General features: G+C 71.4%; 52 protein-coding genes and 1 CRISPR repeat array (2 of these 53 only partly in view). Of the genes, 40 read left to right on the forward strand and 12 right to left on the reverse strand.

Going from position 1 to position 56,797, the window contains the following annotated elements:
- The 11 genes from ACZ6ZI_RS35650 to ACZ6ZI_RS35700 form a co-directional block, all read left to right on the forward strand.
- Nucleotides 1-289 carry the 3' end of a ParA family protein gene (locus ACZ6ZI_RS35650; protein WP_469528201.1) on the forward strand. 866 nt of this gene lie to the left of the window's left edge, so only the last 289 of its 1,155 coding nucleotides appear in the window; the start codon falls outside the window, past its left edge; its stop codon occupies nt 287-289.
- Nucleotides 286-1,233 (forward strand): ParB/RepB/Spo0J family partition protein, encoded by a 948-nt coding sequence (locus ACZ6ZI_RS35655; protein WP_469528203.1) that lies wholly within the window; start codon nt 286-288, stop codon nt 1,231-1,233. The genes ACZ6ZI_RS35650 and ACZ6ZI_RS35655 overlap by 4 nt, the downstream gene beginning before the upstream one ends.
- A gap of 171 nt (nt 1,234-1,404) precedes the next feature.
- Nucleotides 1,405-3,054 (forward strand): DUF2637 domain-containing protein, encoded by a 1,650-nt coding sequence (locus ACZ6ZI_RS35660; RefSeq protein ID WP_469528204.1) that lies wholly within the window; start codon nt 1,405-1,407, stop codon nt 3,052-3,054.
- A gap of 526 nt (nt 3,055-3,580) precedes the next feature.
- Nucleotides 3,581-4,474, forward strand: a complete 894-nt coding sequence (locus tag ACZ6ZI_RS35665; RefSeq protein WP_469528206.1) for a hypothetical protein — start codon at nt 3,581-3,583, stop codon at nt 4,472-4,474.
- Nucleotides 4,475-4,524: 50 nt separating this feature from the next.
- Nucleotides 4,525-4,794 carry a hypothetical protein gene (locus tag ACZ6ZI_RS35670; protein ID WP_469528208.1) on the forward strand — a complete coding sequence of 90 codons (270 nt, stop codon included), beginning with the start codon at nt 4,525-4,527 and terminating at the stop codon, nt 4,792-4,794.
- Nucleotides 4,791-5,897 (forward strand): conjugal transfer protein, encoded by a 1,107-nt coding sequence (locus ACZ6ZI_RS35675; RefSeq protein WP_469528210.1) that lies wholly within the window; start codon nt 4,791-4,793, stop codon nt 5,895-5,897. The genes ACZ6ZI_RS35670 and ACZ6ZI_RS35675 overlap by 4 nt, the downstream gene beginning before the upstream one ends.
- Nucleotides 5,898-5,911: 14 nt before the next feature.
- Nucleotides 5,912-6,196: a hypothetical protein gene (locus ACZ6ZI_RS35680; RefSeq protein ID WP_365195546.1), complete on the forward strand. Its 285-nt coding sequence runs from the start codon at nt 5,912-5,914 to the stop codon at nt 6,194-6,196.
- Nucleotides 6,193-6,837 carry a hypothetical protein gene (locus ACZ6ZI_RS35685; RefSeq protein ID WP_469528213.1) on the forward strand — a complete coding sequence of 215 codons (645 nt, stop codon included), beginning with the start codon at nt 6,193-6,195 and terminating at the stop codon, nt 6,835-6,837. The genes ACZ6ZI_RS35680 and ACZ6ZI_RS35685 overlap by 4 nt, the downstream gene beginning before the upstream one ends.
- 8 nt (nt 6,838-6,845) lie before the next feature.
- Entirely contained in the window at nt 6,846-9,395 is a 2,550-nt protein-coding gene (locus ACZ6ZI_RS35690) for an ATP-binding protein (protein ID WP_469528215.1), read from the forward strand.
- Nucleotides 9,392-11,731 carry a hypothetical protein gene (locus tag ACZ6ZI_RS35695; RefSeq protein ID WP_469528217.1) on the forward strand — a complete coding sequence of 780 codons (2,340 nt, stop codon included), beginning with the start codon at nt 9,392-9,394 and terminating at the stop codon, nt 11,729-11,731. The genes ACZ6ZI_RS35690 and ACZ6ZI_RS35695 overlap by 4 nt, the downstream gene beginning before the upstream one ends.
- Nucleotides 11,728-12,882 carry a C40 family peptidase gene (locus ACZ6ZI_RS35700; RefSeq protein ID WP_469528219.1) on the forward strand — a complete coding sequence of 385 codons (1,155 nt, stop codon included), beginning with the start codon at nt 11,728-11,730 and terminating at the stop codon, nt 12,880-12,882. Before ACZ6ZI_RS35695 ends, ACZ6ZI_RS35700 begins: the two co-directional genes overlap by 4 nt.
- Before the next feature lie 54 nt (nt 12,883-12,936).
- Here ACZ6ZI_RS35700 and ACZ6ZI_RS35705 read toward each other — a convergent pair whose 3' ends face one another.
- Complete coding sequence (locus ACZ6ZI_RS35705) at nt 12,937-13,419, reverse strand: hypothetical protein (RefSeq protein ID WP_469528222.1); 483 nt, start codon at nt 13,417-13,419, stop codon at nt 12,937-12,939.
- Between the two features lie 439 nt (nt 13,420-13,858).
- On the opposite strand from ACZ6ZI_RS35705, the gene ACZ6ZI_RS35710 reads away from it, so the two are divergent.
- From ACZ6ZI_RS35710 to ACZ6ZI_RS35720, 3 genes are all read left to right on the forward strand, one after another.
- The gene (locus tag ACZ6ZI_RS35710; protein ID WP_469528223.1) at nt 13,859-14,293 is read left to right on the forward strand and encodes a hypothetical protein; all 435 of its coding nucleotides are present in this window, start codon (nt 13,859-13,861) and stop codon (nt 14,291-14,293) included.
- 65 nt (nt 14,294-14,358) lie between these two features.
- A complete protein-coding gene (locus ACZ6ZI_RS35715; RefSeq protein WP_469528350.1) occupies nt 14,359-16,464 on the forward strand; it encodes a type IV secretory system conjugative DNA transfer family protein in 2,106 nt (701 codons plus the stop codon).
- A 14-nt stretch (nt 16,465-16,478) separates the two neighbouring features.
- Nucleotides 16,479-17,420, forward strand: a complete 942-nt coding sequence (locus tag ACZ6ZI_RS35720; protein ID WP_469528225.1) for a replication-relaxation family protein — start codon at nt 16,479-16,481, stop codon at nt 17,418-17,420.
- A gap of 131 nt (nt 17,421-17,551) precedes the next feature.
- Here the strand turns inward: ACZ6ZI_RS35720 and ACZ6ZI_RS35725 are convergent, their stop codons facing one another.
- The gene (locus tag ACZ6ZI_RS35725; protein ID WP_469528228.1) at nt 17,552-17,881 is read right to left on the reverse strand and encodes a hypothetical protein; all 330 of its coding nucleotides are present in this window, start codon (nt 17,879-17,881) and stop codon (nt 17,552-17,554) included.
- The gene (locus ACZ6ZI_RS35730) at nt 17,878-18,414 is read right to left on the reverse strand and encodes a hypothetical protein (RefSeq protein ID WP_393614009.1); all 537 of its coding nucleotides are present in this window, start codon (nt 18,412-18,414) and stop codon (nt 17,878-17,880) included. Before ACZ6ZI_RS35730 ends, ACZ6ZI_RS35725 begins: the two co-directional genes overlap by 4 nt.
- A gap of 1,345 nt (nt 18,415-19,759) precedes the next feature.
- Here ACZ6ZI_RS35730 and ACZ6ZI_RS35735 point away from each other — a divergent pair.
- The 12 genes from ACZ6ZI_RS35735 to ACZ6ZI_RS35790 all read left to right on the forward strand — a co-directional run bounded on the left by ACZ6ZI_RS35735 (nt 19,760) and on the right by ACZ6ZI_RS35790 (nt 31,331).
- Nucleotides 19,760-20,305: a hypothetical protein gene (locus tag ACZ6ZI_RS35735; RefSeq protein WP_469528230.1), complete on the forward strand. Its 546-nt coding sequence runs from the start codon at nt 19,760-19,762 to the stop codon at nt 20,303-20,305.
- A gap of 296 nt (nt 20,306-20,601) precedes the next feature.
- The gene (locus tag ACZ6ZI_RS35740) at nt 20,602-21,177 is read left to right on the forward strand and encodes an ATP/GTP-binding protein (RefSeq protein ID WP_469528352.1); all 576 of its coding nucleotides are present in this window, start codon (nt 20,602-20,604) and stop codon (nt 21,175-21,177) included.
- A 40-nt stretch (nt 21,178-21,217) separates the two neighbouring features.
- A complete protein-coding gene (locus tag ACZ6ZI_RS35745) occupies nt 21,218-21,910 on the forward strand; it encodes an SAF domain-containing protein (RefSeq protein ID WP_469528232.1) in 693 nt (230 codons plus the stop codon).
- On the forward strand, nt 21,907-22,842 hold the full coding sequence (locus ACZ6ZI_RS35750; protein ID WP_469528234.1) for a hypothetical protein: 936 nt from the start codon (nt 21,907-21,909) through the stop codon (nt 22,840-22,842). The genes ACZ6ZI_RS35745 and ACZ6ZI_RS35750 overlap by 4 nt, the downstream gene beginning before the upstream one ends.
- The gene (locus tag ACZ6ZI_RS35755; protein ID WP_469528237.1) at nt 22,835-24,394 is read left to right on the forward strand and encodes a CpaF family protein; all 1,560 of its coding nucleotides are present in this window, start codon (nt 22,835-22,837) and stop codon (nt 24,392-24,394) included. Before ACZ6ZI_RS35750 ends, ACZ6ZI_RS35755 begins: the two co-directional genes overlap by 8 nt.
- 67 nt (nt 24,395-24,461) lie before the next feature.
- Nucleotides 24,462-25,379, forward strand: coding sequence for a type II secretion system F family protein (locus ACZ6ZI_RS35760; RefSeq protein WP_469528238.1), 918 nt, complete (start codon nt 24,462-24,464; stop codon nt 25,377-25,379).
- A complete protein-coding gene (locus ACZ6ZI_RS35765) occupies nt 25,376-26,266 on the forward strand; it encodes a type II secretion system F family protein (RefSeq protein WP_469528241.1) in 891 nt (296 codons plus the stop codon). Before ACZ6ZI_RS35760 ends, ACZ6ZI_RS35765 begins: the two co-directional genes overlap by 4 nt.
- Before the next feature lie 17 nt (nt 26,267-26,283).
- On the forward strand, nt 26,284-26,472 hold the full coding sequence (locus ACZ6ZI_RS35770) for a hypothetical protein (protein WP_400751250.1): 189 nt from the start codon (nt 26,284-26,286) through the stop codon (nt 26,470-26,472).
- Between the two features lie 27 nt (nt 26,473-26,499).
- On the forward strand, nt 26,500-26,922 hold the full coding sequence (locus ACZ6ZI_RS35775) for a TadE/TadG family type IV pilus assembly protein (RefSeq protein WP_469528244.1): 423 nt from the start codon (nt 26,500-26,502) through the stop codon (nt 26,920-26,922).
- Nucleotides 26,919-27,362: a TadE family protein gene (locus tag ACZ6ZI_RS35780; protein WP_400751244.1), complete on the forward strand. Its 444-nt coding sequence runs from the start codon at nt 26,919-26,921 to the stop codon at nt 27,360-27,362. The genes ACZ6ZI_RS35775 and ACZ6ZI_RS35780 overlap by 4 nt, the downstream gene beginning before the upstream one ends.
- Nucleotides 27,359-27,817, forward strand: coding sequence for a pilus assembly protein TadG-related protein (locus ACZ6ZI_RS35785; protein WP_469528247.1), 459 nt, complete (start codon nt 27,359-27,361; stop codon nt 27,815-27,817). Before ACZ6ZI_RS35780 ends, ACZ6ZI_RS35785 begins: the two co-directional genes overlap by 4 nt.
- Before the next feature lie 7 nt (nt 27,818-27,824).
- Complete coding sequence (locus tag ACZ6ZI_RS35790) at nt 27,825-31,331, forward strand: LysM peptidoglycan-binding domain-containing protein (protein WP_469528249.1); 3,507 nt, start codon at nt 27,825-27,827, stop codon at nt 31,329-31,331.
- A 274-nt stretch (nt 31,332-31,605) separates the two neighbouring features.
- Nucleotides 31,606-32,672: direct repeats of the CRISPR family, unit length 29 nt; unit sequence GGGGCGATCCCCGGGCGTGCGGGGCGGAC.
- A 25-nt stretch (nt 32,673-32,697) separates the two neighbouring features.
- Here the strand turns inward: ACZ6ZI_RS35790 and ACZ6ZI_RS35795 are convergent.
- The 5 genes from ACZ6ZI_RS35795 to casB all read right to left on the reverse strand — a co-directional run bounded on the left by ACZ6ZI_RS35795 (nt 32,698) and on the right by casB (nt 38,742).
- Nucleotides 32,698-33,207 carry a 3'-5' exonuclease gene (locus tag ACZ6ZI_RS35795; RefSeq protein ID WP_469528353.1) on the reverse strand — a complete coding sequence of 170 codons (510 nt, stop codon included), beginning with the start codon at nt 33,205-33,207 and terminating at the stop codon, nt 32,698-32,700.
- Entirely contained in the window at nt 33,111-34,256 is a 1,146-nt protein-coding gene (locus ACZ6ZI_RS35800) for a type I-E CRISPR-associated protein Cas6/Cse3/CasE (protein WP_469528250.1), read from the reverse strand. The genes ACZ6ZI_RS35795 and ACZ6ZI_RS35800 overlap by 97 nt, the downstream gene beginning before the upstream one ends.
- On the reverse strand, nt 34,253-35,110 hold the full coding sequence (cas5, locus tag ACZ6ZI_RS35805) for a CRISPR-associated protein Cas5 (RefSeq protein ID WP_469528251.1): 858 nt from the start codon (nt 35,108-35,110) through the stop codon (nt 34,253-34,255). Before cas5 ends, ACZ6ZI_RS35800 begins: the two co-directional genes overlap by 4 nt.
- Nucleotides 35,107-36,552, reverse strand: a complete 1,446-nt coding sequence (locus ACZ6ZI_RS35810) for a type I-E CRISPR-associated protein Cas7/Cse4/CasC (protein ID WP_469528254.1) — start codon at nt 36,550-36,552, stop codon at nt 35,107-35,109. Before ACZ6ZI_RS35810 ends, cas5 begins: the two co-directional genes overlap by 4 nt.
- A gap of 72 nt (nt 36,553-36,624) precedes the next feature.
- The gene (gene casB / locus ACZ6ZI_RS35815; protein WP_469528256.1) at nt 36,625-38,742 is read right to left on the reverse strand and encodes a type I-E CRISPR-associated protein Cse2/CasB; all 2,118 of its coding nucleotides are present in this window, start codon (nt 38,740-38,742) and stop codon (nt 36,625-36,627) included.
- An 82-nt stretch (nt 38,743-38,824) separates the two neighbouring features.
- Between casB and cas3 the strand changes: the two genes are divergently transcribed.
- The gene (gene cas3, locus ACZ6ZI_RS35820; RefSeq protein ID WP_469528258.1) at nt 38,825-41,737 is read left to right on the forward strand and encodes a CRISPR-associated helicase Cas3'; all 2,913 of its coding nucleotides are present in this window, start codon (nt 38,825-38,827) and stop codon (nt 41,735-41,737) included.
- A gap of 1,078 nt (nt 41,738-42,815) precedes the next feature.
- Here cas3 and ACZ6ZI_RS35825 read toward each other — a convergent pair.
- Together ACZ6ZI_RS35825 and ACZ6ZI_RS35830 are read right to left on the reverse strand one after the other, a co-directional pair.
- Nucleotides 42,816-43,232, reverse strand: coding sequence for a hypothetical protein (locus ACZ6ZI_RS35825; protein ID WP_469528261.1), 417 nt, complete (start codon nt 43,230-43,232; stop codon nt 42,816-42,818).
- 135 nt (nt 43,233-43,367) lie between these two features.
- Nucleotides 43,368-43,847: a hypothetical protein gene (locus ACZ6ZI_RS35830; RefSeq protein ID WP_469528264.1), complete on the reverse strand. Its 480-nt coding sequence runs from the start codon at nt 43,845-43,847 to the stop codon at nt 43,368-43,370.
- 79 nt (nt 43,848-43,926) lie between these two features.
- Here ACZ6ZI_RS35830 and ACZ6ZI_RS35835 point away from each other — a divergent pair, with 79 nt between their 5' ends.
- The 3 genes from ACZ6ZI_RS35835 (at nt 43,927) to ACZ6ZI_RS35845 (ending at nt 46,389) form a co-directional block, all read left to right on the forward strand.
- Nucleotides 43,927-45,177 carry a helix-turn-helix domain-containing protein gene (locus ACZ6ZI_RS35835; RefSeq protein ID WP_469528268.1) on the forward strand — a complete coding sequence of 417 codons (1,251 nt, stop codon included), beginning with the start codon at nt 43,927-43,929 and terminating at the stop codon, nt 45,175-45,177.
- The gene (locus ACZ6ZI_RS35840; RefSeq protein ID WP_469528270.1) at nt 45,174-45,743 is read left to right on the forward strand and encodes a flavoprotein; all 570 of its coding nucleotides are present in this window, start codon (nt 45,174-45,176) and stop codon (nt 45,741-45,743) included. Before ACZ6ZI_RS35835 ends, ACZ6ZI_RS35840 begins: the two co-directional genes overlap by 4 nt.
- Nucleotides 45,744-45,864: 121 nt before the next feature.
- Entirely contained in the window at nt 45,865-46,389 is a 525-nt protein-coding gene (locus tag ACZ6ZI_RS35845) for a DUF6207 family protein (protein WP_469528272.1), read from the forward strand.
- A gap of 288 nt (nt 46,390-46,677) precedes the next feature.
- On the opposite strand, the gene ACZ6ZI_RS35850 is transcribed toward ACZ6ZI_RS35845, so the two are convergent.
- Together ACZ6ZI_RS35850 and ACZ6ZI_RS35855 are read right to left on the reverse strand one after the other, a co-directional pair.
- Nucleotides 46,678-46,914, reverse strand: coding sequence for a DUF397 domain-containing protein (locus ACZ6ZI_RS35850; RefSeq protein ID WP_469528275.1), 237 nt, complete (start codon nt 46,912-46,914; stop codon nt 46,678-46,680).
- A complete protein-coding gene (locus tag ACZ6ZI_RS35855) occupies nt 46,911-47,765 on the reverse strand; it encodes a helix-turn-helix domain-containing protein (RefSeq protein ID WP_469528277.1) in 855 nt (284 codons plus the stop codon). Before ACZ6ZI_RS35855 ends, ACZ6ZI_RS35850 begins: the two co-directional genes overlap by 4 nt.
- A gap of 503 nt (nt 47,766-48,268) precedes the next feature.
- Here ACZ6ZI_RS35855 and ACZ6ZI_RS35860 point away from each other — a divergent pair.
- The 10 genes from ACZ6ZI_RS35860 to ACZ6ZI_RS35905 form a co-directional block, all read left to right on the forward strand.
- Nucleotides 48,269-48,679 carry an ATP-binding protein gene (locus ACZ6ZI_RS35860; RefSeq protein WP_469528280.1) on the forward strand — a complete coding sequence of 137 codons (411 nt, stop codon included), beginning with the start codon at nt 48,269-48,271 and terminating at the stop codon, nt 48,677-48,679.
- Nucleotides 48,676-49,014 (forward strand): hypothetical protein, encoded by a 339-nt coding sequence (locus ACZ6ZI_RS35865; protein WP_469528282.1) that lies wholly within the window; start codon nt 48,676-48,678, stop codon nt 49,012-49,014. Before ACZ6ZI_RS35860 ends, ACZ6ZI_RS35865 begins: the two co-directional genes overlap by 4 nt.
- Nucleotides 49,015-49,320: 306 nt before the next feature.
- Nucleotides 49,321-50,364 (forward strand): hypothetical protein, encoded by a 1,044-nt coding sequence (locus ACZ6ZI_RS35870; RefSeq protein ID WP_469528285.1) that lies wholly within the window; start codon nt 49,321-49,323, stop codon nt 50,362-50,364.
- A complete protein-coding gene (locus ACZ6ZI_RS35875) occupies nt 50,361-52,412 on the forward strand; it encodes a phosphoketolase family protein (RefSeq protein ID WP_469528288.1) in 2,052 nt (683 codons plus the stop codon). Before ACZ6ZI_RS35870 ends, ACZ6ZI_RS35875 begins: the two co-directional genes overlap by 4 nt.
- Nucleotides 52,397-53,413 carry an enolase C-terminal domain-like protein gene (locus ACZ6ZI_RS35880; RefSeq protein WP_469528291.1) on the forward strand — a complete coding sequence of 339 codons (1,017 nt, stop codon included), beginning with the start codon at nt 52,397-52,399 and terminating at the stop codon, nt 53,411-53,413. Before ACZ6ZI_RS35875 ends, ACZ6ZI_RS35880 begins: the two co-directional genes overlap by 16 nt.
- Entirely contained in the window at nt 53,407-53,850 is a 444-nt protein-coding gene (locus ACZ6ZI_RS35885) for a hypothetical protein (protein ID WP_469528293.1), read from the forward strand. Before ACZ6ZI_RS35880 ends, ACZ6ZI_RS35885 begins: the two co-directional genes overlap by 7 nt.
- A complete protein-coding gene (locus ACZ6ZI_RS35890) occupies nt 53,847-54,518 on the forward strand; it encodes an HAD family hydrolase (protein WP_469528295.1) in 672 nt (223 codons plus the stop codon). The genes ACZ6ZI_RS35885 and ACZ6ZI_RS35890 overlap by 4 nt, the downstream gene beginning before the upstream one ends.
- Nucleotides 54,515-55,303, forward strand: a complete 789-nt coding sequence (locus ACZ6ZI_RS35895; RefSeq protein ID WP_469528296.1) for a class I SAM-dependent methyltransferase — start codon at nt 54,515-54,517, stop codon at nt 55,301-55,303. Before ACZ6ZI_RS35890 ends, ACZ6ZI_RS35895 begins: the two co-directional genes overlap by 4 nt.
- Nucleotides 55,300-56,088: a creatininase family protein gene (locus ACZ6ZI_RS35900; RefSeq protein ID WP_469528297.1), complete on the forward strand. Its 789-nt coding sequence runs from the start codon at nt 55,300-55,302 to the stop codon at nt 56,086-56,088. Before ACZ6ZI_RS35895 ends, ACZ6ZI_RS35900 begins: the two co-directional genes overlap by 4 nt.
- On the forward strand, nt 56,079-56,797 hold the 5' portion of the coding sequence (locus ACZ6ZI_RS35905; protein WP_469528299.1) for a phytanoyl-CoA dioxygenase family protein. The gene runs 22 nt beyond the window's last position; 719 of the gene's 741 nt are visible here — the first part of the coding sequence; it begins with the start codon at nt 56,079-56,081; its stop codon lies off the right edge, out of view. Before ACZ6ZI_RS35900 ends, ACZ6ZI_RS35905 begins: the two co-directional genes overlap by 10 nt.

Below are 56,797 nucleotides of genomic sequence, written 5' to 3' on the forward strand. Positions count from 1 at the left end.
AACCGCCTTCACGATGCTCAACGAGCAGATCGCAGCCATGTCCGAAGACTTCGCCATGGAGATCGAGTACCTCGGTCTCGTCGTCAACCAGTACGAAGCCCGACGCGGATACGTCGCGACTTCCTCGCTGGAGAACTGGGAACAGCTCGGGGAACCGCGGCTGCTGGCAGTCATCGGCGATCTGAAGGAGCAGCGGGAGGCGGTACGGAAGAAGCAGCCGCTCCTTGCCTACGCACCGGACAGCGAGCAGGCAGAGATGATGCGGACCATCGCGCGGAGGATCTCGTGAGCAAGAGCGACACGTTGGGCGACTCGGCAAGCTTCGCGCGCGCGTCGGGGAGTCGAAGCACCAGGCGGCAGATCGAGGATGACGCCTTTGGCGGTGGCGTACCTGTCAGGCTCCCGCTGTCCGAGATCAGCGCCAACCCTGACAACCCCCGTGACTCCTTGGGGGACCTGACGGGTCTCTCGGAGAGCCTGCAAGAGGTCGGCCAGGTCCAGGCGATCACTGTCGCCCGGGTGGATGCATACCTTCGAGACCGGCCCCACCGCGAGGGCGAACTGGACGAAGACGCCTCGTATGTGGTTGTCGACGGACACCGTCGTCTGGAAGCGGCTCGGCACGCCGGTTTGAAGACGATGGCGGTCCACGTCAATGACTCCCTCGCCACCAGCGACAAGGCCATGCTCGAAGCAGCCTGGGTCGCGAACTTCCATCGCGAAGGTTTGAGCGACCTGGAACAGGCTCATGCCCTGCAGAAGCTCGTCGATCTTCATGGGTCACAGTCGGCGGTGGCTCGGCGCATCTCGGTCAGCCAGGGCTTCATCTCCCAACGGCTGTCCTTGCTGAACCTCAATCCCGAGCTCCAGAGCGACCTGGAGGCTGGCCGCCGTACCCTCGCCGAGGTACGCAGCCTGGGCAATCTACCGCCCGCGCAGCAGCGTCAAGTCGCTGACGCTCGCGCACAGCAGGAGCAGCACCGGCGTGAACGTCGAGCGGCGGAACCGGCACCGGAAGCTCGCCCCTCACCGCCACGGCCCGCTGAATCGGCGGTGGAGATCCCCACGGCGCGGGTCGAGGGACCTGCCTCGGAACCCCCCACCCCGGCGACCCCCGATGGCCAGGTGGACATCGACTGGTCAAGCCCCGAGGCCGTCGCGGCGGCCGTGATGGGTCGGCTTGAACCGGAAGCCGTGCGACGAGTGACAGAACTGCTCCTCGAAGCCATGTGACCTGCACCATCCCGGCCAGCAGCGCCGACCTATTACGCCGTAATAGGTCGGCAACGCACCACCCACACCCGACACCTATTACGCCGTAATAGCCCACGGGCGCCATCCGCGAGATGAGACGGTGATCTAGAGGCCCACTCGGGCCCAGAAGCAGGGAGGCGAACCAACGCGATGCAGCTGACGCGTACGCATCGGATACTCATCGGCATCGTGATTGCCGGCGCCGTGGTCATCGCGGGCATCGGCTTCGCCGGTTCGTACGCCGCGGTGCGCGAGCTCGCAGTCAAGAAGGGCTTCGGCAGTTTCTCGCTGGTGTTCCCGATCGGTATCGACGCGGGCATCTGCGTACTGCTGGCGCTGGACCTGCTGCTGACCTGGATCCGGATCCCCTTCCCGCTGCTGCGCCAGACGGCGTGGCTGCTGACGGCGGCGACGATCGCGTTCAACGGCGCCGCCGCCTGGCCGGATCCGCTCGGTGTCGGCATGCACGCCGTGATCCCGGTCCTGTTCGTGGTCACGGTGGAGGCGGCCCGCCACGCGGTAGGCCGGATCGCGGACATCACCGCGGACCGGCACATGGAGGGCGTCCGCATCACCCGCTGGCTCCTGTCTCCGGTGCCGACGTTCAAGCTGTGGCGGCGGATGAAGCTGTGGGAGCTGCGCTCCTACGAGCAGGCCGTCGTCATGGAGCAGGACCGGCTGATCTACCAGGCGCGGCTCCAGGCCCGCTACGGGCGGGCCTGGCGGCGCAAGGCGCCGGTGGAGGCGTTGATGCCGCTGCGTCTGGCCCGGATCGGTGTGCCGCTCGCGCAGACCGCTTCCGCCGGCCTGACCGCAGCCGGCCTGAGCCCGGTCCTGCTCTCGCGCCCCGAGCCCGAACCTGAACTCGCGCCGGCGGAGGAGCAGGAGCTGACGGCAGCGGCAGGTGTGCCCGAGCTGCCTCCGGCCGACCAGCCGCCCTTCGAGGAGGTCCTCGTCCCGGAAGCGGAATCTCCGACCCGCGCCGCAGACACGGCTCCCGAAGCCTGGGACGCAGTCCCCGAACCTGCCCTCGTCGACCTGCCGAAGGCCGGGCGGGACTTCATCGGGCAGTACGGCGTGGTCCCGTCCGCGGAGCAGTTCGCGGCGTTCCTCGCGCGGGACTACGGCCTGACCGACCAGGACACCGGCGGGCTTCTGCCCGATGCCCTGCTGGAACCGGTGCTCGCTGAGCTCCAGGCGGCAGATGCCGAGGCGGCCGTACTCCCGGCTCCCGCCCCGGAGGCCCCGGAGCCGGTGACCGACGCGCTGGCGGCTGCGGATCCGGCGTACGAGGAGCAGCCCGGTGCGGGGGAGCCGCACCCCTTCTTCGGAGAGCCGAGCAGTGTCCAGGGCGGCCTGCCGCAGCCATCGGCCGAGCCGGTACAGCTGCCCGCCGGAGTGGTCCCCGCGCCGACGGCGTCGGTGACCGACACGGGCCCGGCCGTACCCGCGGGCCGTTCCTTCGAGCAGCCCGTCCTCTCGGCACCGGCCGAGGCGGAGGGCCGGGACTGGGTGGCCGAGGTGGCCGCGTCGGGTGAAGCAACCGCCCGGGTCCCACGCCAGCAGGCCGATGAGGTGCCGGCCGAGACAGACCCGATCCAGCGCGAAGTCGAGCTCGTGGCCTCCTGGCTGGTGGAGGCTGAGGAGGCCGGGAAGAAGCTGTCGGGGGCTGAGGTTGCCCGGCGACTGGAGGTCTCGCCGAAGACGGGCCAGCGCCGCGTGCTCGAAGCGAAGCAGCACCTGGAGGAGCAGCGCCGGCAGCAGGGCCGGGCGCACCTCCGCTCCGTCGGCAGCAGCTGACCGATTCCGCTTCGGGCCCGGTGACCGGTCACCGGCCCCCGCTCCCGGCCGCCCCGCGCAGCCGTCCCCGCCGTGACCGATCCGGCGCGTGACCGATCGCCCGGCGGGTGCCGTGACCGATGGACGAACCCGCCCACGACCGGGCCCGTGACCGATGACCGGGCCCGCCCGTGACCGATTCCGGGCCGGGTGACCGGTGACCGATCGAGGCCCCATCGGTCACCGGTCATGACCGATCCGCGGCCATCGGTCACCCCTCCGCAGCTCCCTCCCACCCGTCCCCTGGGCAAGCCTTCACCCGGGAATCGCGAGGCTTGCCCACCCCCCAGGCAGGCTTGCCCACAGTTGCATGGACCGGTCACGAGGAGGCTTGCCCAGCCCCCCACCAGGCTTGCCCAATCGGTCACGGGAGGCTTGCCCAGCCAGAGGGCAAGCCTCCCATCTGCGCTTTTAGGGCTGAGGGCAAGCCTTCGGGCAAGCCGGTCTGAGGAGTGTGTACGGCACGAGATCCGAAAGGAGACGTGCCGTGCACGACGCTTCGCACCCCGCCGCCGGCGGCGGGTACTTCGACCGGCTGGACGCCGACTGGGCCGCGCTGTGCGCGGACCCGGCCCTGCGCCAGGCGGTGACCGACTGGGTGACCGATGGCCGACTGACCGACGAACTCGCGGCCGTGACCGATTCCTGGGCCGGCGCCTGGACGCCCGAGCAGCTCCTCTCCGCGCTCCGCCCGGCGGAGGACGGCGTGACCGATTCGCTGACCGATGCCGTCCTGCGCGCCCTCCTGGAGCGGGCTGCCGGCCGTGACCGATCGGCCGTCCTCGCGGGCCGCGTCGTCGTCCAGGCGATGCTGCCCGCCGTCTTCCGCATCACCCGCGGACAGGTCCGGATGACCGGTGGCCGTACCCGGGACGCCGTCGGTCACGTGACCGTGACCGCCCTCTACGAAGTCGCCCGCGCCGGCCGCATTCACCTCCGCCCCGGCCGGCCCGCCGCCAACCTCACCCTCGACACCCTGCGCCGGGTCCTGGCCGAGCTCGCCGCCGAGCGGGAGATCGCGGGGGAGGACCTGGGGCCGGCGGAGCAGATCGCCGACCTGGCGCCAGACCCGTACGAGATCGCCCGCGCCCGCAGCGTCCGCGCGGCCGCCGCCGAAGCAGGCCTTCACGCGGGCCCGGCCGAGGACGCCGCGAGCGCCCCGGCCCGGCTGGAGCTCCTGGAGCTCCTCCTGAATGCGGTGCGCGAGGGCGCCCTGTCGACCGCGGACGCGCAGGCTTTGGCCTGGTACCACGTCAGCGGCGGCATCCCGGACGCCGAGGCCGCCGCCCGCGCCGGGACCACGGCCGGCGCGTGGCAGCGCCGGCGCTCGCGGGCCCTGGCCCGCCTCACAGCATCCCTCCAGCCCGAGGCCGCGGCATGAACCGGACCTGTGCCCCGGCCACCGTTCGCTCCCCCCTTTGGAGATGCGTCTTGACCACATCCGCCGCCGCGACGTCGTTGGACGCGGACGAGGAGCGCGTCACCCGCGCCCAGCGTCTGCTCATCCACCTCGGCGCCGCCCTCGTCGCCCGCCCCTTCGACACCGGCACCCACGAGCAGCTGCGCGCCTTCCTGGACGAGGACGCCGAGACCGTCCTCGCCTCGCTCGCCGCGCTGAGCCGACGTCCCGAAGCGGAACTCCGCAGGCGGATCGCGGAGCTGGCCGGCCACACCCTGCGCTCGGCCGGAGGCACGGCATGAGCCCCGTCCTCACCGGCCGCCGGAAGCAGGCCGCACCGGCCGACCCGCAGCTGCCGGCTGTCCAGGAGACCGAGACCGAGCCGGACGCCGGCTGGGTCGCCGGCTGGTCGACCGGCGCCCAGGCCAACTCGGCCGCCCTGGTGCGCTGGTTCGTCTGGGGCCTGATCGCGCTCGGGCCGCTCCTGGGTGCGCTCGCCTACCTGTCGGTCCCCGCGACGTCTGCGGCCCCGGCGCCGAAGACCGCGTCGTCGGCACCGGTCGCGAGCGGCGGGCAGGGCGCGGCGGGCTTCGCGACCCTCTTCGTCGCCGCCTACCTGTCCGCCGGGCGCGGCGACGAGCCCAAGCTCGCCGCCTACTACCCGCCGGCCGCCAGCATGCAGCTCGACGGCGTCTCCGGCCAGCACCGCGGCGAGCAGCTGACCGTCGTCCGGCTCCGCCAGACCGACAACGCGGTCTGGTCGGTCACGGTCGCCGCCCGCGTCACCGGCGCGCAGCCGACGACCACCCCGTCCACGCAGCCGGGCGCCTCACCGAGCCCGGCGGCCGATGCGTTGCGCTACTTCCAGGTGCCCGTGGCCACCGCGCCCGGCGCCGGCGGAGCGACCGCGTACACGGCGCTCGCGCTGCCGGCCGAGGTCGCCGCGCCCGAGCGGGCCAAGGGCCCGGAGCTGGTCTACGGCGCGATGCGTCCGGCCCTGCCGACCGACCCGCGCACCCAGGCCGTCACCAGCTTCCTGACCGCCTACCTCACCAAGGGCGGTGCCGAGCTCGACCGCTACCTCGCCCCCGGCACCCGCCTGACGGCGCCGTCCCCGGCCCCCTACTCGGGCGTCGCGGTGGACCAGCTCGCGGTCGAGGGCGAGACCGGGGGAGAGCCGGTCGTATCGGTCCCCGGTGACGGCACCGCCCTGCGGCTGCTGGTCACCCTACGGGCGACCGGTCAGGACGGGGTGCGCCTGCCGCTCACCTACGCCCTCACCCTCAAGGCCCGCGCGGGCCGTTGGGAGATCGCCAGTCTCGACGGCGCTCCGGCGCTCACCTCGCCGACTCCGGCCCCGGCTGCCTCCGGCGCCCCCGGCCCGGCTTCCACTCCCACCGCATAGAAGGAGCACCCGTCATGCACGAGACCGTCACGCTGGCCGCGGGCTGGATCCAGACCGGAACCGGCATCGGCACCGACATCAAGGCCTTGATCTTCGATGTCGCGATCCCGGCCCTGTGCGGGATTTTCGTCGTGGTCGTCGGCTGGAAGACGAAGGCGCCCGGCCCGACGATCATGGCCGTCATTTTCGCGGCGATCGTCTGGGGCTTGTCCGCCAACATGGGCGCCCTGAAGAACAAGACGACCGAGGACATCGTCCAGTACCAGTCCGGCCCGAACGCCGCCCGGACCGACCAGTGACCGAGGCCACCACCGCCGGAACCGGCGGGGGAGAGCTGGACGTCGAGCTCATCGGCCGCTGCTATACCAAGGCACGGCGCGCACCGCTGGTCCACGGGGTGATCCGGGACGTCAACGGCGGCCGCGGCATCCGGCTGCCCGGCGGCCCCTACACCCTCACCCAGCTCGCCGGGATCGTCGCGACCGTTGCCGCCCTGATCCTGACCCGGCCCGTCTGGGGCGGCAACGGCTGGCTCGACGTCGCGGTCCTCCTGGTGGTGCCGGCGGGGGTGGCCTTCGTGCTGCGCCACCTCCACATCGACGGCCGCAACCCCGCGGCCGCCCTGCTGAGCATCGCCCTGATGCTGGCCGCGCCCCGGCGCGGCCAGCTCCGCGGCCGCACCTACCGCACGCCCCGGCCCACCCGCGGCGACACCCGCATCCACCTCCCCGCCGACGAACCGTCCGCCGGCCCCCCGCAGAGCGCTGCCGCCTCCGCACCCGAAACCCGTCCCCGGCCCGCCCGCCGTCCGTCAGTACCCGCCCAGCCGCCGACACCCGCCGGGTCTTCCGTGCCCGCCGCACCCGCCGCACCTGCCGCGCCGGTGGCCTCGGGGGTGCAGGCCCTGCTCGCCCGCCGCGCACCCACGAACCGCACCTGATTGGAGAGATGACGATGCGCCTGCCGATCCGGCACGTCCAAAGCAACTTGATCTTCACCACCCACGGCACGGTCTGGGCCGTCTGGCGCGTCGCCGCGACCAACTACTCCCACGCTCCGGCCGTCGTGAAGAAGCGGCGTCTCAAGGCCCTGGAGGGCCTTGTCAAGGCGATGACCGGCGAGCCGATGCTCATGAGCCTGTGCCCGCAGATCGACCCGACCGCAGTGGTGCGCGCCATGGTCGACGACATCGACCTGGAGCGCGCGCCACGCTACGAGAGCCTCGGGCACGCGGTCCTGGACCAGCTGGAGGACATGGAGCTGACCGGGCGCACCGACTGGCTCGCGCTCCCGCTCCCGCCGCTGAACCAGAAGGACGCGGTGCTCTCCGCGTTCCGGGCGGCGCGTGCCGAAGTGTCCCTGCAGCTCGGGCTGATGCCTGCCCTCGTTCCCGACGCGGAGGTGCGGCGTCGCCTGGAGCAGGCCCAGCGGGTCCAGGCCCAATGGCCCACAGGGGTCTCGATGCGGCCGGCGTCCGAGGCGGAGATCCTGTGGATCTACGGCCACAGCGCGCGCCGCGGGCTCGCCGAGCCGTTCCTCCCGGACGGCACCGAGCCCCCGGTCCGCGGCCGTGGCCGCAACGTCGCGGCCTTGGGCGAGATCCTCGTCGGCGAGGGCGGCGCCGACTTCAACAGCGGACCCGCGCTGCCGACCAACCCGTTCAACCGGCGGTTCCTCCAGGTCTCCTCCGAGTGGGGCGACTCCTACCAGGCACTGCTGGCATTGTCCGAGATGCCCGAGGCCTTCGCCCTCCCGGGCGCGGCGTACCTCCAGCAGCTCGACGACTTGGCCTACCCCGTCGACTGGACCGCCCGTCTGGTCATCGTCCCCGGCTCGAAGGCCGAGCCCAAGGTCCGCAAGCGCGCCCGGCACCTCAAGGCCCAGGCCGCCGAGTACGAGGGCGACCCGGCCGGCCCGCCGTCCGCCGTGGCCCGCAACCAGGCCGACAACGAGGAATACCACGAGCGGTTGACCGCGAACCGGCGCGAGGTGGAGATCCGCGCCATGGTCACCCTCGCTGTGTGGGGCGACAGCCCCGCCGACGCCATGGACCGTGCCGCCGCCCTCGCGAGCGACTTCGGCGGCACGGACTACACGTTCTCCCGCCCCGCCGGTGAGCAGGCCAACCTGTGGCAGGCCATGCTGCCCGGCTGCCGCACCCCGCGGGTGATGGCCGGGTACGCGCAGATCCTCCTCGCGAAGGACTTCGCGATGGCCATGCCCTGGTGCGGCTCCCAGCTCGGCGACGAACGCGGCGGCCTCTACGGCGTCCAGGTCGCCTCCGGTGGCGCCCGACCCGTTCTGATCGACCCCGCCCGCGGCCCCCGCGAGAACGCGAGCGCCTCCATGGCCTGGCTCGGCGAGCTCGGCGCCGGCAAGTCCGTCGCCATGAAGGCTGCCGTCTACAACGTCCTCGCCCGCGGTCACCAGCTCGGCCGCCCGGGCTCACGCGGCCGCGCCGTCATCGTCGACCGCACCGCCGACCAGGAATGGGCCCGCTTCGCGCAGGCCTGCCCCGGCACCACCCAGCTGATCCGCATCGACCACACCGCCGAGGTCTCCCTCGATCCCCTGCGCCTCTACAGGGAGAACAGCCCCGAGGTCGCCGCCCGGTTCACCGAATCCTTCCTGACCCTGCTGCTCGGGGTGCGGCCGATGGACCTCGAAGGCGTCGCCCTGTCCGAGGCGGTCCAGACCGTCCTGGCCCGGCCCGCACCGTCCATGCGCGCCCTGATGGAGGAGCTCACCACGCGCGGCAGCGCAGACACAGCGGCCCACGGCCTGGCCCGCAAGCTCGCCTCGGTCGCCCGCAAGGACCTCGCGCGCGTCGTGTTCGACGAGACACTTCCCGTCGTCGACACCCAGCGCGCCGACAGCGTCGTCTTCCTCGTCGCCGCGCTGCAGCTGCCCAAGAAGTCCGAACTCGCCTCCGAGCACCGCATCCAGCGCCTGGAGTTCGAGAAGCTCCTCGGCAGGGCCCTGATGTACCTGATCGCCGCCGTCTCCCGCGAGACCGCGATGCGTAGCCGGGACGAGTTCGCGGTCACCGTCTTCGACGAGTGCTGGTGGCTCACCTCCAGCGACGAGGGCCTGGAGCTCCTCCTGGAGCTGCTCCGCGACGGCCGCAAGCGCAACGCGGCGGCGTACGTCGGCAGCCACGACGCCAACGACATCGGCCCGTCCGACAGCGAGAAGGGCGTCATCGTCCGAGGCCTCATCCCGCACCGCTTCGTCTTCCGCCAGACCAGCCGCACCCTGGCCGCCCGCTCCCTGGAGTTCCTCGGCGTGGACGCCACCGACACCGACCTCCTGGACCTGGTCACCGGCCGGCTCTCGCCGCTGGGCCTGCCCGAGGACCAGCGCCGGGCCCGCGCGGGGGAGTGCCTCTACCGCGACCTGGTCGGCCGCATCGGCCTCATGCGGGTCCTCATCCCCAGCGACCGCGCGATCGAGAGCGCCATCCACACCACCCCGACCACCGAGCCGGCGGCGGCATGAGGACCCTGCGCGCCTCGTTCCCGCGGCTGCGAATCCTCGGCACCGCCCGGCTGCGCCTCGCGTTGCTCGTGGCGGCGCTCGTCGCGACCGCCGTCACGATGCTCACCTCGCTGCCGGCGCTCGCAGAACCGAACCCCACCCCTACTCCGGCGCCCACCCCGTCGGCGGCCCCCACCAGTGCGCCGCCCAACCCCCTCGGGCCCACAGCGGGCAGAACCCGCACACCGAACGCCGAAGAGCTCGCCGAGATCGAGAAGCTCCTCGGCGACCTCAACCAGCGCTTCTCCGCCTCGATGAAGGAGTCCTACCTCAAGAGCGAGGAGGAGCGGCTGCGCACCCTCCTGCCCGATGAGGGTGGCGTCCTGGCTGTCTTCAAGGTCACGGACCGCAACCGCATGCCGATCTCGGCCTACACGGTGCGCTCGGACACCGGCGGGCTCATGGACTGGGACCTGGGGATCCAGAATCTGCTCGCCGAGCTGTGCTTCATGGCCACGAAGTGGGTCGTCGCGTTCTGCTGCTGGCTTATCGCCTGGGCTCTCGGATTCGGCCTCGCCAAACTGCTGCTGACGCCGGTGCTGTCCGTCGCGAACTCCCTGCACACCCAGGTCATCATGCAGATGGGGCTGCCCAGCCTCTTCCTGTCCGTGTGTGCCCTCGTCTGCGTGGCACGGATCTTCTTCGGCGACCGGGCCAAGGGGTGGGGAGACGCGGCGCTCTCGCTCTTGATCGCCGGCCTGACGGCCACGCTGCTGTCTTCACCCCCACAGCTCCTGCTCGGCGAGGAGCAGGGGGCCATCGCGGCCGCCCGGGGCCTGTCCCTCGAAGTGGCCCGTGTCATCCTCGACGCGAATCCGCAGAAGAGTGAGAACACCGGCCCCCGCGAGGACTCCGCCACGGGCCCCGCTCTCGCCCGACCGCTGACCGACGCCCTCACCGACGCCTTCGTCGTCAAGCCGGCGATGCTGCTTCAGTACGGCCAGGTCTTCAAGGGCGACTGCGCGACGAAGTACTCCGACACCAAGATCCGCCAGCTCGCCTACGAGCGGGCGATCAATCAGCAGCTCAAGCGCATGGAGAAGCTCGGGGAATTCCGCTCCTGGATCGATCCCACCGGGGCGCAGATCACCGACTGGGCGATGCCCATCGTCAAACAGTGGGCCCTGGACCACTTCGGGAACCCGCCGATGGAACGCTTCGAGAAGGAATGCGTGAAGGGAGACGTCCAGGCCGCCAAGCGCGCCTCGATGGACAAGGTCGGCGGCGCGCTCCTCCTCCTCATCGCGGCCCTCATCGTGACCGCGTTGATCACCGCGCTGGCCGGCAGCTTCCTTGTCGCGCAGTGCCGCATCGCCTGGGACGCGGTCCGCGCCGAACCGGCTCTGGTCGCCGGTCTCGTGCCCGGCGCGGGTCGCGGCTACCTGTGGGACTGGGCCGCCTCCGTTCTGCACTCCCTTGGCCAACTCCTCGCCTCGATCATCGGCCTCGCCGTGCTGATCCTGATCGTCCAGGCCGTCCTCGACCCCGTGCAGACCGACGACAGCACCGAGCTGACGTTGCGCTTCCTGGCCGTGGACGTCGTGTGCATCGGCGCCCTGAAGAAGCGCAAGGCCCTCACCGTCCGGTCCAAGCAGGTCGCGGCGAACCTCCGCTCCAGGCTGTATGCCGCCCGTGTCGGTGGCACCAACGGTTCTGCCCTCACTCCGTCGTCCACCCCCGTGACCGCGAACACGAACATCGCCCGCAAGCTCACCCGCGGAGCCGTCCGCACGACGGCGGCCGGGGTGGCGCTCGCCACCGGAAACCCGGTCGCGGCCCTGGGCTTCGCCACCACCTCAAGCGTGAGCGCTGTCGCCCTGGCGACCCGCGTGCGCTCCCACAGCAGGACCCGCCCCCCTCGTCCGGCCCGGCCCGCAGGACAGCCCCAGCCCCAGCCCCAGCCCCAGCCCCAGTCTGGCAACACGCTCATCGCTGGCCAGACACCGGCCGCACCGCCGCAGGCCTCACCCACCCCGGCCGGCACCCCGGCGAACCCGCTCCCGGGCGGGCCGGCGTACAACCCTGGCACCGGCGGCCAAGTACCCACCCCGCCCCAGCCCAGCACCCAGCCGGCGCAGGCAGCGAGGCGTAGCCGGCCCCGCCACCAGGTCCCGGTCCAGCCTGCGGGCTCGGCGCGCCAGCAACAGCTCCGCCAGCGCCTGGACCGCGGCACCCCACGACAACCCGACCCGCGCCGCGCACCGACCGCGACCTCACGTCGGCCCAGCGATGCCTCCCTCAGCCGTAACGAGGAACGGGAACTGAGGCTGCGTCGCCATCGGCAGCGCCGTTCATGAAGATGAAGCCCAAGAAGTGGCTGGCCGGCTGCGCGGGCCTGCTCGGTCTGGCGCTCGTCCTGCTCGCCGCGGTCGGGGCCCATGTGGCCGGCCTCGGCCAGAACGAGGCCGCAGCCGCAGCCGCCCGCTGCCCCGCCGCGGGACAGCCCGGACTCGACCCCGCGGCCGCCGACATCGCCCGGAAGGTGCAGGAGATGCTGGCCGGCAGCCGCGACGTGAACGTGCCCGGCCTCTCACAGCCACAGCAGCAGATCCCCAACGCCAAAATCATCGTCGCGACCGGTGCCCAGAAGCGGGTACCGGCCCGTGGCCAGGTCATCGCCCTGGCCACCGCCCTCCAGGAGAGCACCCTGATCAATCTCGCCCACGGCGACCGCGACTCCCTCGGACTTTTCCAGCAACGTCCCTCTCAGGGATGGGGGACACGAGAACAGATCATGGATCCCGTCTACTCCTCCACCAAGTTCTACGACGGGCTCGTGGCCATACGGGACTGGGAGCAGATGCCACTCACCGTCGCCGCGCAGAAGGTGCAACGGTCCGGCTTCCCCGACGCCTACGCGAAGCACGAGAACCTGGCCACCGCCCTCCAGCAGGCGATCGGACCCACCCTCGGCACCATGCCCAGCGGGCCGGTTCCCGCTCTCCCGCCGATCGGCGGCGTCGGTCAGGCCGGCTGCACGAGCGGGCAGAGCGCCGACTTCGGCAACATCCCCCCGGGCACCGTCCCCGAGGGCTACCAGATCCCCCCGAACGCTCCCACCGAGGTCCAGGCCGCCATTCGATGGGCCCTCGGCCAGGTCGGCACCATGTACCAGTGGGGCGGCAGTTGCACCAACCCCCACGGCACCAACCCGGCCGAACGCTGCGACTGCTCCTCGCTCACCCAGCGGGCCTACGGCGTCGCGGGCCGGGAGATCACCCGCACCACCTACACACAGATCCACGACGGACGGCCCATCCCCCTGGGCGCCGCCGTACAGCCCGGAGACCTGCTCTTCTCACGGGGGACGGCGGCCGTGCCCGAGCACGTGGTCATGTCCATCGGCTACGGATACGTCGTCCACGCACCACGCACCGGCCGGCCCGTCACCGTCGCCAAGGAATCCGAGTTGGGGCCGACCCTCGTCATCCGAAGGATCGTCGGCTGAACACGGCACGGCCCCGACCCGCGCGCCTCCGAAAGGTGACTCGGCCCGTGGTCTTCAGGCCTTCTCGGGCGAGTTCGCCGCGAGCCGACGCAGGGAACGCTTGATCGCGCCCAGCTCGTTGAACACCTGATCCATCGCGGAGTCCATCAGCATGACCGGATCATCGGCCGACCAGAACCGTACGGTCTTCTCCACCTGATGCTCCCAGAAGCCGTCCTCCTCGGCGGCCTCGAAACCCAGCTGCGAAGCGAGCTCGGCGAATCCACCGCCGGGCCGGCCGGTGGCCTTCTTCACGACGAGCGCCGACAGCAACGGCCGGCCGTGCTGGTGCTCGTAGACGCTGATGTGGCCCAGCTTCGGGAAGAGTCCGAGCATCTGTCCCCGCGAGGTGTACGGGTCCAGGCCGTTCGGGTCGACGCGCTGTGCGAACTCCCTGTAGGGGATGCAGGCAGAACGCGGGTCTCGCGGATCGCCGGCCTTCGCGATGGAGCGCAGAAGGCGGTGCATGTCGCGTTCGGTCGGCGTGAGTGTAAGCACGCGCGCTCCTCGTAGGGAGGGGACCCGTAGGTCCGTTTGTCCGTGGACGTTGCGCCCTTGAGCGCGCTACGACGGTATCTCGGCTGTGCCCGGCCTTGGGACCGTTGTCCGCTGTCATCCAACCCAGCCGTCCGGTGTTCCGTGTCAACGAACGTAGTCGCCGCAGGTCAGCCGCTGGATGGTGCCTGCGGCGGCCTCGATCGGTCGTATCAACCAATCCAGTCGCCGCAGGTCACAGCCTCGGGGTCGACTAACTTCGCTGACAACGGACAACCGTTCTGCGCAATCGAACCTCCAACGGTCAAGGGCTGGCAAAGAGTTCGGGTGGGGTGTCTGGATCGGTCTCGCTTTCCTACTTGGTCCAGGTGAAGGGATTCATCCCACCCCCTGGAGGAACCGTGCACCACGCCCCGTCCCGGCCGACCATCGGCCGACCGACATGACCTTCCCGGAGCTGCCGACCCTCGTGAGTGTGGCCTCGTCGTACCTTGTCGCCTTCGGCGTGCTTGGGGCGGTGCTGTGGGTGTGGTGGACAATCCGGCGCGCGGCGCTCGTCCGGGATGCGCTCGCGGACCGGGTTCAGGTCGAGGTGATTCCGACCGACGGCTTCGACCCCAGCGAGAACGAGGTCGGCCGCTGGGCCCGCCAGCTCGGGCGCGTACACCACGCCACCGACGGCGTTCCTCCCCGCGGCTCCGCGGTACGCCTGCGCTACACCGCGGTGGAAGGCAAGATGCGCTGCTACATCGAAGGCCCCGCCGCCGCAGCCGCGTTGCTGAACATGCCCGGCTTCGCGGAGGTCGAGGTCCGTACCCAACACGGCCAGGCCGACATCAGCCCCGTCCGCTTCACCGGCCCGGGAGGAACCCCGTGACCGCCGTCGTCTCCCTCGCCAAGCCTGCTCGGACCATCACCGATCGAAGGCGTGGGTATTTGTACGTGCAGCGCGCCGAACTCGCCCTGGGCCTGCCCGACCACAAGGCCCTCGCCTCCCTCGGCCTGAGCCCCGACCCGCTCCAGCAACTGGCCGCGGCCATGGCCTCCGTCCGCACCGAGGACGGAGAGAAAGCCGAGGCCGTCTTCGACCTGGTCCCGGTCTCCGAGCAGCGCCTGGCCCGCCGGCGCCGGCGCCTGATGGCCCGGGCCGCCCGCCGGGGCCCGTCCGCGTACGGCGAGCGCCTCACCGGCGGCCTCGGCGGAGGCGGCTTCTGGGGATCGGCCACCGCGGCCTGGTCCGGCGGCGCCGGAGCCTCGACCCGTGCGGAGCGGATCCCGCGGCAGACCGACCTGCGCGACGGCGTCGGGAAGCTCGAACCCTCCGCCGGGGCGGTGTTCGCGGTGCAGATCCTGCTGCGTACCGAGGCCGCGCACCCGCAGCTGGCCCTGGCCCGGATGCACCAGCTGATCGCCGCCCTGTCGATGACCTCGGGGGAGAACTACCTCAAGACCCACCGGCCCCGCCGCTGGTCCATCGGCCGCTTCGAGCGTCGCTTCGCGACCGGCGAGTTCGCCCCGCGCCGCCGGCAGTGGCTGACCGTGCCCGAACTGGCCGGCTGGCTCAAGCCCCCGACGGTGAAGTGCACCGCCTCCAGCGTGGTGCGCTCCGGCGGCCTGGTCCCGCCGGCCCCGGCCGACCTGCCCGTTTACACCGGGCAGCGCGACCTCATCCCGCTCGGCGCCGTGGTCTACCCCGACGGCCGCGAGCGGATCGCCGCCGCCCGCGTGCAGGACCTCCTGTTCGGCCTGCAGCTCGGCAAGGCGGGCCACGGCAAGACCGAGGAAGCTCTCGTGCAGTGCATCGCGATGGCGCACTCGGGCTACGGGTGCTGGTTCCTCGACCCGCACGGCGAGGGCTGGGCCCGCGCGAAGCCCTACCTCGCCCACCCGGACATTCTCGACCGGCTCTGGGAGATCAACCTCGCCAAGGCCGATCCGGACCAGCCCGTCGTCTCCTGGAACCCCCTGTCGATGGAGGGGCGCACCCAATCCGATGTCCAGGACATCGTCCGCTCCGTCACCGAGGGCATCGCCGCGGCCCAGGACTGGGGCGACAACGCCCCCCGCGCCCGCACGATCCTGGCCCGGGCCTCCCAGGCGCTGGCCCTGCTCAACCTGAAGGCCGTCCAGGCCGGCCACCCCGAGGCGCAGTGCACCCTGTTCCAGCTGCGCACCTGGCTCACCGACGAGGACTGGCGCCAGCAGCTTCTGCCCAAGCTCCCCGACCGCGTCCGCGCGTACTGGGAGACCACGTTCCCCAAGCTCGGCCCGGACGCGGTGCCGACCGTCACTTACGCCATCGACCGACTCGACACCAGCCAGTCCCTTCAGGGGTTCTTCGGCAGCCCGCGCTCCGCGTACGACGTCCGCCACGCGATGGACACCGGAAAGGTCGTGTTCGTCTGCCCGTCCGGCAGCGAGAGCGACGCCCTGGTCTCCTGCCTGCTCATCCACGACCTGCACCGCGCCGGCCTCTCCCGGCAGGACACCCCGCGCGAGCAGCGGAAGACGTTCTGGGCCTGGGGTGACGAGCTCACCGCGCTCGACAGCAGCAGCAAGGGCTTCCTCGCCGCCATCGCGGAGCAGCTGCGCAAGTACGAGGTCCGCTTCATCGGCATGACGCAGATGGTGCTCCGGCTCTCAGCCATCACCCGCCAGGCCCTGCTGCAGAACCAGTCCTGGCTGAGCACCTGTGCGGCGGACTACGACGAGGCCGCGTTCGTCGCCAAGCGCTGGAACGGCCACATCAGCCCGGAGACGATCACAGAACTCCCGAAGTACAACTACGTGATGTCCGTGAACCTCAACGGCGCCCGCACCACGCCCTTCCGCGTCCGCGGCCTGCCCGTGGACGAGATCTTCGCGCGCTACGACAACCCGGACGGCATCCCCGACCTCGACCAGGCGATCGACAAGAACCTCAACCGCCGGCCCCTCGGCGACATCCTCGCCGACCTGGAAGAGCTCGACGCCGTCGTCCTCGCCCACCACACCGGCCGGCGCCCCGGCGGGCCGAGCACCGGCGACCCCACCAGCACCGTCGACTAGAAGGGGAGAACCCCATGCCCTACCCGCACTCCGCCCCCACCGGGCTGGGCCAGGTCGCCCAGCAGGCCGCCCAGGTCCTCTACCAGCACCGCCTGGTCTCCACCATGCAGCTCCACCGGCTCATCACCCCGCACCACACCCGCTCCGAGTTCCTACGCCGCCAGCTCCACACCCTGCGCCAGGCCGGCTTCGCCGAAGCCGTAGGCCGGCGCAGCGCCGGCCAGACCCAGCTGCTGTGGTGGCTCACGGAGAAAGGAGCGCAGTCCGTCGAGGCCGTCAGCCTGCTCCAGCCGCGCGCCTACCGGATGAGCCAGGAGGCCGCGCTCGGCCCACTGCAGGAGCACACCCTCGCGGTCGTCGAAACCGGAGCGGCGTTCGTCGAGCACGCCCGCCGTCTGAGCCACGAGTGCGGGCCCCTGGACTGGTCGCCCGAGATCGCCCACTACTACCGCGACGAGGCCCGCCCGGGGGAGGAGCTGTGCCTCGTCCCGGATGCCGTCCTCAACTACGTCCACACCGCCGGCAAGCAGCGCACCCTGCTCACGTTCTTCGTGGAGGTCGACCGCACCCAGATGACGATCGCCCGCCTCGCGCAGAAGTTGCACGCCTACGCGGCCTACCACGAGTACGCGCCCCAGCCCCAGGCCGCGAAGGGGGCCCGCGGGCCCCGGCGCCAGGCCGCGATGCCGGCCTGGCGCTACCGTTACCCGGCCTTCCCCCGGCTCCTGTTGGTTCTGGCCGGGGCCTCCGAGGACCGCCTCGCCCGCCGGATCGCCGACCTGCGCAGCCTCGCCGCCAGCGACCCCGCGCTCGCTTCCTCCCCGCTGCGGGCCGGCGTCACCACCCTCGACCAGCTCCGTGCCCGTGGCCCTTTCGAGCCCGTCTTCACCCCGATCCTCGGCCCCGCGGAACCCGTGGATGCCTGGATCAGGGGCCCAGTGGCGGCTGCTGCCTGAGACGGCCGAGAGGGGCGGGAAGTCGGGCCTCCCGCCCCTCTCAACGTGCATCTTTCCTGTGGAGCACAGTGTGATGAAGTCCCGCGCCCGTCACCTTTCCCATACGGAAACGTGTCGTGCAGTGAGCATCGTCATGCTGTGCGCCTCAGCGGCACTACGTTGCTCCGCTCCGGCTCGGCCACCGGGCCGAGGCCGTAGTACGTGACGTTGCCGTGGCGCTGGGCCACCCGCAGCCAGCCGGCCTTCGTGAGTACCGGCAGCTGCTTGCTGAAGGTGGTGCGGTTCATGTCGATCGCCTCGGCGATCTCCTGCCCCGTCATCACCACGCCGTAGTCGAACTCCGGGTCCTTCTGCGCGGTCAGGTAGAACGCCACCACCCGCATCTGGGGATGCGGCAGGGACAGAGTCCGACTCAGGACGACGGGGTCGATCCCATCGCCGACAAGCGGGTAGCTGCTCATGCTGTGCGTCCTTCCTTCTCAGGCATTCCGGGGAGTACAGGCAAACGGTACGAGGCAGCGTCCTGCTGCTGTTGCTCACCGCCCGCCCGTGAGGCGTGGTGCGCGGTCGCCCGGTAGTAGATGGTTCGCCCGTGTCGCTCGGCCTCGAAGAGCCATCCGCCCTTGGTGAGCTTCTTGATCGACGATGCCACGGTTCGGGTCGTGATGCCGAGGTAGTCGGCCATCTTCTGCCGGGGCCAGCGCAGTACGTCTCCGCGCTTCTCGGGACCGTGCACATGAAGAGCGAGCACGTCCCGATCCGCAGGCGTCAGCCCGGACTCCTTGCTCAGGATGGCAAGGCCGGTTCGGTTGCTTACTGCAGTGAAGCCTCCTGGGTAGTTGTAGGGGGTGGTCGTCCGTGAGTCGGCGTCCAGTTCTTCGAGCTCCTGGATCACGCCGGTGTCGCGGTCGGCGAAGCGCCGTACGCGCGCGGGTTGTGCCGGCATGGCAGCGAGGCGCACCTTTCCCCTCGGGAACAGTAATCCGAAGATCATTGCACGACACTGTTCCTCAGAACAACACTGCGCGAGTGTTGTGATTCCGGTTGTTTCCAGGGCAGTTCGGGCATCTACAAATGATGAAACCAGAGACACCTCACTGTGCTCACGGACCACATCTCTACGTCTCGTGTTTCATCATGTAATGCAGTCAGAGACCCTGCGGGGAAAGGTGTTCACGCAGGTCAGATGCCACTTCGCTTCGGCGCCCTCTATATGCGGGTTACCTGAGGCGGACTCACCACCCGCCGCTCCAGCTGTTGGTGCCCGCGGGTCCTCTTGCCCCGCACTCCCACCACGGCCAGCAGGGGAGGGGAGCCCCCCTCCTGCCGCCCCGGCCCTGCTGGGCGACATCGGACCTACGGCCTGATACCCGGGGGGACCAGCCCCCCGGACCCCCCGCCAGCGCCCAGGCCGCGCTGGACCGGCCGTGGAGCGGGGGCCAGCCCCCGGACCCCCTGGCAAGGGCTGCGCCCCTGCACCCCGCACCGGGGGCTCCTTGCCCCCGGACCCCCCGCCAGCGCCTTTCGGCTGCGCTGGACCAGCCACTGCCGCCTGCCCTGCGCGGACTCCCTGACGGTCGCCCACGCACCGCTTCGGGCCCCGGGGGCCCTCCACTGGGCAGTTGCCTCTGAAGGAAGGGGCTGGTGCCGTCTATAGCTGAGGAATTGGCAAGTCTTATCGGAGGGCTGACGGCTGCCCCGTGGTTGCTCCGATCGGCTGATGTTGAACCGGGGGACTAGCACCAATGCAGCGTGAACGTTCAAGTACTCGTCGACCGGCGGCTGGCATCGGGGTCTGGAGCGGTTACCAGCCTGCTGGGTTGACCGCCACCAAGAGGAGCAGCGGGTAGGCCACGCCTGCCCGAGGCCGCGAACGCTTGGGCTCGGCGGGTTGCCTGGAGATGGTCTACTCCAAGCCAGACAGTTGTGCTCGTTTCCAGCCATTCAGATTACGCATTCAGCCAATCCGCTTCCAGAATCTGAAGTGCAGATGAATCGACATTCCGAGTTGCCGGGAAGGGGTGGGTCGCGAGGTTCCAGTTGGCTGGCGTCTCGCCCCTCGGACGGAATTCCGAGAAGGTACCGCGAGGGTGTAGAAACGTCCGGTTTTCGACGTCCGCGTGGCCGTGAACTGCACTAATGACTTTCGATGTTGGCCGCCCCTGCGTAACGTATGGGAACAGTCCGGTCGCTTGTGACGGTTGTGGTTCACGCCGCGCGAGAACAGGCCTCAAAGGTCTGCACCGGGCGCGATGGCTTTCTACGGGGAGGCAGCGGTACCGATGGCACGACTCGCTCAGCTTGGCTGGAACAGCAGCCGGGCAGTTCCAGCATTTCTTTTGACTGTCTGCGTCGCCCTCACCGCAGCGTGTACCTCATCGGGCGGTTCGGACAACGAGAAGGAGAAGTCCCCGTCCCCCGCGGCCACGGCTGGTCCGACCAAGTCGGCGACGCTCGACCCGGAAGAGGCCGCGAAGGCCGAGGCCCTCACCGCGTACAAGGCGTACTGGACGGAACTGCCCAAGGCCTACGCGGTGACCGAGATCGCGGGCACCGACCTCAAGAAGTACGCCACTGCCGACGCCCTTAACAAGGCCATTGAGGAGACCGCCAACCTCAAGACCAACGGCCGGGTCATGACGGGGGAGCCGGTGCTCTTGAACCCCATCGTGACTGGGGCGGATCTGGAGAAGAAGAGCCCCAGCGTCTCCGTTTCGGCCTGCCTGGACGTCTCCAAGTGGAAGATCACGGACAAGAAGACTGGCCAGCCGGCACCCGTTGCGTCCAGCCCCGTTCCCAAGTACGTCATCACGAGCATGATGGAGCGCTGGAACGGCTCCTGGATGGTCCTCAAGTACGAACTCCACGCGGACCAGCCGTGCTGACCCGCTGGCACGTCGCTCTTGCCCTCCCCCTCGCCGTGTCAGTGGTTCTCCCCGCCACGGCCGAAGCAGACGAGAAGGGGAAGTGCGAGACCGGCTTCGTCTGTCCGATCGTCGTGGTCCCTGGTGGTCCCGGCGGAAGCACTGGCGGAGGAACTGGAGGCGGCGGAGGCGGCGGCGGGGGAGGAGATACCGGCGGAGGCGACAGCCGCTACACCTGCACCTACACCCTGGCCGACCCCCAGCCCGAGGACGACAACGGGCTGTGGGGGCCCGGGGGCCGGAAGCCCGGCGTGTCTATGTACATCGAGGACTGCCTCGACAACGAGACCGGCATGCATGACGTCAAGAACATCTTCACCGACGCCCCGCCTGGCGGCGGGGGCCCGGTGATTGACCCCGCGGTTGTTGCGCGGCAGGCCGTGGACAAGATGCGGCTGCGTCCGCCGGCGATCGGCATCACGCCAAAGCCGGGTGGCAAGGGCGTTGTCGGGATGCCCGTCTACATGTGGACCGAGACCGGACCCGAGACGTACGGCCCGAACGTGGCCTCGGCGTCCGTCGGACCGGTATCGGTGACGGCCACAGCCAGGGTGTCGAAGATCGTGTGGTACATGGGCGACGGGAAGACCGTCACCTGCACCACGGCCGGCACGCCCTACAAGCCCGAGTACGGCAAGCAGTCGTCTCCCGACTGCGGCCACCGCTACGACAAGCCGTCCTCCACCACCGGCTCCGGCACCTACCACGTCACCGCGACGTCCACCTGGTCCATCGACTGGCAGGTCACCGGCGGCGCCCAAGGCGGCCAGCTGACCGAGATCCGCACGAGCGCCGTGGACATCAACGTCGCCGAGGTCCAGGTCCTCAACTAAGCACGCGCACGGACTGCACTTCCCGAGAGGCATCATCCGAATGGAAACCCCCGCCGCCCCGCCGATCCCGCGCTCGGCCGGCCCGCGCACCGAACTCCCCATCACCACCACGGCACCCGTGAAGAAGCAGCGCCGGTACGCCGCGGCCGCCCTCAGCACGGTCCTGGCCGTCGCGGCCGCCCTCGGCGCGGCCGCCGCCGTGTCCGCCGTCGGCGACCGGGCTAAGGTCCTTGCCATCGCCAACGACGTCCCGGCCGGGCAGCCGCTCACCGACGCGGACGTCGTCGTCGCCGAGGTCTCGGCCGACTCGGCCCTCACCCCGATGCCGGCCACCGACCGGGCCAGCGTCGTGGGCAAGCGCCCGGCGGTAGACCTGCGCAAGGGCAGCCTGCTCGTCGCCGGGCAGCTGCAGCCCGGCACCGGCCTGGGCGACGACAGGCAGCAGGTCGGTGTCCAGGTCAAGCGCGGCCAGGCCCCCGCAGGCTCGCTCGTCCCGGGGGACAAGGTCCTCGCGGTCACGGTCCCCGGCCAGGGCGAGCAGCCCACCGGCAAGGACGGCGCCGAGGCCCCGCCCACCTCGGTAAAGGCCGTCGTGGTCTCCGTCAGCCGGCCCGACGCCTCCGGAGCCGTCGTCGTCAACCTCGCGGTCGCCTCCTCCGACGGGCCGCTGCTGGCCACCCGTGCCTCGTCCGGCCGGATCGCCCTGGTCCGCGACGTGCGGAGCGGATCGTGACCGTCATCGCGCTGGTCAGCGCGAAGTCGTGCGGGGTCACCACCAGCGCCCTCGCGATGACCCTGTCCTCCACCCGCCCGTCGCTGCTGGCCGAGTGCGACCCGGCCGGCGGCACCATAAGAGCAGGCCTCTTCCAGTCCCAGATCACCGCCGGGACCGGCCTCTACCACCTCGCCGTTGCCGAACGCGCAGGCGAGGACGCCCTCGCGCAGGCCTTCGCCAGCCACCTCGTCAGCCTTGACGAGTCCGGCAACCGCCAGGTCCTGCCGGGCCTGACTGACCCCGCCCAGGCCCCTGCCCTCGCCCGGACATGGCCCGCCCTGGCCCAGGTCATGCGCGTGCTCTCGGACGAAGGCGGCTACGACGTCGTCATCGACGCCGGCCGCCTTGCCCTGGAGTCCGGCCGCCTCCACCACACCCTCACCCCCGCACCCCTCCTCCACGGCGCCGACCTGGTCCTCCTCGTCGTACGCGCCACCGACCAGTCACTCGCCCTGGCCCGCCACATGACCGAACCGCTGCGCAACGAACTCACCGACCGCGGCACCGGCCCGGACGCCCTCGGCGTCCTCCTCATCGAGGACGGCCCCCGCCGCGCCCACGAGGTCTCCGAGGCCCTGCGCCTGCCCGTGATGGCGGCACTGCCGTGGGAGCCGGACACCGCCGCCTACCTGGCGGGAACCGGCCGGGCTCCGCGGGGGCTGAAGAAGTCCGCGCTCCTGAGCTCGGCCCGCACCGCGCTCGGCCACCTCCAGGCGGCCGCCTCACGCCGAGCCCTGCACCAGAAGTACGCGCCCACCGCACCGGCGCCAGCACCGGCCGCGTTGCCGGCACCAGCAGTTGCGCCGGCACCTGCCTTGGAGGCTCCTGTTCCGCAGGTCGGCGGGGTGCTTCAGCGCCTGGGCCAGGGAAAGGTGGACCCTCGTGTCTGACGCACAACAGCGCCCCGACGGCGGGGCCGCGCGCGGCCCCGCCGACATCGCCGGACTGCTGACCGGCCGCATCGGCACCACCCGCATCCCCCAGCCCGCCGCCGCCCCCGCACCGGAGCCCGCGCTGCCGGCTCCCACCCGGCCGACGGCCGCCAGCTCGGGCGCCGTACCGAAACTTGCTGGGCTTCCCGGCCAGCTTCCGGTCGGCTGGGAGGTGATCGAAGCGCTCCAGGCGGAGGTGTCCGCCGAGCTGTCCGCGCACGACCCCGGCCGCCTGCTGGAGGAGGACGACCGCCGGGCCCAGGCCCGCTCCATGGTGACGAAAGCCGTCGCGAGCTGGGCCACCAAGTACTCGCACGGAGCCCCCGCCCTCTCAGCGGACGAGGAACGCGCCATCGGGAGCGCGGTGTTCGACGCCATGTTCCGCGGCGGCCGCCTCCAGGGCCTCCTGGACGAGCAAGGCGTCGAGGACGTCATGGTCGACGGCGTCCGCGCACACATCGAGTACTACGACCGTCCCCGCCGCACCATCGAGCGGGTCGCCGACTCCCACGCGGAGCTGATCACCTGGGTGAACCGGATGGCCGGCCTGTCCGGGCACGGCGAGCGCGCCCTGACACAGGCCACCCCCAACGTCGGTTTCCGCATGCCCGACGGCTCCCGCGTTACCGCGAGCCTGCTCACCACCCGCCCGTCGGTAGTCATCCGAAAGCACCGCATCCGCCAGCACGGGATCGACGAACTCGTCCGCTGGGGCTCGATCAACCCGCTCCTGCGATCCTTCCTGCAGTCCTGCGTCCAGGCGAAGCTGAACATCCTGGTCGTCGGCGACATGGGCGCGGGCAAGACCTCGCTGCTCCGCGCCCTGGGCCGGGAGATCCCGCCGGGGGAGCGGATCGCGACCCTGGAGTCCGACCGTGAGCTCTACCTCGACGAGCCAGGTCCGCCCGACAAGCCGGGGCCGCTGACGTTCGCCTTCGAGGCCCGCCAGTCCAACGGCGAGGTCCGCGGCGGCGCCAACTCCGGCGAGGTCACCATCGGCGACATGTTCCCCACCGCCCTGCGCTACAACGTGCACCGGGTCATCGTCGGTGAGGTCCGCTCCACCGAGGTCCTGCCCATGCTCCAGGCGATGTCCGCGGGTGGCTCCGGCTCCATGTGCACCCTGCACGTGCGCCGTCCGCACGCGATCATCTCCCGCCTGGTGCAGCTGTGCACCGAGGCCGGCATGCAGACCGAAGCCGCCAACCACCTCATCGCTTCCGCGATCGACGTGGTCGTCTACCTCACCTACCTCGACGAAACCGCGATCGGCGGCCGCAAGCACCGCTTCGTCTCCCACATCTACGAGGTCCACGACGTCGTCGGTGAGGGCGGCCGCCCCACCACCAGCGAACTCTTCGCCCCCCACGGGGACGAACCGCGCGCGGTGTACCGCAACATGCCGAGCTTCATAGACGTCCTGGAGCGCACCGGTTCTTTCCATCGCCATTGGCTGGCCAAGGACCCCGAGGGTGCCTGGGGCCCGGCTCTTCAGACGGTGAGCCGATGAACGCACACAGGTTGGAGACCAGTCGGCGCCTTGATCGCCGGAGTGCGGTAGACGTTTGGGAGGCCAAGTGAACTCCGCCCAGCTCGCCCTTGTCGCGGCGCTGTGTGCCCTCGTCACGGTCCTCGCCGGGATCCTGGCCGTGCGTGAGTGGCGCGGCCGTGTCGTGGACCAGGCGAAGCCCGCTTCCCGCCGTGCCAGCCGGCTCCGGGCGGCGAAAGCTGGCCTGCCCGAGGCCTGGCAGCGCCGCTGGCGCGCCCTGGTCATCACCGCCGGTACCACCGTGCTCGCGGTGTGGGCGTACACCGGCTGGCCCGTCCACGGGATCCTCGCCGGTGCCGCGGTCCTCGGCTTCCCGTTCCTCCTGAACCCGGGCACGGCGGCCGAGCAGCGCATCGAGCGGCTGGAGGCGATCGGGCAGTGGCTCAACGGCCTGGCCGGCATCCACACCGCGGGCATCAGCCTCGTCCAGACGATCCGCGCCAGCGCCCGCAACGCCCCCGCCCCCATTGCCGCGAACGTCCGCGCCCTCGATGAGCGGCTGCGTTCCGGCATGGACTCCAAGCAGGCCTTCGCCCTGTTCGCGGACGAGCTCGGCGATGGAGTCGTGGACCACGTCGCCCTGCTCTTCCAGTCGCACGCGGCGAACATGGGCCCGGGCCTGTCCACCGCCCTGGAGGCACTCGCGGTGACGATCCACCAGCAGGCTGCCGACGCCCGCGACATCGAGTCCGACCGCGCCAAGATCCGCAAGTCCAGCCGGATCGTCAGCATCGTGATCTGCATCGTCTTCGTCGGCTGCATGCTCAATGAAGCCTGGTCCGCCTGGTACCAGTCCCCGGCCGGGCAGCTTGCCCTCGCGATCCTGGGCGGTCTCTTCGCCTGGACGCTGTCCTGGCTGCGCCGGGCCGCAGCGACCAAGCCGGACCCCCGCCTCCTCAACCCCCTGGACCAGGCCGAGCCGGCCCTGACGGGAGCCGTCCGATGATCCCCATGGAAGCGGTCCTGCCTGCCGCGGCCGCCGGCGCCCTCGTCGGCGTGGCCATCCGCGCCCTGCTGCCTGCCCGGCCCGACGTCGTCTCGGTCATGGACAGGCTCGACGCCGACCACATCGCCCGCCAGCCCCGCATCACCGCCACCAGCACCGGGTCCCTGCCCGAGAAGGTCGGCACCCGCCTCCTGTCGGCGTTCGGCGAGCGGATCACCCTGCCCGTCCGCGACCTCAACCTGCTCCGAATCAGCCCGGCCGAACACCTGGGCAAGAGGTTCCTCTTTGCCCTGTACGGCCTGGTCCTGCCGCAGCTGGCCGGGGCGCTCCTGGCCATGCTCGGGGTCAGCCTGCCGTTCGTGATGCCGGCCGCCGCAGGCCTCGGCCTCGCCGCCCTGTTCTGGCTGTGGCCCGGCCAGGAAGTCCGGAAGGAAGCCGCGGCCGCGCGCCTCGTCGTCAGGCACGCCGCCGCCTCCTACCTCGACCGCGTTGCCTTGGCCCGCATCGCCAACTCCGGCGCCGCCCAGGCCCTGACCGACACGGCGGACGTCGGCGACGGCTGGATCTTCGAGCGGATGCGGCAGGCCTTCTACGAGGCAGACCTCGCCGGCGTCACCGTCTGGGACGCCCTCAAGCAGCTCGGCGAGGAACTCGACATCCCCGAACTGACTCGCCCGGCCGACACCCTCGCCCTCGCGGGCGACGGCGCCGCCGTCTACACGACCCTCCAGGCCCAAGCCCGCCAGCTGCGCGTCGCGATCCTCTCCGACGCCAAGGCCCAAGCCAACGAAGCGAGCACCAGCATGGTGCTGCCGGTGACCTTCGCGGTCCTGCTGATGCTCGTCTTCGTCGTCCTGCCGCCCGTTGTCTCGATGTTCAACGGCTGAACCCCAAGGGAGAAACCATGCACATCCGCTTCCTCACCACCTTCCTCGCCGCCCGTGTCGAGCGGCTGAAGAACGCCCCGCGCGACGCCGGCCAGACCTCGGCCGAGCTCGCCGTCATCGCCGGCGTCGTCATCGCCATCGCCATCGCGGTCGTCGCCGCGATCAAGACCTTCACCGACGCCAAGATCCCGCTCATCAGCGGCTGAACCAACCACCAGGAGGAAGGAAGCGGCGTGAAAGACCAGGCCGGCAACCGGTGGCGGCGCCTACGCGCACGCCTTCGGGAGGAAGGCGACCGGGGCTCGGGCAGCGTAGAGCTGGCCGTGCTCGCCGTCGTGGTGCTGTTCCTGGTTTTCGCCGCGATCCAGACCGGCATGTACTACCACGCCCGATCCGTCGCCCGCTCCGCCGCCACCCAGGGGGTGGAGGCCGGCCGCCAGCTCGGCGCCAGCCCCGGCGACGGCGTCGCCCAGGCCCAGGAACTCCTCGCCAAGTACGGCAGCGTCCGCGGCTCGTCCGTGTCCGCCGACGGCAGCGGCCCCGAGCAGATCCGCATCACCGTGCGCGGCACCGTCGCCACCCTGGTCCCCGGCGTCGAGCTGGATGTCGTCCAGAGCGCGGAAGCTCCGGTCGAGCGCTGGGTGGAGGCGCCATGAAGTGGGTACGGCGCATCAACTGGCGCGAGGACCGGGGCAGCTACAGCGTCGAGACCGTCATTCTCGCCCCGGCCATCATCGCCCTCATGCTGCTCATGATCGCCTTCGGGCGGGTCACCGATGCCTCCGGCGCCGTGGAAGGCGCCGCCCGGGCGGCCGCCCGCGCTGCCTCCCTGGAAAGGGAAGCCGGCGCCGCGCAGGCCTCAGGAGCGGCGGCCGCGACCCGCAGCCTGGGCGGCGAGGGCATCCACTGCGCCTCCTCCAGCGTCTCGGTCGACACCTCCGGGTACGGCCTCGACCTCGGCCAGGACGCCACCGTCCGCGTCACCGTGGCCTGTACGGCTCCGCTCGGCGAGATCGGACTGCCCGGCCTCCCGGGATCCCGCACGCTCCGGGCCTCGTGGACCAGTCCGATCGACTCCTACAGGGGCCGCCAGTGATCACCGCCCTCACCCGCCGCCTCGCCGCCGTGCGGGACCGCCTGCGTCACGGCGGCGACCGCGGGTCGCTCTCGCCGTTCTACGCGATCAGCGCCATCGGCATCATCATGATCATGGGCCTGCTGGTCGACGGCGGAGGTGCCCTCAACGCGACGAACAAGGCCACCGGCCTCGCGCAGGAAGCGGCCCGTGCGGCCGGCCAGCAGCTCAACGTCCCCGCCGCAGTTCAGGGCACCGAGATCACGGTGGACCCGGACGCCGCCGTCGCAGCCGCCCAGGACTACCTCGCCGCCCAGAACGTCTCGGGCTCCGTGACCGTCACCGACGGCGGTCAGCGTCTCGAAGTCACCGTCCACGACACCTACAACACGTTGTTCGCGCAGTTCGTGGGTAGGTCGACGATCAGCGTGTCCGGCAAGGCACACGCCCGACTGCACACCCAAGCCGGAGGCTGACCGCCCCATGAGCACCCCTGTACGTCTGCTCCGTGCCCTGCTCGGCCTCGCCGTCCTGGCCGCACTCATCGCCGGGATCCCCCTCGTCCTACTGGTAGTCGGGTACCAGCCCACCGACTTCGCCGGCGGCTGGGACCTGCTGACCCAGCAGGATGACGGCCGGCTGTTCTTCACGGTGCTCACGACCATCGGCTGGATCGGCTGGGCGCTGTTCACCCTCTCCGCCCTCGTCGAGATCGTCGCCCTGGTCCGCGGCCGCAAGGCGAAGCGGATCAAGGGCCTCGGCGGGCTGCAGTCCTTCGCCGGCCTCCTCATCGGCGGTCTCGTCCTGATCGCCCCCACCGCGGCTTCGGCCGCGACCACCGGCCCGGCCGTCGCCGCCACCGCCGTACAGGCCGCAGGCACCAGCAGCGCGGCGACCGCCGAAACGGCGGCCGCGGCGCAGCAGGAGGCCTGGCCCACCCACACCGTGACCGGGGACTCCGAACTCCCCTGGGACCTGGCGGAGCAGTACCTGGGCAGCGGCCCGCGCTGGAAGGACATCGCCGCCCTCAACCCGAGCATCCCGCAGCTCGCGGCCGGCGATCAGTTCCTGCCCAAGGGCGCCGTGATCCGACTGCCGGCCGACGCCAACATCGCCAAGCCGGCCGCGCCGACGCCGTCCGCTCCCGCCGAGGCAGCGCCCGCGCAGCAGCCCGCACCAGCCGCTCCCACGGACGCGAAGCCTGCCGCTGCCGAGGAGACGCACTTCGTCAAGACCGACGAGAACCTGTGGGGCATCGCCGGGCAGCACGGGAACCCCGAGGACTGGCCGAAGATTTTCGAAGCCAACAAGGGCAAGCCCCTGCCCGGCGGAGGCACCTTCGACAATCCCGACCTGATCGTCCCCGGCCAGGAACTCACCCTCCCCGCCACAGCCGACCCGGCCCCCGCCCCTGACAGCCGACCCGCCCCGGACACCACGACACCCCCGAAGCCGGACACCGCGCAGGACACCCCCACACCCGCGGCCCCCGCGCCCGCGGCCCCCGCGCCCGCGTCCGCCACCCCAGCTCCCGCCGCCTCAACCCCCGGAACCGCGCCCACCACGGCCGCTCCCGCGCTGGACGGCCAGAAGGCGGACAGCACCCAGCAGGCACACGAGGACGAGGCACTGGCGCCTGCTGCCGTCTGGATGGGCGCCGGCGCCCTGGCGGCCGCGCTCATCGGCACGCTCGCCACCCGCCGCATCCTCCAGCAGCGCCGCCGCCGGCCCGGCCGCCGCATCCCGATGCCCACCGGCAGCGCCGCCGCCACCGAACAGGGCCTGCGCTCCGCCCAGCACCCCACCGGCTTCGACCTCCTCGATGCCGCCCTGCGCACCCTCGCCCTCAACCTCGCCGCCGCCGAGCGTGAACTGCCCGTGGTCACCGCCGTCGTTCTGCACGATCAGAAGGTCGAGCTGCACCTCGACCAGGACACCGCGCCGATGAAGCCCTTCTCCGGCACCGCGGGCCGCACCGACCTGTGGACGTGCCCGGCCTCCAGCCCCGACCTCGTCGACCGCGAAGCCCTCCAGGGCGCCGACGCCCCCTACCCGGCCCTGGTCTCCCTGGGCTGGGACGGAGCCGGCCGCCTGGTCCTCGTCGACCTGGAACACGTCGGCGTCCTGCACCTGGACGGCGACGCCGACCACGCCCGCCACGTCCTCCAAGCCATCGCGGTCGAACTCGCCAGCACCCCGCTGCCCGGCCACCTGGAGATCACCGCGCTCGCCGACACGGCCGCCGGCCTCGACGACGCAGCACCCGAACGCGTCGCCCGCACCGACACCCTCACCGAAGCGGTCGCCGAACTCACCAGCCACACCGCCGACCAACGCCGCGCCCTGGCCGCGCTCGGCGCACCCACCCTCCGCGCAGCCCGCCTCCAAGAAGACGCCGGCGGCTCCTGGACACCCCACATCATCCTCGCCGCCGAACTCCCCGAAGGCGACCAGACCAAGGCGCTGTTCGACCTGATCACGGCCCAGCCGCGGGTCGCCGGCGCAGTCGTCACGGCCAGCGAGAACGCGCACCTGGACCCGGAGGAGGGCTGGACCCTGCACTGCGCAGGGCCCGACGAGACCATCGTCCTGCCCGGCTCCGATCTGCCCATCAAGCTCCAGGGCCTGACCGACCCCCACTTCGCCGACGCGATCGAACTACTCACCCTCTCCGCCGCCGACACTGACGTGCCCGCCCGCGACGAGTGGCTGGACGGCCTCCTCGACACCGACAAACACCCTGACGCGCAGGAGGACCAGGACCAGGACCAGAAGGAGGCCGAAGAAGAAGACCCGACGAACGAGACCGCCGAGGACGAAGCACCCCAGCCGGAGGCCGGTGCCGACGAGGACGGGATGCCGGACGAGTACGCGGACATCGAGCGCGAGGAACTGGAAACCGAGCACCAGGCCGACGCCGACGCTGGAGCCGGCGAGACGGACGAGGAGCCCGCGCACCCCGCAATCCTCCCGGCTGAGGCACCCGACGACCAGACTGATCACGGCACCACTGGCCCGACCCTCCCCGACCTCTTCAACCCGCCCGCAGGTCCCACCCCCGCCCCGGCGCCTGAACCCGCACCCCTGCTGAAGAAGCAAGGAAGCGACTCGACCGAGACCCGTCCCGAGGCGGACAACCCGGTCCCGGCGGTCCCGGCCGCGGCTCCCGTACCTGTGCCCGCCCCGACCCGCGCCGCTGACGATGCCGATGGCCCCGAGGGCAGCGCGCCGACGGTGCTCCTGCTCGGCCGGGTGGTCATCGACGGCGCGGCCGGCCGGATCGACTCCAACCGGCAGAGCGCGGCCGTCGAGCTCGTCTCCTACCTCGCGCTCAACCCCGGTGCCGACCACCACGCGATCGACGACGCCCTCTGGCCGGGCCGCCTGGTCAACAAGCAGATGCGCAACGCCGTCATCTCCCGCACCCGCTCCTGGCTCGGCAAGGACTCCGAGGGCGAGGCGTACTTCCCCCGGGTCCAGGACACTGGCGACAGCCGCTACCGCCTCGCCCAGGCCGTCGCCTGCGACTGGAAGATGTTCCAGAACTTCGCCCGCACCGGCCTCGCCCGCCACGACGAGGACGGCGAGCTCGCCCTGCGCCGGGCCCTGGCCCTCGTCCGCGGCCGTCCCTTCGCCGCGATCGACCCCCAGCGCTACGCCTGGGCCGAACCCGCCATCCAGGAGATGGTCTCGGCCATCGCCGACGTCGCCTACGAGCTGTCCACCCGCCGCCGGGAAGCCACCGACTACACCGGCGCGCTCTGGGCCGCGCACCAAGGCCTCCTGGCCGCCGAGGAGAACGAACTCCTGCACCGGCAGGTCTTCCTTGCCCACCACGCCGCCGGCGACGTGGACGCCCTGCGCGAAGCCGCCGCGCGTTTGGCCCGGATCAACGAAGGCCTGGGCGGGGGAGTCGATATGGAATCGGAGACGGCCCGGCTCCTCAACAGTCTGTTGCCGAAGACGGTCATCCATCGCGCGGGGGCTTGACACCGGCGTTGCGTATGACGCCGACAAACCTGTTGATCCCCGGGCGTGCGGGGCGGACGACTGGGACGCCGTGGTGATGACCCACGAGGCGGGTCGATCCCCGGGCGTGCGGGGCGGACCTGCCCTGGGCCTTCTTCAGGTGGGGGAGGTTGGGCTGATTCCCGGGCGTGCGGGGCGGACCTCGGCGTAACGGCTGACCTGGACGAGGAAGCGGGCTAATTCCCAGACGTGTGGGGGCGGACAGTGAGTCGAGTGCGTGTCCACAGTCGGGGTTGGGTTGATCCCCGGCCGTGCGGGGCGGACGTTCATCAAAGACCGCCGCGAGAGCCGAGGCCGGGTTGATCCCCGGGCGTGCGGGGCGGACCGCTTTGAGGCGTCCGGCGGCTGTGACCATGAAGGGTCGATTCTCGGGCGTGCGGGGCGGACCGCCAGGGCGTGCAGGTGGGCCACCACCTCCTGGGTCGATCCCCGGGCGTGCGGGGCGGACTGCGGGGCCCGGTGCGCGCGGACCACCGATCCGGGTCGATCCTCGGGCGTGCGGGGCGGACTTTGGGTAGCGGGACAGGGGCAGGACGTAGGTGGGGCGATTCCCGGGCGTGCGGGGCGGACGAGCTGCCGGCGAACGTGCAGCCCACCTATGTGGGGCGATCCCCGGGCGTGCGGGGCGGACCCGTCGATGTCCTACCGTCAGGCCCTCACGGCGGGGCGATCCCCGGGCGTGCGGGGCGGACGGGCCGTTCGCGCGGTCCGGCGCCGTTTGTGCGGGGCGATCCCCGGGCGTGCGGGGCGGACGAGAACACGCCGGGGTGCCGGCCGCGGACCTGGGGGCGATCCCCGGGCGTGCGGGGCGGACACGGAGGAAGGGGCGCCGCGGATCGTCTCGGAGGGGCGATCCCCGGGCGTGCGGGGCGGACATCGCGTCGCCCTGGTGGAACTCGAAGGGGTAGGGGCGATCCCCGGGCGTGCGGGGCGGACCCGTGTCGCTCCTGTCCTGGGCCGATGAGGCCGGGGCGATCCCCGGGCGTGCGGGGCGGACGAGTCGCCCTTAAATCGGCGCTTGATGGTGGTCGGGCGATCCCCGGGCGTGCGGGGCGGACGGGGCGTCATCCCTGCCGGCGCGGGCCGGTGCGGGGCGATCCCCGGGCGTGCGGGGCGGACGGGGCGTCATCCCTGCCGGCGCGGGCCGGTGAGGGGCGATCCCCGGGCGTGCGGGGCGGACAAAGGGGCGGTCATGGGCGAGATCGGTACGGCGGGGCGATCCCCGGGCGTGCGGGGCGGACGGCGGTGAGTTGCGCGGGCGGGGCTTCGCGCAGGGGCGATCCCCGGGCGTGCGGGGCGGACCCTTCGTGACCTGCGGTGCTGTCTGCTACATGCTGTGGATTTGGCAACTTGTGGAGGTGTGCTGGTGAAGCCCTTCGGTGTCTAGTCGCTGTAGTTGGTGGAGGAGGGCGCTGCATTTTGATCTTGCTTCATTGGGGCCGGGGAGTCGTTGGTTGCGGTAGGTGCGATGCCGGGCCGACCAGAGGCCTGTCCAGTGAGCGACCGGTCGTATGGCGTTCGTCCATGAGGCTGCCAAGGGTCGTGGAGTGCCGATGCGTGACAGTTCGTGGGCGAGTACCTGCTGGGTGAAGTCGAGGTTGTAGGTGACGCAGCGCCTGTCTTGGAGGATGTCGGCGAGGTGGGGAAGGACGTCTTCGAAGAGGGGGGCGTGGCGCAGGGTGTCGGGTGTGTGGTGGTGGAGCTGGGTCGCGGTGGGTTCGACCGGGCGGCGGGGGTTGATCAGTGTGTCGAGGAGGACGCTGTCTGGGGTGCTGACGGCGATGTGGAGGGCTCGGGGCTTGTGTAGGCCGGTGGTCTGGATGTTGAGGACGCACAGGCCTGGGGTGTTGAGGACGTCGTGAGCCCACTGGGCTGCGCGGGCACGGGTGTGTGGCCAGGTGGCGGGGCGGCGCAGTGCGCGGATGGCGTCGTCGAAGCGGTCGTGGTGTTCGTGGGTGTGTTGGAGATGCCAGCCGGGTTCGCGGTGGTGGAGGGTGCCGAGGTAGGCGTGGTGTTGGTAGACGGCCCAGGTGGCGTGGCGGGTGTCTGCTGGGCGGACGCAGTGGACGGGGACGGTGTCGACGGTGTGGGTGAAGAGGTGGGGGAGTTCGTCGGGGTGCTCTGTACCGGGAGGTCGGGGGTGCGGTGGCATGGCTGGCGTTCCGTGGGGGTGGCGGTACGGGGCGCTGGGACGAGTTGGACGAGGAGGAGGCCGCAGCCGTAGGCGCGCTGGCGTCCGAGGCCCTGGGTGAGGGTGCGGGCGAACGCGGTCGGGTCGGTGACGGTGAGACGCCCTTGGATTTCGGAGCGGGCCACGACGACGGGCTTGCCCGGCCGGTACGCGGCGAGGGCGGGGAGCTTGCGGGCTTGGAGGTGCTCGGGGCGTGCGTCGGCGCCGATGAGGGGGTGGCGGTCGTAGGGCACTTCGGGGTCGGGCTGGAGCCTTTGGGTGAGCCAGGTCAGGGCTGCTTCGGGGGAGGTGTCGGTGGGCCGGTCTCGGGTGCGGCGGCCGTTGTGGTGCCCGTAGCTGGCCGGGGTGACGGTGGTGCGGAACACGTACTCCTGGCCGGCCTTGACCGTGAGATTGACGATGCGGGTCTGTGCCGGGGCGGTGAGCATGTGCCGGGGAAGCGCGAGGGTGTCGGGGGGGACGGCCGACTGCACGATGAGGGTCATCGTGCGTTGGGTGAGGTCGACGGCGCTGGTGTGGAGGACGCCCATCAGGGCGCGGGCGTTGGGCTGGCCGTCGGTGACCCAGTGGCGGAACATGCCCATCACCAGGCGGTGGAGTTCCTGGGCGTCGGCCAGCACGCGGGCGGTGCGGGGGTGGTTGAGGTCGAGTTCGACCAGGGTGTGGTGGACGACGACGCGGACGGGAACGTTCACCGGTCCTCCTGGGGAGGGGTGAGGGACAGGCGCTGCTCCCAGCGCAGCGCCCGGATCCGGTTGTGGGTGGCGAAGCTGATCGGCTGGTCGTTGACCGGTGAAGCGTCGGGCGTGGTGGCGGCGACTTCGACCCAGGCGCTGGTGGGGGCCGACCGTGCCCGGGGCAGCAGGGGCCTGGTGGCGAGGACCTCCTGCAGCGTGCCGGGATAGATCCCGTGGGCCAAGGGCGCGGTGGGGGCGCAGTGCTTGCGGCCGAGCCACAGCAGCCGGCGGGGCGTGTCGAGGCGTTCGGCGAGGCGATGCAGGAGCGCGGTGTCGGTGGATTCGACGGCGGCGAGGAAGGCGGCATCGGCCAGGTACCAGCGGCGGGAGACCTGGGGGTGGCGTTTGCTGCTGGTGGCGGTGAGGGTGTGGGTGTCGGGGTGGGGGGCGATGTTCTTGGGCGCGCTGTACCAGTCGGCCAGGCTGGGGCCGGTGATGTGGCCGAACGCGGGGCCGTGGTCTTCGGCGAGGGCGGTGGCCGCGCGGTCGGCCCGGTGGGGGTCGGTGATGATGTCGCGGGGACGCAAGGGGAAGGTTCCGCCGCCGCTGGTCTGGAAGTCGCAGGTCAGCCGTCCGGGTCGGTCGGCCCGGACGCCGAAGCGCAGGGCGGCGAGTTCGGCCAGGGGCAGGAAGTCGTCGCCTTCCTGACGGATCTCGTCGCGGTCGTGTCCGTCGGCGGCGGCGAGCAGGCCGATGACACCGCTCTTCGTGGGCCGGCTGTGGGTGTCGCGGTCGTTGTAGGGGGAGCGGATGCCCCAGGACTGCATGACGGCTTCGAGCCGCATGCACAGGCAGTGGGGTGTCGGCGTCATGCGGGCGCTCCGGCCGGGCAGAACGGGCTCAGCTCGGCCGGCTGGTCCACCTCGGTGGGCTTGAGCTTGCCGGCGTCGCGCAGGCTGTCGAGGAGCTCGATGGTGGCGATGTCGTAGCTGAGGACGGCTCCGGGCTCGACACGCTGCTTCCTGACGACCATGTCGTGGTGCTTCAGGAGTCGTTCGGCGGCGACCAGGCTCGGGACGCCTTCCTCCCGGCGGATGACCTTCTCGAACACGCCGGCGTAGTTGTACTGGCGGGGCGCGGCGTGGGCCAGGACCAGCTTGGGCAGCGTGCCGGGTGCGGCAGTGGTGTTCTTCTTCGCGCTGGGCACGGCGTTGACGAAGGCGTTGAGGAAGGCCAGTTCGGCGTTCCGGGCGGCGCGCTCGACGGCCTCGGGGTCCATGCCGCCGTTGGCGAGGTTGCGGCGCAGCTGGACGCGGTCGAGGACGCTGTGGGCGTAGAAGGTGCCGTTGAAGAAGTTCTGCTGGCCGGTCATGCCCGCCCCGCGGTCATCCAGCGCGTAACCGCCGCCTTCCTCGCCCTCCAGGGCGGCGTCGAAGGGCGCCGCAGCGTTGAGACGGGCCAGGGCGTCGGTGAAGTCGGTGCCCAGCCTCTGACGGGCGATCTTGAAATCATCTGCGGCCGAGAAGAAGTCCCTCACAATCGAGGCGGCATCCACCGAAAACGAGGCCATGGTCTGGATCGCCCCGTCGACGTTCCCGGCACCGGCGACCTCGGCGAGGAACCGCCCGAAGAGGGCGATGTCGATCGCGTCGGCCGGAGCGAGCCCGGTGATCAGCAGCGCCTTGACCCGGCTGGGAATCGGCGGCACCTTCACCTCACCACCTGCTGTGCTCTCCCCGTCCGCCTCCGTCTCCGCCACCTCCTCTTCGGCCGGAGCGGCCTTCTTGCCCTTGCCCTTGCTCTTCTTCTTCTCCGCAGCCGCTGCGGCCTCGGCCTCGGCCTCGGCCACCAGGGCTGCCCACGCCTCCAGCTCGCCGCGGTGCTCCTGGATGATCCGGGCCAGCGTCGAGCCGGTCGCCTCGGGCGCGAAGACCATCACCTTGGTCAGGAAAGCGGTGTTCGGGGTCGACCCGAACTTCAGGCCGACACCCCGCAACGCGGCCCGCGCCATCTCCAGCGCCGACTGGGCCTCCCATCCGTGGCCGTCGCGCAGCACCTCGGCGACCCGCAGCGCCCATTCCCGAGTCCGTACCCCCCAGGCATGCTCCGCCAGTGGGCCGGTGCCGAGGTTGGCTTCGTCGCGCGCGTGCGTGCGGTCGGCGCGACGCCGGCTCTGCGGACTGATGAACACCCTTTCCGCGTCGCCGAAGATCGAGGATTTGGGTTCGCCGGCATCGTCGCGAACGAGGAGTACATGACTGAAGGTGGTCAACGAGTGGAGGCTGAGATAGCGCAGCGAGGCGTCGACGTTCATGGAGTTGCTCCTTGGGTGTGGGGAGTCAGGCAGAGAATGAGTCGGGTGCCATTCGATGGAATCCCCCGGCGGTCAGCCGGCTGCCGCCTTGCGGCGCGCCCTGGCGCGAGGGGTGTAGAAGTTTTCGCCCCAGCGCTCGCGGACATCCTGGCTCCCGGACCAGGCGGCGAGATCGTCGGCGAGCGTGGCCCAATGCGGGGGTACGGCTTCCGCGGACCGCAGGCGTTCGACGGCCCGGAACAGGTGGGATTCCTCGATCGTGTGGCTGGTGAGGACCAGCAGGCGAAAGAGGCGCTCCACGCCCGGGTCGCGGGCACCGCGTTCACGACCGAAGCCGATGCGCCGGCATGCCGTCCCGAGGTCGCCGGAGCCGAAGATCCGCACCGGATCCGTGGTGGGGAGGCTGCGGTGGTAGCGGGCGAAGAGCCGCGCCGTCAGCAGGTGTGCGGACTTGATCGCCTCGGTGCCCGCGAAGCGGGTGGCCGACGACTCCGCTTCCATCTGGTACGGGTGCTCGGAGACCGTCAGGGCCTTGAGCAAGGTGTGGTCGCGTGAGCGGACCAGGCCGGCCAGCCACCCGGCCAGCGCCCGGCTGTCCTCGGTGGCCTCGGCCGGTGACGCGTCGGCAGTGGGCACGGTGACCTCCAGGAACTCGGGCGGAAAGGCACGGGGATTTGACAACGCGGACTCCAGACGGGCCAGAGCACGCAGCCGTGCCTGGAACCCGACCCCGGTCTCGGGCAGACAGCTCAGCGACTCGCGCATCGAGGCCCGGGTGGTCTTCACCAGCTCCACCGCGAATCGGGCCCGGGCCGCCTTCCCGCAGCCGCCGGACGCGATGTCCTCCAGCAGCCGGTGGAAGAGCTCCTCGTAGCGGGCCCACAACAGGGGAGCGGACAGCAGACGGGCCGCCAGCCGCTTGCGCTCGTCCGGCCTGGCCCGCGGAAAGGCGGCGTCCCGCGCCACCACCGCGGCACCGGCAGCGGCACGCTCGGCCTTCTCGCACCACCGCGCGCCGTCCGTCGCCGCCAGGTACAACTCCTCGCGCAGCGCGCCGACGAACGGGAACGTCTCTCTCACCCAGCCCACGAAACTGCTCTGGGACGTGAGCAGACCCACCGAGAGGATCTCCACCCGCCGACCCAGGACCTCCAGCCTGGAGAACAGGTCGGATCCCTTCGCGTTGCCCGGGTCGGTGCCCGCGTAGAGGGCGGCCGAGGTACGCCACAGGGCGCGGTCGGTACGGGCCTGCTGCGGCTTGCCCGCGACCAGGACCGCGTCCTGCAGCAGTTGCGGCGCCAGCGGCGCCATCAGCTCCCCGGCACCGACCAGCACCTTGTCGACGACGACCTCGCCGTCCTCACGCCGAGCGGGCTTCAGCGCGACGGACCGGCCCAGCCAGCTGTACAGGTCGGCAGGCCCGTCCACCGACCGGGCCCGACCGGCCGCGGTTCCCGTGAACACCCGCCGGTCCGGCCGCGAATCGCTCCACGAGAAGTTGAACGTCCCGGCCGCAGACCGGGCGAGGGGCGTGATGTTCAACCGCAGCGTGTCGGCCAGACTCTGCCCCATGACCAGGTTCCTCACCCGCAGCGCGTTACGGGTCAGCGCCCCGTAGGTGAACGCCCGACCCAGCCAGTCGTTCTGCGCCATCATCCGGCCGCCGGTGTCGTACGCGTGCAGGACCAGCATCGCCGCCAGAGCCTCATGAGCCGGCGGGCGACGCTCATGGTGGAGATGGACGTGCTCCGCGAGCTGCGCACCGTCCCGGGCCCGTTCGATGTCCAGCTGCGCGGGCCCGTAGCCGTGCCGGGCCAGCAACGGCAGCAGGGCGGCGTTCTGCCCGAACGGCCGCTCGGGATGAAAGAGATTGAGCATGCCGTCGAACTCACTGCCCGCGAGGACCCTGGCGACCTCGTCCAGCGGACGGCGGTCCTCCACCCACTCCCGCCACTGCCGCACCGTGCGGGGATAGACGTCGGTCGCGTACATCAGGGCGAGCAGGAACTCGTGGAAGACCACGAAGGCTCCCGGACTGCGATGCGCCAGCGCGATGTTCTCGGAGTCCTCGAAGGACTCCAGCACCGGCAGCAGCCGGAATCGTTTGCCCTGGTCAGGACTGATTGTCAGTACCGGGATACACACTCTATCGCGCAGGTCGTACGAAATCTGCTCAGAAAGGTTGTCCATGGACAGAGTTGAACTCACTAGAAGTTATGCCCCTTCTCTGGAGGATGCGGCACAGCTTGGCGGGCAACGGCGCGAGGAACAGGTGAACGACGCGCCGAGGTCCCCCGTTCAGTCCTGGCTCCCCGCGTGGTTGTGGCTGTGGGGCAAAACCGACCTCTTCGGACTCAGCCGCAAGCGCGGCGGGCCCGCCTGGAACAGCCTCCTCGCCCACTGCCTCGACACCGCGGCCGTCTGCGGAGCCCTGATCGACCACCACCTCGCCGCCCCCGCCCGGGCCCGCCTCGCCGACGCCTTCGGCGCAGGCCATCTGCCCACCGCCCGCCGCGTACTGATGCTGCTCGCCGCTCTCCACGACATGCCGGGGAAGGCCACCCCCACCTTCCAGATGATCTTCACCGCCCTGCGGACCCGCGATACTGAACTCGCCGAGGCCGGCAGGAGCTGGGCCCGCGCCGCATCACGCGCCGGCCTTCCCCTGGACGGGCAGCAGCCGGAACCACGGCCACACGCCCACGTCACCGCCCGCTACCTACCGCGCCTGCTCGGCTGCCCCTGCCCCCGCTGCCGCCAGACCGACGGCCGAACCCCCTACGAACTACCCCTGCACGACATCGCAGCCCTCCTCGGAGGACACCACGGCGACATCCCCGACGACACCCAGATCCGACTGGCCACCCAACCCCTCGACCCCTACTGGCACACCACACACCGCGCCCTCGCCGAGGAGCTCGCCCGCCTTCTCGACGTCGACCTCAGGCGTCTGCACGACCTCATCCGCCTCGACCGCGCCTGCGTCCCCATCCTCTTCGCCGGCCTCGTCGTCCACAGCGACTGGATCGCCTCCAACGAACACCTCTTCACCTACCGCACCCCCGACACCGCCGGCACCGACACCAGCGCCTGGTGGCAAGCCAGCCAAGACCAAGCCGCCGTCGCCATCACGACCCTGCGCCTCAACCGCTGGAACCCGCGCCCCATGACCTGGGCCGAGCAGATGCCCACCACCCCCAAGCCCCGCGCCACCCAGCAGACCGTCATCGACCACCTGCCCACCGGCCAGAGCTTGGTCATCATCGAAGACACCACCGGCGCCGGAAAGACCCAAACCGCCCAGTACCTGAGCCACCATCTCGCCCTCATCTGCGGCTACCACGGCTCCTACACCGCCTTGCCCCAGCGGGCCTCCAGCGAACAGACCCTGCGCCGCAACGCCGAGTTCCTGACCACCGTCCTCGCCGACCAGGAACGCGCTCACCTCGCCCTCGTCCACGGAACCGCCCACGCCTACGGCACCACCAGCCATCTCGCACTCGCCGACAGTGTGATCACCATGGCCGCCAACGTCACCTGCGACGACTCCGAAACCCACCACGACGCGCCCGCCGTCATCCTCGACCACTGGTACCTCGCCCGAAACCGCGGCCTGCTCTCCTGCTTCGGCGTCGGCACCATCGACCAGATCATCCTCGCGGCCCAACGCAGCAAGCACTGGTTCCTGCGCCTGTACGCCCTGTCAGGCAAAACCGTCGTCATCGACGAGGCACACGCCCACGACCTCTACCAACAACGTCTCCTGGCAGCCGCGATCGCCTGGCTCGCCGACGCCGGCGCCAGCATCGTCGTGCTCTCCGCCACCCTGCCCGCCACCATCCGCCGCGACCTCGTCGCAGCTTGGTGCCGCGGCCTCAACACCCACGCCTCCGAAACCCCGCTCGCCGGCCCCGTCACGGTCGTCGACAACACCGGGCACTGCCGCACACACGCTCCGACCCGTTCACGTCGCACCCGCTTCCGCACCCGCATCCAGCTCCTCGTCGACCCCGGCCCCGAACTACTCGCCCATCTCCTCCTCAGCCGCCACCCCGACGGCATCACCACCATCATCCGTAACGCTGTGACACGCGCCGAAGACCTCCACCGGGCCCTGCGCGAGGCCGCCCCCGCCTACGGCTGGGAACCCCACGAGATCCAGCTGCTGCACACCCGCTACCAGGAACGCCACAGGTCCCAACACCAGCACCAGGTCGAGACACAACTGGGTCCCCACCCCGACCCCGAGCTCCGTGCCACCCAGCCCAACCCCAACCGCCCGGCACGCCTGATGCTCATCGGCACCCAGGTCCTGGAACAGAGCCTCGACTACGACACCGACCACCTCTACACCGACCTCGCCCCACTCGACCTCATCCTCCAGCGCCGCGGCCGCGAATGGCGCCACCTCATCAACAGACCCCACCTGCGCCACGGCACGCCCCTGACCCACGTCCTGTGGACACCCCGCCCCGACGGCCTCCCCAAGCTCCCCCCACCCACGCCCGACGCTGTCTACGACCCCTACATCCTGGCCGCCACCTGGCACGCCCTCACCGACCGCGCCCCCACCCGCGGCCCCCTCACCCTCAACCACCCCCACGACACCCAAGCGCTCCTCGACACCGTGTACGCCGACCAGCCCCCAGCCGGCACCCAGCCCATCCACCACCTCCTCGCCGAACTCCACCCCCTCTGGATCCGACGCCTCCGCGAAGAAGAAACCCAAGCAGGCAACCGCGCTCTCTGGCCCTACGACGAAGAAGGCAATACCACCACGGTTGCCGAACTCGCCTCCAGCCAAGTAGACGACGAATTCGCCTGCTCCAGGCTCGGCACACCATCGACCGAACTCATCGCCCTCTACCTTCACGACGACACCGGCCGCCTCACCTGGCAGCCCACCGACCCCGAACCCGCCGACCTCACCCCTTACCACCCCATCCGCGAACCCGATCCCCACCGCCGCCAGCGCCTGGAAATCCACCACAACACCATCCCGGTGCCCCCCTACTGGTTCAGTGGCCGCAACTCGCTTCCCGACCCCGCCACCTGGACCGCCCCCGCCCTCGGCGCGCTGGCCGGCCGCCCAGTCCTCCTGCTTCACCCCGACGGCCGCCCTGCGGACCCGCGACTCGCACGCCTGAGCTATCACCCCGACACCGGCCTGTCCCGAAGGACGTAACCCGCTTGCCCCGTACGCTCAAGACCTCGGAAACGAGGATCGACCTGGGCAAAACTTCTAGTGGCCAGGAAATTCCCTCATGCCAGGGAACACATGACGCCCTCACCAAGTAAATGAGAATGACCCCGGGCGTGTGCATCGGCGCAGGTCATGAAGGGTTCGCCCCGCGCGCCCGGGGATCAGCCGGACCTGGAGGCGGAGGGCCTGGTGCTGAGCGCGTTCGCCCCGCGCGCCCGGGGATCAGCCCAGGTCCAGCGAGCTGGGGATCACCCACAGGTTGTTCGCCCCGCGCGCCCGGGGATCAGCCGGAGAGCGGGCCGATGCAGCGGCGCGTCCCGCGGTTCGCCCCGCGCGCCCGGGGATCAGCCGGCAGAGGTCCAAAAGGACTGGCAACCCAACGTGTTCGCCCCGCGCGCCCGGGGATCAGCCGTCGGCGGCCCACGGCCCCCAGGACACCGCGACGTTCGCCCCGCGCGCCCGGGGATCAGCCGCCATCATGGCGGACATAAGGAAGGGCATCGCCGTTCGGCCCCGCGCGGGCGGGGATCAGCCGCCCTACCGGGCGCTCCTGGGCCTGAAGGGTCTGTTCGCCTCGCGCGCCCGGGGATCAGCCGGACGGCAGGTCGCCCGGCTCGGGCCACTCCACCTTCGCCCCGCGCGCCTGGGGATCAGCCGACGCCGATCAGCTCAGGTTGGTCTTGGCCGAGGTTCGGCCCGAGCGGCCGGGGATCAGCCCGTGGTCGAGACCACCGCGATGTCGGACGGCCAGTTCGCCCTGTGTGTCCGGGGATTAGCAGGAGTCGAGCGCAATCGAGTAGGCCAGCAACGCGTTCGCCCCGCGCCCGGGGATCGGCCCGTTCAGGCCACGGCTGCGTGTGAGCGCCTGCTGTCTGTTCCGCAGTGCGACTCCACAGAAGACTGAAGGAAGACCGGCTCACGTCATTCCCGGCCGCCCACGAGTATCTCTGACGGGCCGGGGCTGCGCTGTTGACGCGAACGGAACGTGTCCGCTGGCTGTGATCAGCCTCTGGGGTTGCTCCGCTCGCGCTTTCACGGACGTGCTGACGGTTCGAGATGATCAGTGGCTTCTGTCAGTGTGATGCGTGTTGCCACCGTGTTCGCCGGTGGTCGGGTCTGGGGCGGTGACGGTCATGGTGACCTTGTACTCGAAGGTGCCTTCGCGGTGGCCGTCCGTGCGTGCCCAGGCGAGGGCGTGGATTTCCAGGTTCGGTGCCTGGCGGGCTACCGCGGTGGCGGCCTGGAGGGCGTCGGCGGGGCTGTCACCGGTGCAGACGATGGCGCCGAACGCGGATACCTCGACGTCGCTGGAGTCGTTGCTTCCGTCGCTGAAAGCCAGTCCCCCGACGATGGTGGTCGCCTGATGGAGGGTGCGGACGAGGTCCTTGCCGAAGGAAGGCCCGTTCAGGATCCGGGGCCGCGGGATCGCGTCGGCGGTGCTGGTGAGGGAAGGAAGGGTGCGGTCGGTGTCGGTCATGTGCGGGACCGTACGACCGCAACGAGTTGTGGTGGGCACGCAATGTGCGTGCCTTGGCGCTACGAGGCGAAGGCCCCCGCAACCGCCCTGATGGGCAGGGTGCGAGGGCCTGGCGGGGCGAGTGGGGGGATGGGGTCATTCGGCGAAGGCGTGCTCGGTCGCCTTCGCAGGGGCGCGACGTTCCCGGTCGGCGGCCGCGATGGCGGCTCGCAGGCGGGCGGGGTCGGCGAGCGGCTGGGTGTGTTCGTCGTGGGGGCGGCTGAGCCAGGCCGCGACGTACGTGCCGTACGCGCCGGCGGGCAGCAGGACCTCGCTGCCTCGCCCCAGGACCCGTACCCCCGGTACTCCGGCGAGGGCGTTCCCGGAGGCGGTGGGGATGAGGACGATGAGTTCCTGTCGGGAGTGGTCGGCGACGATCGTATGGCCGCCGTCCAGGGGGAGGGGGAGCAGGTCGAGTGCTCGGAGTCCTCTTTCGAGGGGTGCGACGACGACCGCGTCCCAGGACCGGCCGCATGCAGCCCACCGGGAGCGGCCCACCCTCAGGCCGCCGCAGACTTCGGGAAGGGGGTCGAGGAGCGCTGCCCATGTCCGGGAGCTGTTGGAGAAGTTGGCCATGGGCGGACCGTAGGGCGAGTACAACCGTAGGAAGGCACGCACGGTGCGTGCCATCGGATCCCCCTGCCGGGAGTCGCGCATGGACAGCCGTCGCATCGGAGCGAACATCGCCTGCTGGCGCGGGCGGCGCCGGCTCACGCAGACGGCGTTCGGCGCGTTGATGGGCAAGAGCAAGCGCTGGGTCCAGGACCTCGAAGCAGGTTCGCGGCAGGCCGATCCCCGCCTGTCGGTCCTGGAGAGCGCCGCCCGCGTCCTCGCTGTCCCCCTTGCGGTTCTGCTCGCCGAGACCACCGGGGAGCCCGGAGGGACGGCCGACGAGATGGAAGCGCTCCGGGCGGTCCTGCACCGCCACGACATCGTCACCGGAACCCCCACCCCGGCCGGCGCCGAACCTCCGGACGTCGAGATCCTGCGCCGCTCGGTCCACCACGCCTGGCAGACCTTCCAGTCGAGCGCCGTCTTCACCCTCCTCGCCGGCCGCATGCCCGCCCTGCTGAGTGCCGCCACCCAGGCCGCTGCCCACCACCACGGCGAGGACCGCCTCGCCGCGTACCGGTCCCTGTCCATGACCCTGCAGCTGGCCGAAGCCCTCGCGATCAAGACCGGCGCCCCCGACGTCGCCTCACTCGCCGCCCACCAAGCGGTGCTCGCCGCCGAACGCTCCGAGGACGCGGTCATCCAGGCCTGCGCGGCCCGTCACCTGGCCGACGCCCTCACCGCCGACGGACAACCCCACGCGGCCGCCGCCTTCGCCCAAGCCGCCGCCGACCGCCTCACCCACCGCCTCACCCGGCGCGGCGCGGCCGGACTCTCCACCCTCGGCATGCTCTACCTCAAGGCCGCCATGGCCCAGGCCACCGCCGCGGCCCAGAGCGACCGCCGCGCCCCCGCCGCGGCCCGCGCCGTCCCCGACCTGCTCGACCAGGCCGACGAACACGCCGCACACCTCCCGGCCGGCGCGGACGGCAACGCCCTGTTCACCGCCTTCAGCACCACCAACGTCCGCCTCTACCGCTTGGCCGTCCACGTCAAGCTCCACGAAGGCGCCGCCGCAGCCGCCATCGCCGAAGCCATCACCGCCGACGATCGCGCCGCCCTGCCCCGAGAGCGCCGCGCCCACCTCCTCACCGACCTCGCCCACGCCTACAGCCAGGCCGGAAGACGGGAGAAGGCCGTCGAGACGCTTCTGGCCGCGGAACGCGAAGCACCCGAGGAAGTCGTGGGCCGCCCCCGAACCCACCAGCTCGTCGAGGATCTACGTCTCCTGGGAGCCGGCGGCGCGGAGGGACGGTTGCGCGCGCTCGCCGAGCGTTGTGGACTACCCGCGTGACCCGAACCCTGTACGTCATCTCCTGCGCCGCCCCGCCCGCCCGCCACGTGACCACCGGCATCGAAGCCGCCCAGGCCCGCGGTTGGGACGTCGCCCTCGTCCTGACCCCCGCAGCCCACCGCTGGTCCGTCGAAGAGGCCGGTGGAGACAGCGAACTCGACGCCTGGCGAGAGTTGACCGGCCATCCGGTCCGCCACACCTACAAGCTCCCCTCCCAGTCCGACGTCCTGCCCGACCCCGACGCCCTCCTCGTCGCCCCCGTCACCTTGAACACCACCACCAAGTGGGCGGCCGGCCACGCCGACACCCTCGCCCTCGGCCTGATCACCGAAGCCCTCGGCATGCCCGAGCGGCCCGTCGTCGCCCTGCCCTACATCAACGCCGCCCAGGCACAACACCCCGCCCTCGCCCCCGCCGTCGCCACGCTCCGCAAGGCGGGCGTCCACTACCTCCTCGACGACGGCAACGGCCCCGGCTTCCGCCCCCACAAGCCCAAGCACGGCAACGTCCACGCCTACCCCTGGGAACTTGCTCTCGACACCCTCGACGCACTCCACCAGCCCTGACTCACCGCGGTACCGGCCACGACCGCCGCGCCGCGGGAAGCGAGGACACAGGCGAGTGAACATCCGCACTCTCCGTAACCGACGGCAGCCGGTGGTCGTCTGACAGAACGTGGGAGCACACATGCCGAACGAGGCGACCGATCACCCAACGGTGGTGCTGGACATCAGCGCCCCTGACGAACGGACCCTCACCGAGGTCGCCGAGACCCTCGCCACGCTCTGGGCCACCTCGGCCCTTCCTTACCCGCGCAGGGTGCCGGGCCGGCCCGGAGTCATCGGCCGTCTCCACCTCGACCTCACACAACCCCATCGCTCGCGACAGCTCCCCCGCGTGTGGGTACGCCTGGCCACACCTCCATGGGGCGGTCAGCTGCCCACGGTGAAGGCGACCTGCGTCCGCTTCCGTCAGGACGGTCGGCCCTGCACACGACAGGCCGCCGAATGGCCACCGGGCTTCGTCGACCACGACGACCCGACAGCATGCTGGTCCCACCTGAACGACACCGAACGCACCGTCTGTGAACGCGCCCGGCGTCTGTACCGGAACGCGTTCTGGGAGCTGAAGGCCACGCACCTTCAGGAGGCCGGGCACGGCCGTGACGAGCGCTGCACGGACTGTGCCGCCCTGCCTGTGGACGAGGCGTAGTTCCCCAGAGGCCCGGGTCACGTAATGCGAGCCCCTGGGACGAATGATCTGTGAAGAGATCAGGTGTCGGACGACCTTCTAACCCCGGCCCGGATCAGTTCCGCGGTCAGCCAGTGACCTCCTCTGCCTCGGCAGCCGGGAATACACCACCAGTGCCGCGGAGCGGATCCGTCCCGCGAGCCAAAAGAAACGCAGTCACGTCGGCAGGGTATCTGCCGTACGGGCAAGGCCCGGGTTCCCCCCCGCTGCGGGCTGGGGGAACCCGGGCCTTGGTCGTAGGTGGCCGGGTCAGGTGGCGGGGGTGGTGGAGGCGGCTGCCGCGTGCGGCAGGAAGGCGGTGAACGCGGCCTGGGTGAGGGCGAGTGCCGGGCCAGTCGGCTGCTTCGAGTCGCGGACGGCGATGAAGCCGCGGGTGGCCCTGACGTCGGCGATCTCGACGCACTGTTCGCCGGCGTCGCTGAACGACGACTTGAGCCAGTGCGCTTCGGGTAGGTCGGTGGAGTACAGCCTGGTCGTGTCGGTCATGACGTGTCGTCCTCCATGATGGATTTGATCTTCTCCCGCGAGTCGTCGACGGGGAGTGCTGCGGCCACGATCCGTTCGAAGGCGGCTTCGTAGACCTTCACGTCGTCGGTGCCCTCGGCGAAGGACCCACCGCGCAGGGTCTCCACGCTGATCACGGTGGGCCAGGGGTGTGGGAACCGGACGATGTGGAACGGGCCCGCCATTCCGGGGTGAGGGGTGGTGAGTATCGGCATCACCTGGATGGTGATGTTGGGCCGGTCGGCCATGTCGAGCAGGTGACGCAGCTGCTCGCGCATGAGCGAGGGGTGGGAAGCCGAGCGGTAGTGCAGGGTCGACTCGTGGATGACCGCCCACAGGTCGAGAGGTCCTCCCGGTCGGCCGGTGTCGGTGAGGATGGCCTGGCGCTTCTTGCGCATCTCCACCAGGACGGAGACCTCCTCGGAGGTTCGGGTGATGGCCGTGGCGGTGATGATCTCGCGGGCGTACTGGGGGATCTGCAGCAGGCCGGGGAGCACCCCGGGGAGGTAGATCCGGGTGGCCTCCGCGTCTTCCTCAAGGCCGATGTAGTCCTTGTAGTTGGTCTCGGGCAGGTCGCCGTAGTTGCTCCACCAGCCGACCTTGTTGGCGTCGCGGGCCAGTTCCTCCATCGCGGTGACCACCGTCTCGTCGGTGACCCCGTAGGCCTCCAGGAGCGGCTTGACGTCCTTGATCAGCAGGTGTGCCTTGGCGTTCTCGATCCGGTTGATCTTGCTGGCGTCCCACCCGACAGCCTGAGCGGCGCTGTCGGAGGTGTTGAAGCCGGCGTTCTTCCTGAAGGTGCGCAGCGCGCTGCCGAGACGGCGTCTGCGCACGGTCTGCACAAGCGGCGGTGTGGGCACGGGAAGTTGAACCTCTCTTCGGGCTGACCGGTCGATGCGCGGGGCGGATCTTCCCCTTCCGGGGTGCGGCGTCCTCTTTCCGGGTCAGTCTGCCCGTCCGCGGGAGTGGAAGTCGACCGAACAACCCTTCAACCGTTGCGAGTTTGGTTGCAATGGTTGCAGGCATCGCGTCATCGGGTGCATCCTTCCAACGTGACGCCGTGACCGAATGTCAGCAAATGATCACGCTGAGGTGACAGGTCGCGGCCCCCGGAACGGCCGGGTTCGAGCAAGACCGGCCCACCGGCCTTGTGTCCCCGCCCCCGTCGGGGACACAAGGCCACGCATCCCACACCCGCTCCCAACCTGCCGAGGCCACCCATGAGCCAGAGCACCACTCGCACACCCCGCACCCACCGTCCGTCCCTCGCCGCCCGCGCCATGCAGGGCCCCCACGCCGACAGGGCCGCCCGGTGACCGGCGCCCTGGCGGAAGACGTGGCAGCCCCCACCGGCGCCCAGCGCTACAGCGACGGCTATTCGCCCCGCGACACCGCACCGGCCCGCGCCCGACGCGACGTCACCCTCTGCCTGCGCACCTGGGGCCTCGATGCCCTGGTCGACGACGCGCAGCTGATCGTCTCCGAGCTCGTCGCGAACGCCGTCCAGCACACCGCGTCCCGCCGGATCGGCGTCTCCGTCACCCGGCATCCCGACCACGTGCGGATCGTCGTCACCGACACCAGCCGTACCCTCCCCGCCCCCGCGACCGACACCCCCGATGACGAGACCGAGTCCGGCCGCGGACTCCAGCTCGTCGACCAGTTCGCCACCCGGTGGGGCAGCAAGCGGTTTCGGACCGGCAAGCAGGTCTGGGCCGAACTCACCACCGGCAAGGCGACATCATGAGCACCGGTGACTGGGGCGAGTTACACGGCCCTACCGACCTGAGACCGCCCCGGAAGCGCCGGCACGCCCGACCGGACGGGAACGTGGTCGCAGGGCTGCTGCTGACGACAGGCAACGTGCTCGGCCTGGCCGTCCTAGCCCTCTCCTGCGCCCACCAGGCCGACGGCGCCACCCCCGGCCCCTCGATCACCGTTCCGGACCAGGCACGCGCCGAAGCACAGCCGACCCGCAGGCCGGCCAACGACACGGCGCAGGTCCTCCCCGCCGGACCGGCCGCCCGTACCGCAGAAGCGCGGGCCTGCCGCTGCGGATCCCGCACCCGCCCCACCCTCTGAACTCCGGTGGCAGCGCGGCGCCCCCGGGCCCGCGTCGTCACCGGCCAGACCCCCGGCCCGGCACCCCGAACGACAGCACCGCCGGACCGGGGCACCGTCCCCGGCTGAACAAACCCTGGACAGGTCGAGCAGCCGGGGACGGGCACCACCGCGCATCGGCCGGCCAACCTCGCTCCAACCCCTTGCCCGCATGCAACCGAGCCTGCACCGTACGGAAGTTCACCGCGTCCGTCCCCTTTGACCGGATGGAGGGCCCCTGTGCCTGCCACCACACCGCGTGAATCCCACACCACCGACTTAGACGGCATGGCCGCCCTCGCCGCCCGCCACGGCGTGCCCGTCGAGGACGCGCTCCTGATCGCGATCAACCTGCACGGCATCCGCTCCCCGCAGAACCGCCACCGCGCCCGGGTCCTGATCCGCCTCGCGTCGGCGCCTGCGGCGCGGTGGCAGGTGATCGTCCCGCTCAACGCCTCCGCCTCGCCGTTCGAACTCGACGAGGACACCCTCCTCCTGGCCGGAATCCCCGTCGCCACCGTCACGCGGATCGACGCGGACGAGGCCGTGGGCGGCTACTTCCGCAACGACGGCCGCGCCGCGACCCTCAACCCCAACGCCCGCAGCCGCTGCGTCGGCTGCGCGTTCTGCCCCAACACCCTGGAAGCCGCCGCCGACCCCCGCCTGTCCGAGCAGCGCGCGGTGCGTGAGCTCCTGGACGCCATGGCCCACCAGCACCCGGCCGGTACCCTGGCCGGGCTGGAGGAGGTCACCGTCTCCACCGGCTGCTTCGAACGCGAGCAGGCCGCCGTCGAGCACCTCGGCGACCTCCGCACGGTGCTGACCGAAGCCGGCATCACCGCCAGGATCGGGTTCCTCACCTCCGTGCTGCGCACCCAGCCCGCCTTCGACACCCTGGCCCGTACGGCCGGCCCGTTCGTCCTGCGGATGACCGCCGAGTGCTTCACCCGCCGCGACCTGCTGCTGAAGGCCTCCAAAGCCGAGCTCACCAGGAAGGAGATGCCGTCCGTGCTGCGCCGGGCCGTAGGCGCCGGACACGACACCTCGTTCACCTACATCGTCGGCCTCGACGACCTGGCCGCCATGGAGGACGGCGTCCGAGACCTCGCCCCGCACGTGACCGAGTTCCCCAATCTCCAGGTCTACCAGGCCCACAACCGCATCATGGCCGGCCTCCGCGCCCCCGACGCCACCGACCTCGCCTTCTACCTCAAGGCCCGCACCGTCCTGGAGGACATCCTCGGCCCGACCGGGCTGCGCCCCAAGGCCTGGGAGTGCTACCGGCCCCTGTGGTACTTCACCTTCGGCCCCGAACGCCTGGTCCAGGCATGACCGGCCCCGGCCCGACGGCGGATCTGTTGTGGCGGGCGCAGACATACGTGGCCGCCGCGCAGATCCACCTGCGCGACAACGTCCTGCTGCGCCGCCCCCTGTCCCCAGGGGACGTGAAGGCGCACCCGGCCGGCCACTGGGGCACCGTGCCCGGGACGGCCTGGGCACTGGCCCACATCACCCTGCTGTCCGGTATCGGCAGCACCGGCCGCACGGAGCTGGTACCGCTGCTGGGCGCCGGACACGCCGGAGTCGCCCAGATCGCCGCAGGCTGGCTCACCGGCCACCTGACCGCCGCCCGGCCCCAGTTCACCCGCGACGAGCAAGGTCTGGCGAACCTGTGCCGGTCCTTCCCCGAGGTCGCCGGCCTCGGCTCCGAGGTCACCCCGGCCCTGCCCGCCGGGGACTTCCTCGGCGGCCGGCTCGGCGGCTGCCTCCCCTTCGCCCAGGGCGCCGCCCTCGCGTCCGGCCCCGGCCGGGTGATCGTGCCGGTCCTGGGCGACGGCGAGTGCGAGACCCCCACCACCGCCGCGGCCTGGCTCGCCGCCCACAACCTGCCCGGCACCCCGGTGCTGCCCCTCGTCCACCTCAACGGCTTCCGCATGGGCGCCCCCAGCCTCCTCGCCAACCTCGATGAACGGGCCCTGACCGCGTACGCCGCCGGGCTCGGCTGGAACGCCCGCACCATCACCGTCCCGGACGACGGCCACGCGGTCTTCCACACCGAGCTCGCCGAGTCCGTCGCCGACACCCTCGCCGGACGCCGCACGGTGCTGTTCATGCGGTGCGTCAAGGGCTGGAGCGGCCCCGCCACCGTCGGCGGGCAGCAGGTCCTCGGCACCGCCCGCGCCCACAAGACCCCGCTCACCCGGGCCGCCACCGACTCCGCCCAGCTGCACGCACTGGAAGCGTGGCTGTCCTCGTACCGGCCCGAGGATCTGTTCACCGACGACGGCCACCCGGGCCCCGACCTTGCCGCTGCCCTCGCCGAGACCGGCTGGCCCCGCCTGAAGGCACCCCGTCCCGCTCCGGCGCCAGCCGTGACCGTTTGGCAGCAGCCCTCCTCGTTCGCCGACGCCGCCACCACCGTGATCCGCGCCCACGCCCGCGCCGGTGACTTCAGGGTGTTCAGCCCCGACGAGCTGGCCTCCAACCGCCTCGCCGAACTCGGCGGGCGGCCCTGGACCACCGAGGTCCTCGCCGAGGAGGTCCTGGGGGAGCAGCTCGCCGGCTTCAACGCCGCTGGCGGCCGAGGGGTCCTCATCTCCTACGAGGCCTTCGCCCCGCTCCTGGCGACCGGGGTCGTCTCCCTGCTCAAACAGCAGCGGATGCCCGGCGCCTGCCCGCGGCCGAGCTTCAACCTGCTCCTGACGTCCTACGGCTGGCACAACACCTACACGCACGGCGACCCGTCCCTGACCACGGCGCTCCTCGCCCTGGAGGACCCGGCCCTACGGGTGTTGACGCCGGCCGACCCGGCCAGGCTGGCAGCTGTCCTGGACGACGCGTTCACCAGCACGGGCCAGCTCAACGTGATCGTCGCGGGCAAGCACCCGCTGCCGCCCGTCCCTGCCGACACGCTCCGCGAGGAGCTCGACCGGGGGCTGGCCGTCTGGCCCGCCCTCTCCGACACCCAGCCGCCGGCCTTGACCGTGGTGGTGTGCGGGGACCTGCCCGCCGCAGTCACCGCCGAGGCGCTGCCCCGGATCCGAGCGGAGCTGGGGGTGGCGGTGCGCGTGGTGTCCGTCCTCGACCTGACCGTGCTCGGCGACCCCGCCGTGTGGCCCGCCGGGCTGCCCACCGCCGAGCAGGACTTCCTGCTCGGCGAGGACGCGGCACTGCTGGTCGTCACCCTCGGGCACCCGGCCGCGATCTGGTCCCTCCTGAAGGCCAGGTACGCCCGGCCGGTCGAGGTGATCGGCTGGCGGGAGACCGACGGCCCCCGCTCCCAGCCCGACCTCGCAGCCTTCGCCGACATGACCCCCGAGGGTCTCCTCGCGGCCGCCGGGCGCCTGCTGAAGGCGAGGACGCGATGCGACACCTGGTGATCGACTCCTTCTACTTCGCCGATCTCGCCGAGCACGCCGGGCCGGGCGACGACACCGTCTTCGTCGCGGTCCGCTCCGGCTCGGCGACCGGCTGGTACGGGCCCCTCGCCGACCCCGTCGCCCGTACCAGCCGCGGCCTGGCTCCCGTCCTCGTCGGCACCAACGCCGCCGACCACGAAAGCCTCCAGGACCGCCTGGCCCAGGCAGCCCCCCGCTCCCGGGCCGGTTCGTGGGCGGTCGGCGCGCTGGACTGCGCGGCCTGGGACCTCCATGCCCGGGCCGAGGGCTGCCCGGTCGCTGGCCTGCTGACCGACGAGCCGCTACAGCACCGAATGGCCGGGTACTCGTCCTGGTTGACCCGCGACCTCGCCCACCCCGCCATCGCAGACCTGATTGCCGAGGTCAGCGCCCAGGGCTGGGCCTTCACAAAGTGGGGCCTGCGGAACCGACCGGGCGCCAGCGGGGAAGCGCTCGCCGACCTTCTGCACGCCGCCGCGACAGCCGAACCGGTGGCGGTCGACGCCGTCGGCACCTGGCCGCCGCCGCTCGCGGCCGAGTTCGCCGCAGCCGCCGACCCGGCCGCGCTCGTCTGGCTGGAGGACCCGGCCCCCGCCGAGAACCTGCGCGCCTACGAGCAGCTGCGTACCCTTCCGCTCGCGGTGGGGGAGCGGCTCACCCTGACCGACGACGCGCCCGCCATCCTCGCCGCGATCAGGCCGGCCGCGCTCACCCTGGACGTGGTCGGCTGCGGCGGACTCACCGCCGCCCGCCGGATCCTGGCCCGCACCACCACCCCCGTCTTCCCGCACGGCCGCTCCTTCCAGCCCGGCCTCCACCTGGCCGCCGCCCGGCCCGACCGCGTCCTGGCCGTCGAATACCGGCAGCAGTGGGAACCCGGCCGCCAGAACCTCTACGCCCACCCCGTCGAACCCGACCGCGGACACCTCACCCTGCCCACCACCCCAGGCCTGGGCACCGCCCCGAGGAGCGCACCATGCTGAACTCACCCCGCGCCCTGCCCGTACGGGGCCGCACCGTTCCCGCCGCCACCGGCCCGCTGCTCGTCCTGGACACACGCCTCGAAGGACACGACACCTTCCTGACCGGCACCCTCACCCTCCACGGACACGACATCCCGGTGCGCATCACCACCCTCGACGACAGCACCACCCTCCAGCCCACCCAGCCGCTCCCCGCCGGCCTCCCCGAGCAGTGGTCGGCCACGCTCCACCTGCGCCACGGCCAGCGCCCCCGCGACGTCCCCGACGACCTCCGCGCCGCGGCCACCACGGCCCGCCGCGACCTCGACGCCCTCGACGATGCCGAACTGCGCTACGCCCTGACCTTCCTCGGCGAAGCAACCACCGAAGCCATCCGCACCGAGCGCCTGGCCGCGATCGTCACCGGCCTGCCCACCCTCGAAGGAGACCCCGAGTGACCCAGCCCGTGAAGCTCATCAGCGTGGACGTCGGCGGAACCATCGGCGAAGCCGACGGCCCCGGCCTGACCATGCAGCTCACCGACGCCTCACCGCTGCCCGCCGATCAGGCCCGCGCCGTCATGCGCGGCCGCCTGCACACCCAGCCCACCATCACCGACGCCCTCGCGGCCGAACTCGCCGACGCCCTCGGCATCGAGCCGGCCGACTTCCCCCGCGACCTGCCCGCCGCCCCGCTCACCCTGTACCCGTACGCCCTCGACGCCCTGCGCGACCTGGCCGGCATCGCGCCGGTGGTCACCCTGTCCAACGTCACCTGTGTGGACGCCGACACCGACGGCCTGCGTCAACGCCTCGCGCCCTGGGTCACCGACCTGTTCCCGTCCTGCACCCTCGGCTACGCCAAGCCCGACCCCCGCGCCTTCCTCACCGTCGCCGAACGGCACGGCGTGGCACCGGCCAGCATGATTCACATCGGCGACGACTGGGCCTGTGACGTCCTGGGCGCCCTGGAGGCCGGTGCAGTCCCGGTGTGGATCTCCAAAGACCGGCCCATTCCCGACACACCGCCCACCTTCGGGCGGCAGCATGTCCACGTGGCCGCCACCCTCGCCGACGCGGCCGCCCTCATCCGAACCCTCAACATCTCCGAAGGGACCACGTCATGAGCCTGTTCACCGGGACCTCCAGCTATTACCGCCAGTACCGGCCCGGCATCCCCGACGACCTCGCCGCCCGCCTCGCCGCGTATGCGCCTGACCGTCGGCCGCGCCGCCTGCTGGACGTCGGCACCGGCACCGGCCTGGTCGCCGAGGCGATGATGCCGTACTTCACGGACGTCATCGCCTGCGACAACGACCCCGACATGATCGCCACCGCCGAAGAGGCGCTCCGTCCCAAGGTCCCGCAGGGCACCACGCTGTCGCTGGTCACCTCGACCGCGGAGGACTTCCGCCCGCCCGCCGACTGGAAGGCGGACCTCGTCACGATCTGCCGGGCGTTCCACTGGCTCGACCAGGCCGGCGTGCTGGCCCTGCTGGACTCCCAGGTCGCCGAGGGCGGGGCGGTGGCCGTGTTCGCCGACCACAGCTTCTGGGCTGCCGAGAGCGACTGGAAGGCCGCCGTCAAGCAGGTCATCAAGGACTTCCTCGGCGAGGAACGCCGCGCGGGCAGCGGCACCTTCCAGCACCACAACCGCCCCTACAGCGAGATCATGGAGGAGTCCCCGTTCAACCAGGTCGAGGAGTTCACCGTCCCGGTCACCCGGACCTGGAACACCGCGGGCATCCTCGGCTACCTCTACTCCACCAGCTTCGCCACCCCCGCCCTCTTCGGCGACCGGCTGGAGGAGTTCGAGACCGCCGTGCAGAAGACACTGCGCGGGTTCTCCGACGAGGACACCTTCCACGAGAGCAACGAGTTCCTCGTCCGCGTCGGACGGCGCGCCGCATGACCGGCCCCGGCGGCGGTATCCGCCGGCTCGACCGGCTGACCGCCGCCGCCCTCCCCGCCTACGTGCAGGCCGCCACCGTGCTGTGCCTGCCCGTGGGCTCCACCGAACAGCACGGCCCCCACTTACCGCTGGCCACCGACACCGTCATCGCCGAGGAGTTCACCCGGCACCTGGTCGCCGCGCACGGCGAGGCCTTCGACCTGTGGCAGCTCCCGATCGTCCCGTACGGCATCGCCCCCGAGCACGCCTGGGCCCCCGGCACCCTGTCGCTGACCATCACCGAGTTCACCACCCTGCTGCACACCCTCGTCGCCCAGTACGTGCGCGCCACCAAAGCCCGGCATCTGGTCCTGGTCAACGGGCACGGCGGCAACCGCAGCGTGCTGGCCGCCCTCGTCTACGAACTCGGCCACGCCCACGACATCAGCGTGTGCGTCCTGCACCCACTGGCACTGGCCCACCTTCCCGCCGGCGACCGGCCCGAGATCCACGCCGGCCTCCACGAGACCGCGCTCATGCTCCACCTCGCGCCCGACACGGTCCGCCTCGACCAACTCGCCTACCACCCGCCGCAAGACGCCGACGAGATCCGCCGACAGGTCACCGACCGGGGCGTGAGCTGGCCCTGGTCCTCAAGCGACCCCCGCATCGCCGCCGCCGGGGTCATCGGCAACGACCCACGCACCGCCACCCCGGCCCTCGGCGCCCGCCTCCTGGACCAGGCCGTCGCCGCCTCCGTACCCGCATTGGCAGCCCTCACCGGAAGGAAGAGCCCATGCTCGTGACCGACGACGAGCGCGCCCGATTCCGCCGCGACGGCATGTTCGTCCGCCGCGGACTCGCCGCCGACGCCCACACCGGCCCCGCCCGCGACCTCATCACCACCTGGTTCGCCAAGGACTACGAACCCGACCGCCTGACCGAGTACACCCAGCGCACCTTCGCCCCCGAACACGGCCAGCACCCGGCCCTCCTCGACCTCTACACCGCCACCGGCGCCGCCGACATCGCCCGAGACCTCCTGACCGACCCGGCCCCCGTCACCACCACCCAAGTCCAGATCCGCATCCCCACCGACCCGCCAGCCGCCGCCCAGCCGGAGAAGACGATGCACGTGGACGGCGTCGGCTGCCCCCACCTCGACCCCGCCGAACTGCGCACCTTCTCCCTCCTGGTCGGCGTCGTCCTCTCCCCGATCACCCGCCCCGACGCCGGCGCCCTCCACTACGTCCCCGGCGGACACCTGACCATGTCCGACTGGTTCGCCACCGAATGGGCCCGCGGCATCACCGACCAAGTCCCCCCGGACATCGACACCACCGACGGCGAACCGCTCCTCGCCGACATCGGCGACGTCCTCTTCATGCACCACCTGGTCCCGCACGCCGTCGGCACCAACCACACCACCACTCCCCGGCTCATGGCCTACTTCCGCGTCTCCCACACCGAGCACGCCAGCCGGCGCCTCGACGCACTGCGCGACCCCTGGCTCGA

This window comes from Streptomyces sp. NPDC103540 (assembly GCF_055584445.1).

Excerpts from the sequence above, each read along its gene's own strand:
- ACZ6ZI_RS35660 (WP_469528204.1), top strand. The coding sequence starts at position 1,405 with ATGCAGCTGACGCGTACGCATCGGATACTCATCGGCATCGTGATTGCC.
- ACZ6ZI_RS35675 (WP_469528210.1), top strand. The coding sequence starts at position 4,791 with ATGAGCCCCGTCCTCACCGGCCGCCGGAAGCAGGCCGCACCGGCCGAC.
- ACZ6ZI_RS35680 (WP_365195546.1), top strand. The coding sequence starts at position 5,912 with ATGCACGAGACCGTCACGCTGGCCGCGGGCTGGATCCAGACCGGAACC.
- ACZ6ZI_RS35690 (WP_469528215.1), top strand. The coding sequence starts at position 6,846 with ATGACGATGCGCCTGCCGATCCGGCACGTCCAAAGCAACTTGATCTTC.
- ACZ6ZI_RS35695 (WP_469528217.1), top strand. The coding sequence starts at position 9,392 with ATGAGGACCCTGCGCGCCTCGTTCCCGCGGCTGCGAATCCTCGGCACC.
- ACZ6ZI_RS35700 (WP_469528219.1), top strand. The coding sequence starts at position 11,728 with ATGAAGATGAAGCCCAAGAAGTGGCTGGCCGGCTGCGCGGGCCTGCTC.
- ACZ6ZI_RS35710 (WP_469528223.1), top strand. The coding sequence starts at position 13,859 with ATGACCTTCCCGGAGCTGCCGACCCTCGTGAGTGTGGCCTCGTCGTAC.
- ACZ6ZI_RS35720 (WP_469528225.1), top strand. The coding sequence starts at position 16,479 with ATGCCCTACCCGCACTCCGCCCCCACCGGGCTGGGCCAGGTCGCCCAG.
- ACZ6ZI_RS35725 (WP_469528228.1), bottom strand. The coding sequence starts at position 17,881 with ATGAGCAGCTACCCGCTTGTCGGCGATGGGATCGACCCCGTCGTCCTG.
- ACZ6ZI_RS35730 (WP_393614009.1), bottom strand. The coding sequence starts at position 18,414 with ATGATCTTCGGATTACTGTTCCCGAGGGGAAAGGTGCGCCTCGCTGCC.
- ACZ6ZI_RS35740 (WP_469528352.1), top strand. The coding sequence starts at position 20,602 with ATGTACATCGAGGACTGCCTCGACAACGAGACCGGCATGCATGACGTC.
- ACZ6ZI_RS35745 (WP_469528232.1), top strand. The coding sequence starts at position 21,218 with ATGGAAACCCCCGCCGCCCCGCCGATCCCGCGCTCGGCCGGCCCGCGC.
- ACZ6ZI_RS35765 (WP_469528241.1), top strand. The coding sequence starts at position 25,376 with ATGATCCCCATGGAAGCGGTCCTGCCTGCCGCGGCCGCCGGCGCCCTC.
- ACZ6ZI_RS35770 (WP_400751250.1), top strand. The coding sequence starts at position 26,284 with ATGCACATCCGCTTCCTCACCACCTTCCTCGCCGCCCGTGTCGAGCGG.
- ACZ6ZI_RS35780 (WP_400751244.1), top strand. The coding sequence starts at position 26,919 with ATGAAGTGGGTACGGCGCATCAACTGGCGCGAGGACCGGGGCAGCTAC.
- ACZ6ZI_RS35790 (WP_469528249.1), top strand. The coding sequence starts at position 27,825 with ATGAGCACCCCTGTACGTCTGCTCCGTGCCCTGCTCGGCCTCGCCGTC.
- cas5 (WP_469528251.1), bottom strand. The coding sequence starts at position 35,110 with ATGACGCCGACACCCCACTGCCTGTGCATGCGGCTCGAAGCCGTCATG.
- ACZ6ZI_RS35810 (WP_469528254.1), bottom strand. The coding sequence starts at position 36,552 with ATGAACGTCGACGCCTCGCTGCGCTATCTCAGCCTCCACTCGTTGACC.
- casB (WP_469528256.1), bottom strand. The coding sequence starts at position 38,742 with ATGGACAACCTTTCTGAGCAGATTTCGTACGACCTGCGCGATAGAGTG.
- ACZ6ZI_RS35825 (WP_469528261.1), bottom strand. The coding sequence starts at position 43,232 with ATGACCGACACCGACCGCACCCTTCCTTCCCTCACCAGCACCGCCGAC.
- ACZ6ZI_RS35830 (WP_469528264.1), bottom strand. The coding sequence starts at position 43,847 with ATGGCCAACTTCTCCAACAGCTCCCGGACATGGGCAGCGCTCCTCGAC.
- ACZ6ZI_RS35835 (WP_469528268.1), top strand. The coding sequence starts at position 43,927 with ATGGACAGCCGTCGCATCGGAGCGAACATCGCCTGCTGGCGCGGGCGG.
- ACZ6ZI_RS35845 (WP_469528272.1), top strand. The coding sequence starts at position 45,865 with ATGCCGAACGAGGCGACCGATCACCCAACGGTGGTGCTGGACATCAGC.
- ACZ6ZI_RS35850 (WP_469528275.1), bottom strand. The coding sequence starts at position 46,914 with ATGACCGACACGACCAGGCTGTACTCCACCGACCTACCCGAAGCGCAC.
- ACZ6ZI_RS35865 (WP_469528282.1), top strand. The coding sequence starts at position 48,676 with ATGAGCACCGGTGACTGGGGCGAGTTACACGGCCCTACCGACCTGAGA.
- ACZ6ZI_RS35870 (WP_469528285.1), top strand. The coding sequence starts at position 49,321 with ATGGCCGCCCTCGCCGCCCGCCACGGCGTGCCCGTCGAGGACGCGCTC.
- ACZ6ZI_RS35875 (WP_469528288.1), top strand. The coding sequence starts at position 50,361 with ATGACCGGCCCCGGCCCGACGGCGGATCTGTTGTGGCGGGCGCAGACA.
- ACZ6ZI_RS35880 (WP_469528291.1), top strand. The coding sequence starts at position 52,397 with ATGCGACACCTGGTGATCGACTCCTTCTACTTCGCCGATCTCGCCGAG.
- ACZ6ZI_RS35885 (WP_469528293.1), top strand. The coding sequence starts at position 53,407 with ATGCTGAACTCACCCCGCGCCCTGCCCGTACGGGGCCGCACCGTTCCC.
- ACZ6ZI_RS35895 (WP_469528296.1), top strand. The coding sequence starts at position 54,515 with ATGAGCCTGTTCACCGGGACCTCCAGCTATTACCGCCAGTACCGGCCC.
- ACZ6ZI_RS35900 (WP_469528297.1), top strand. The coding sequence starts at position 55,300 with ATGACCGGCCCCGGCGGCGGTATCCGCCGGCTCGACCGGCTGACCGCC.